Annotated in this window: 36 protein-coding genes, 1 pseudogene and 7 riboswitches (1 of these 44 running past the window's edge); of the genes and pseudogenes, 7 read left to right on the top strand and 30 right to left on the bottom strand. The window is 65.5% G+C overall.

The genetic code is table 11. From position 1 onward, the window contains the following. Positions 1 to 1,529, bottom strand: partial view of a methylmalonyl-CoA mutase family protein gene (locus tag Q362_RS0105555; protein ID WP_028317878.1) — the 5' portion only. 607 nt of this gene lie to the left of the window's left edge; the window shows 1,529 of its 2,136 coding nt (coding positions 1-1,529); the start codon lies at positions 1,527 to 1,529; its stop codon lies beyond the left edge, outside the window. 146 nt (positions 1,530 to 1,675) lie between these two features. Beyond that, positions 1,676 to 1,861: riboswitch (cobalamin riboswitch) on the bottom strand. A 134-nt stretch (positions 1,862 to 1,995) separates the two neighbouring features. Beyond that, a riboswitch (cobalamin riboswitch) is annotated at positions 1,996 to 2,176 on the bottom strand. 148 nt (positions 2,177 to 2,324) lie between these two features. Then, positions 2,325 to 2,525, top strand: a riboswitch (cobalamin riboswitch). Between the two features lie 51 nt (positions 2,526 to 2,576). Here Q362_RS0105555 and Q362_RS0105550 point away from each other — a divergent pair. Both Q362_RS0105550 and Q362_RS0105545 read left to right on the top strand, forming a co-directional pair. After that, positions 2,577 to 4,700 (top strand): ribonucleoside triphosphate reductase, encoded by a 2,124-nt coding sequence (locus Q362_RS0105550; protein ID WP_028317877.1) that lies wholly within the window; start codon positions 2,577 to 2,579, stop codon positions 4,698 to 4,700. Then, entirely contained in the window at positions 4,684 to 5,289 is a 606-nt protein-coding gene (locus Q362_RS0105545; RefSeq protein ID WP_028317876.1) for an anaerobic ribonucleoside-triphosphate reductase activating protein, read from the top strand. Before Q362_RS0105550 ends, Q362_RS0105545 begins: the two co-directional genes overlap by 17 nt. 188 nt (positions 5,290 to 5,477) lie before the next feature. On the opposite strand, the gene Q362_RS0105540 is transcribed toward Q362_RS0105545, so the two are convergent. The 22 genes from Q362_RS0105540 to exbB all read right to left on the bottom strand — a co-directional run bounded on the left by Q362_RS0105540 (position 5,478) and on the right by exbB (position 36,323). Continuing rightward, complete coding sequence (locus Q362_RS0105540) at positions 5,478 to 9,266, bottom strand: cobaltochelatase subunit CobN (RefSeq protein WP_028317875.1); 3,789 nt, start codon at positions 9,264 to 9,266, stop codon at positions 5,478 to 5,480. A 71-nt stretch (positions 9,267 to 9,337) separates the two neighbouring features. Next, a complete protein-coding gene (locus Q362_RS0105535; RefSeq protein ID WP_245590164.1) occupies positions 9,338 to 10,243 on the bottom strand; it encodes a sirohydrochlorin cobaltochelatase in 906 nt (301 codons plus the stop codon). A 63-nt stretch (positions 10,244 to 10,306) separates the two neighbouring features. Continuing rightward, a complete protein-coding gene (locus tag Q362_RS19290) occupies positions 10,307 to 11,863 on the bottom strand; it encodes a carbon-nitrogen hydrolase family protein (protein WP_051553726.1) in 1,557 nt (518 codons plus the stop codon). Then, complete coding sequence (locus Q362_RS22070) at positions 11,851 to 12,966, bottom strand: radical SAM protein (RefSeq protein WP_051553724.1); 1,116 nt, start codon at positions 12,964 to 12,966, stop codon at positions 11,851 to 11,853. Before Q362_RS22070 ends, Q362_RS19290 begins: the two co-directional genes overlap by 13 nt. Further along, a complete protein-coding gene (cobO, locus tag Q362_RS0105520; protein WP_035215753.1) occupies positions 12,966 to 13,487 on the bottom strand; it encodes a cob(I)yrinic acid a,c-diamide adenosyltransferase in 522 nt (173 codons plus the stop codon). Before cobO ends, Q362_RS22070 begins: the two co-directional genes overlap by 1 nt. Before the next feature lie 69 nt (positions 13,488 to 13,556). Further along, entirely contained in the window at positions 13,557 to 15,608 is a 2,052-nt protein-coding gene (locus tag Q362_RS24020) for a TonB-dependent receptor plug domain-containing protein (RefSeq protein ID WP_028317872.1), read from the bottom strand. A 141-nt stretch (positions 15,609 to 15,749) separates the two neighbouring features. Then, positions 15,750 to 15,961, bottom strand: a riboswitch (cobalamin riboswitch). Positions 15,962 to 15,963: 2 nt separating this feature from the next. Continuing rightward, positions 15,964 to 17,193: an adenosylcobinamide amidohydrolase gene (locus tag Q362_RS19280; protein ID WP_051553723.1), complete on the bottom strand. Its 1,230-nt coding sequence runs from the start codon at positions 17,191 to 17,193 to the stop codon at positions 15,964 to 15,966. A gap of 27 nt (positions 17,194 to 17,220) precedes the next feature. Next, positions 17,221 to 17,955 carry an ABC transporter permease gene (locus tag Q362_RS0105505; RefSeq protein ID WP_028317871.1) on the bottom strand — a complete coding sequence of 245 codons (735 nt, stop codon included), beginning with the start codon at positions 17,953 to 17,955 and terminating at the stop codon, positions 17,221 to 17,223. Then, the gene (locus Q362_RS0105500; RefSeq protein WP_028317870.1) at positions 17,955 to 18,791 is read right to left on the bottom strand and encodes an ABC transporter ATP-binding protein; all 837 of its coding nucleotides are present in this window, start codon (positions 18,789 to 18,791) and stop codon (positions 17,955 to 17,957) included. Before Q362_RS0105500 ends, Q362_RS0105505 begins: the two co-directional genes overlap by 1 nt. Positions 18,792 to 18,839: 48 nt before the next feature. Beyond that, positions 18,840 to 20,987, bottom strand: a complete 2,148-nt coding sequence (locus Q362_RS0105495; protein ID WP_084312331.1) for a TonB-dependent receptor — start codon at positions 20,985 to 20,987, stop codon at positions 18,840 to 18,842. Between the two features lie 53 nt (positions 20,988 to 21,040). Further along, positions 21,041 to 22,087 carry a magnesium chelatase ATPase subunit I gene (locus Q362_RS0105490; protein ID WP_028317868.1) on the bottom strand — a complete coding sequence of 349 codons (1,047 nt, stop codon included), beginning with the start codon at positions 22,085 to 22,087 and terminating at the stop codon, positions 21,041 to 21,043. Then, entirely contained in the window at positions 22,084 to 24,135 is a 2,052-nt protein-coding gene (locus Q362_RS0105485) for a putative cobaltochelatase (RefSeq protein ID WP_028317867.1), read from the bottom strand. Before Q362_RS0105485 ends, Q362_RS0105490 begins: the two co-directional genes overlap by 4 nt. Before the next feature lie 8 nt (positions 24,136 to 24,143). Next, positions 24,144 to 25,886 carry a TonB-dependent receptor plug domain-containing protein gene (locus Q362_RS0105480; protein WP_028317866.1) on the bottom strand — a complete coding sequence of 581 codons (1,743 nt, stop codon included), beginning with the start codon at positions 25,884 to 25,886 and terminating at the stop codon, positions 24,144 to 24,146. A 96-nt stretch (positions 25,887 to 25,982) separates the two neighbouring features. Further along, a complete protein-coding gene (cobN, locus tag Q362_RS0105475) occupies positions 25,983 to 29,747 on the bottom strand; it encodes a cobaltochelatase subunit CobN (RefSeq protein ID WP_028317865.1) in 3,765 nt (1,254 codons plus the stop codon). Further along, positions 29,735 to 30,997: an ABC transporter ATP-binding protein gene (locus Q362_RS0105470; RefSeq protein ID WP_028317864.1), complete on the bottom strand. Its 1,263-nt coding sequence runs from the start codon at positions 30,995 to 30,997 to the stop codon at positions 29,735 to 29,737. The genes cobN (Q362_RS0105475) and Q362_RS0105470 overlap by 13 nt, the downstream gene beginning before the upstream one ends. Beyond that, positions 30,994 to 32,043: a FecCD family ABC transporter permease gene (locus Q362_RS0105465; protein ID WP_028317863.1), complete on the bottom strand. Its 1,050-nt coding sequence runs from the start codon at positions 32,041 to 32,043 to the stop codon at positions 30,994 to 30,996. Before Q362_RS0105465 ends, Q362_RS0105470 begins: the two co-directional genes overlap by 4 nt. Continuing rightward, positions 32,040 to 33,185, bottom strand: coding sequence for an ABC transporter substrate-binding protein (locus Q362_RS0105460; protein WP_028317862.1), 1,146 nt, complete (start codon positions 33,183 to 33,185; stop codon positions 32,040 to 32,042). Before Q362_RS0105460 ends, Q362_RS0105465 begins: the two co-directional genes overlap by 4 nt. Beyond that, on the bottom strand, positions 33,182 to 34,006 hold the full coding sequence (locus Q362_RS0105455) for a hypothetical protein (protein WP_028317861.1): 825 nt from the start codon (positions 34,004 to 34,006) through the stop codon (positions 33,182 to 33,184). Before Q362_RS0105455 ends, Q362_RS0105460 begins: the two co-directional genes overlap by 4 nt. 2 nt (positions 34,007 to 34,008) lie before the next feature. Next, a complete protein-coding gene (gene ccsA, locus Q362_RS0105450) occupies positions 34,009 to 34,791 on the bottom strand; it encodes a cytochrome c biogenesis protein CcsA (protein WP_169737369.1) in 783 nt (260 codons plus the stop codon). 5 nt (positions 34,792 to 34,796) lie between these two features. Then, complete coding sequence (locus Q362_RS22065; protein ID WP_028317859.1) at positions 34,797 to 35,531, bottom strand: energy transducer TonB; 735 nt, start codon at positions 35,529 to 35,531, stop codon at positions 34,797 to 34,799. Beyond that, entirely contained in the window at positions 35,528 to 35,911 is a 384-nt protein-coding gene (locus Q362_RS0105440) for an ExbD/TolR family protein (protein ID WP_028317858.1), read from the bottom strand. Before Q362_RS0105440 ends, Q362_RS22065 begins: the two co-directional genes overlap by 4 nt. After that, complete coding sequence (gene exbB, locus Q362_RS0105435) at positions 35,892 to 36,323, bottom strand: TonB-system energizer ExbB (RefSeq protein WP_028317857.1); 432 nt, start codon at positions 36,321 to 36,323, stop codon at positions 35,892 to 35,894. The genes Q362_RS0105440 and exbB overlap by 20 nt, the downstream gene beginning before the upstream one ends. Before the next feature lie 371 nt (positions 36,324 to 36,694). Continuing rightward, positions 36,695 to 36,877, bottom strand: a riboswitch (cobalamin riboswitch). 226 nt (positions 36,878 to 37,103) lie between these two features. Beyond that, positions 37,104 to 37,285: riboswitch (cobalamin riboswitch) on the top strand. A gap of 131 nt (positions 37,286 to 37,416) precedes the next feature. Between exbB and Q362_RS19270 the strand changes: the two genes are divergently transcribed. Continuing rightward, complete coding sequence (locus tag Q362_RS19270; protein ID WP_051553721.1) at positions 37,417 to 39,372, top strand: TonB-dependent receptor plug domain-containing protein; 1,956 nt, start codon at positions 37,417 to 37,419, stop codon at positions 39,370 to 39,372. Continuing rightward, positions 39,372 to 43,172, top strand: coding sequence for a cobaltochelatase subunit CobN (gene cobN, locus Q362_RS0105425; protein WP_051553719.1), 3,801 nt, complete (start codon positions 39,372 to 39,374; stop codon positions 43,170 to 43,172). Before Q362_RS19270 ends, cobN (Q362_RS0105425) begins: the two co-directional genes overlap by 1 nt. A gap of 46 nt (positions 43,173 to 43,218) precedes the next feature. Here cobN (Q362_RS0105425) and Q362_RS0105420 read toward each other — a convergent pair whose 3' ends face one another. Next, positions 43,219 to 45,369: a TonB-dependent receptor gene (locus tag Q362_RS0105420; RefSeq protein WP_051553718.1), complete on the bottom strand. Its 2,151-nt coding sequence runs from the start codon at positions 45,367 to 45,369 to the stop codon at positions 43,219 to 43,221. A 367-nt stretch (positions 45,370 to 45,736) separates the two neighbouring features. Continuing rightward, positions 45,737 to 45,918: riboswitch (cobalamin riboswitch) on the bottom strand. Positions 45,919 to 46,384: 466 nt separating this feature from the next. On the opposite strand from Q362_RS0105420, the gene rfaD reads away from it, so the two are divergent. After that, entirely contained in the window at positions 46,385 to 47,344 is a 960-nt protein-coding gene (rfaD, locus tag Q362_RS0105415; RefSeq protein ID WP_028317854.1) for an ADP-glyceromanno-heptose 6-epimerase, read from the top strand. A 368-nt stretch (positions 47,345 to 47,712) separates the two neighbouring features. Beyond that, complete coding sequence (locus tag Q362_RS22060; protein ID WP_169737368.1) at positions 47,713 to 50,073, top strand: methyl-accepting chemotaxis protein; 2,361 nt, start codon at positions 47,713 to 47,715, stop codon at positions 50,071 to 50,073. A 38-nt stretch (positions 50,074 to 50,111) separates the two neighbouring features. Here the strand turns inward: Q362_RS22060 and Q362_RS19260 are convergent, their stop codons facing one another. The 4 genes from Q362_RS19260 to Q362_RS0105390 all read right to left on the bottom strand — a co-directional run bounded on the left by Q362_RS19260 (position 50,112) and on the right by Q362_RS0105390 (position 54,807). Then, positions 50,112 to 50,519, bottom strand: coding sequence for a hypothetical protein (locus Q362_RS19260; protein WP_035215763.1), 408 nt, complete (start codon positions 50,517 to 50,519; stop codon positions 50,112 to 50,114). Between the two features lie 118 nt (positions 50,520 to 50,637). Beyond that, entirely contained in the window at positions 50,638 to 51,642 is a 1,005-nt protein-coding gene (locus Q362_RS0105400) for an FAD binding domain-containing protein (RefSeq protein WP_028317853.1), read from the bottom strand. A 39-nt stretch (positions 51,643 to 51,681) separates the two neighbouring features. Beyond that, positions 51,682 to 54,177, bottom strand: a complete 2,496-nt coding sequence (locus Q362_RS0105395; RefSeq protein ID WP_028317852.1) for a xanthine dehydrogenase family protein molybdopterin-binding subunit — start codon at positions 54,175 to 54,177, stop codon at positions 51,682 to 51,684. Positions 54,178 to 54,180: 3 nt separating this feature from the next. Then, the gene (locus tag Q362_RS0105390) at positions 54,181 to 54,807 is read right to left on the bottom strand and encodes a (2Fe-2S)-binding protein (protein ID WP_211248450.1); all 627 of its coding nucleotides are present in this window, start codon (positions 54,805 to 54,807) and stop codon (positions 54,181 to 54,183) included. Positions 54,808 to 55,281: 474 nt separating this feature from the next. Between Q362_RS0105390 and Q362_RS0105385 the strand changes: the two genes are divergently transcribed. Beyond that, positions 55,282 to 56,178, top strand: coding sequence for an AraC family transcriptional regulator (locus tag Q362_RS0105385; protein WP_028317850.1), 897 nt, complete (start codon positions 55,282 to 55,284; stop codon positions 56,176 to 56,178). Between the two features lie 263 nt (positions 56,179 to 56,441). Here the strand turns inward: Q362_RS0105385 and Q362_RS0105380 are convergent, their stop codons facing one another. Beyond that, on the bottom strand, positions 56,442 to 56,738 hold the full coding sequence (locus tag Q362_RS0105380) for a hypothetical protein (RefSeq protein ID WP_028317849.1): 297 nt from the start codon (positions 56,736 to 56,738) through the stop codon (positions 56,442 to 56,444). Positions 56,739 to 57,401: 663 nt separating this feature from the next. Continuing rightward, positions 57,402 to 57,495: pseudogene (locus Q362_RS24490) on the bottom strand (helix-turn-helix domain-containing protein); the annotation flags it as partial. Positions 57,496 to 57,671 lie beyond the last annotated feature (176 nt).

Below are 57,671 nucleotides of genomic sequence, written 5' to 3'. Positions count from 1 at the left end.
AGGGCGGTATCGCAGGCGGCCCGGTCGACGGTGGCATTGTGCGCGGCCAGGGCCTCGGTCCGCTGCCGTTGCAGGGCGGCGTGATCGACGGGTTCGGCCAGCTGCCGTTTTTCCTGGAGGTTCGGGTACATGTTGGTGCCGACGAACCGGTCGGTGCGGGTGGCGATGTTCTTGGCGCGCCGCTCGGCCACCGCCGCCACCTCGGCCTGGGGCATGCCCTGCATGAGCGCCTTGGCCATGCCGCCGGCCGCCTCGACATCCTGGAAGAGCTTCCAGGATTTCTCCGCCAGTTGGGCGGTGATCTTCTCCACGTACCAGCAGCCGCCGGCCGGATCGACCACCTTGTCGAAGTGGCCCTCCTCCTTGAGCACGATGTGGACGTTGCGGGCGATGCGGCGGGAGAACTCGTTGGGGGTGCGGAAGATCTCGTCGAAAGGACCGACATGGAGGCTGTCGACGCCGCCGGCGATGCCGGAGAAGGCCTCGGTGGAGACGCGCAGCATGTTGACCCAGGGATCGACCTCGGTCTTGTTCCAGCGCGAGGTCCGGGCATGGATGCGCATCTTCTGCGCCTCCTCGTTGCCGCCGAAGGAGGCGACCACCTGTGCCCAGGCCAGGCGCGCCGCCCGGAACTTGGCGATCTCCATGAAGAAATCGCCGCCGATGGCGAATTCGAACGTCATCCGGGGGGCGATCTCATCGATATGCAGCCCGCGGTCCAGCAGGGCACGGATATAGGCCACGCCGGTGGCCAGGGCAAAGGCGATGTCCTGGACCGCGCTGCCGCCGCTGTTCTGGTAGCCGTCGACGCCGACCGCGATGGTGTGCAGTTCCGGCGCTTGGGCCACGGCCCAGCGGGTGAGTTGGGCCATGCGGTCGTAGGCCGTCTCCAGGGGACAGGGCAGGGTGCCTGCCACCGCGAGGGTGCCCAGGGGATCGACCACCAGCGAGCCCCGCAAGGCCGCCGTCGATGCGCCTTGTTCCTCCACCAATGCCGCGAGCAGGGCCGCCGGCCCGATGCCGGTGGCGCCGCAGGTCAGGCGGAACGGCAGCGAGGTCAGGTCGATGCCGGCAAAGGCGGCCTGGGCGTCGGCCAAAGTGGCGAGCGACAGACCGCCGGCGCCGACCGCTTCCTGCGGTGCCTGGTCGGGGTTGTCGCCGTGCAGACTCGCCCGGTCGAGGACGATGTTCAGGCTGTTCTGGCCCCGGCCCAGGTCGAACTGCGCCGCCCGGTTGAAGGCCTCCGGCTCGGCCAGGGTGATCTCCTGGGCGATGTGCCAGGCGTTGACCACGTGGCCCGATGCCGTCGTGCCCCGCAGATACGGCGCCTGGCCCGGCAGGGTGTCCACCTGCGGCAGGCCGTCGAGGTCGTGCATGAAGTACATGGGCTGGATGTCGATGCCCTCGTAGGTCTTCTTGACCAGGGTCTTGTCAAAGGGCTTGCCCTTGAGTTCCTTTTCCACCGCCGCCAGCCACTGGGCATGGGTATTGGTGGGAAAATCGCTGAGAATATCCAATGCTGTTCCCATTCCACACTCCTTGTTACTTGTTGAACAAAAAACCCCCGGCCCTGTTCGGACCGGGGGTTCCCCTGTTTCTGCACCATCGGTCCATGCCTGGCGGCATGGAGGTCGAGCACGGGTGCTGGGATCAACAACGGGAACCACGGCCGTCAACGCTGATCGGAAAATCGGCAGGTCTTCTGGCTTCCGGATCGATCTACTCTCCGCGCCTTCCCGATCAATCGATCAGTGGCGTCGTGCGGATTTCGTCCCCGGTTACAGCGGCCGGACCGCAACGGATTTGCACCGTTTTCCCTGTTGGGCCATACTGCTATGGCACCGATTTTCTGTATGAAAAAATAAAACCGTACTGCTGGTGGACCGGTTTCGCTCTTCTCCACAGGGCAAAAAAAATCCCCGGATCAATGCGACATTGATCCGGGGATGCCCTGGTTTATCCACGTATCGACGCCTTCCCTGGTCCAGGGGGAAAGCACTGGCATGTTTTCAGGCAGGTCTTCTGACTTCCGGATCGTCCTCTAGGCTGCGCCTTCCCAACCATGCGGTCAGTGACATCATTGCAGCCTTTGTCCCCGGATACAGCGGCGGGCCCGTCCCCGATTCACACGGGGTTCCCTTTTCATCCTTGCGGAACCTGAAATGCGTACATCTAAAAACAGAGACACTTAAGCGGCCTGCCAGAATATTGTCAAGCACAAAATTCTTCTTTGTCTTTCGCGCCGATTGCACCGAGGCGCGGCGACCTGTTCCGGGGCTTTTTCGAAGATTCGCTATTTTTAGTGTTGAACAGAATCTGATAACACAATATATAGCGTTAACGGTTGCGCTCCGCCTTGCCGGGCGGAGGCAGTAAAAGGGAATCCGGTGCGAATCCGGAACTGTCGCGCAGCGGTCATCAGGAACGAACGTTGTCGTATACACTGGTCGAGCACCGGGAAGTGACAACCAGTAGGCTTCCACACGCCTGAAAGTCCGAAAACCTGCCGTTCAACGGCAACTCTGCATCGGGGTTGTCATCCGATTCACTCGTCTTCTCGCGTCAAGGAGAGAGCCATGCCTCAAGTCTGTCCCCAGTCGTCCGTCAGAGTTTTCACCACCATAAAAAAACGCGATCAGCGCCTGGCACCGTTCGAGGCCGGCAAGATCACCAATGCCCTGCACAAGGCGGGGCAGGCCACGGGCGAGTTCGACCTGCCCGTGGCCCGGCGGCTGACCATGCACACCCTGGCCGTCGCCCAATCCGTCATCGACTCCGACATTCCCGGCGTCGAGGAGATCCAGGACGTGGTGGAGGAGGTCCTGCTCTCCTCCCCGTTCAAGAAGACGGCCAAGGCCTACATCCTCTACCGGGACCAGCATGCCCGGCTCCGGGAGATGGTGACCCAGACCGACCTCGCCCTGATCGACGGCTATCTGCAGCAACTCGACTGGCAGGTGCAGGAAAACTCCAACATGTCCTATTCCCTCCAGGGATTGAACAATTACATCTCCAGCGAGGTCAGCCGGACCTACTGGCTCAACAAGATCTATTCCACCGAGGTGCGCAACGCCCATCAAAACGGCGATCTGCACATTCACGATCTCAACCTGCTCTCGGTCTACTGTGTCGGTTGGGACCTGCGCGACCTGTTGCTGAGCGGGTTCACCGGTGCGCCCGGCAAGGCGGAAAGCGCACCGGCCAGGCATTTTCGCAGCGCGCTCGGCCAGATCGTCAACTTCTTCTACACCCTGCAGGGGGAGGCCGCCGGCGCCCAGGCCTTTTCCAGTTTCGATACCCTGCTCGCCCCCTTCATCCGCCACGATCGGCTCGCCTTCCGGGAGGTCAAGCAGGCCCTGCAGGAATTCGTTTTCAACCTCAACGTGCCCACCAGGGTCGGTTTCCAGACGCCGTTCACGAATTTGACCATGGATCTCGCGCCGGCATCGAATCTCAGGAAGGTCCCGGTCGTGATCGGTGGCCGGGAAAGGGATACCGTCTACGGCGAGTATCAGCACGAGATGGACATGCTCAACCAGGCCTTCCTGGAGGTCATGGCCGAGGGCGACGCCCGCGGCAGGGTCTTCACCTTCCCCATCCCGACCTACAACATCACCGCCGACTTCGATTGGGACCACCCCGGCCTGGAACCGCTCTGGCAGACCACGGCCCGTTACGGCCTGCCCTATTTCGCCAACTTCATCAATTCCGACCTGAGCCCGGACGACGCCCGATCCATGTGCTGCCGGCTCCGGCTCGACACCCGCGAACTGGCCAAACGGGGCGGTGGTCTGTTCGGGGCCAATCCGCTGACCGGATCGATCGGCGTGGTCACCATCAACATGGCCGCCCTCGGTTGTCAGGCTGTCGACGAAGGCGATTTTTTCAAGCGCCTGGACCGGATGATGCAACTCGCCAAAACGTCGCTCGAAACCAAGCGGAAGGTGCTGGAGAGCTTCACCGACAGAGGGCTCTACCCCTACATCCGCTTCTATCTCCGCGGCATCCGGCACCGGTTCGGCCGCTACTGGGACAATCATTTCTCGACCATCGGCCTCATCGGCGCCAACGACGCCTGCCTCAATCTGCTGGGCAAGGACATCGGCACCGAAGAGGGGCGCGCCTTCGCCCTGCGCATCCTCGATCATATGCGCTTGCGTTTGCAGCAGTTTCAGGGCGAAACCGGCAATCAGTACAATCTGGAGGCCACTCCGGCGGAGGGAACCGGGCACAGGTTGGCCAGGCTGGACATCCGCCGCTTTCCCGACATGCGCGCCTCGCTGTTCTGTCCGGGCGAGGAGAGGACGCCGATCTACTCCAATTCGACCCAGTTGCCGGTCAATTACACCGACGACATCTTCGCCCTCCTCGATCACCAGGACGAACTCCAGGCAAAATACACCGGCGGCACGGTGGTGCATTGCTTCGTCGGCGAATCCGATATCGACCCGCAGGCTGTCAAGTCCTTCATCAAGACGGTGTGCCGCACCTACCGGCTCCCCTATTTCACGGTGACGCCCACGTTTTCCATCTGCCCCAGCCACGGGTATCTGGCCGGCGAGCACGCCCTCTGTCCGCAGTGCCAGGCGCGGACCGAGGTCTATTCGCGGGTGGTGGGCTATCTCCGCCCCGTTCAGCACTGGCATGAGGGCAAGCAGGCGGAGTTCGCCGCCCGGACGACCTATGACCGCGCATTCTGATGCGTTGGCCGGCCTCGTCATCGGCGGCTGCTGTCCGGCCAGTTTCATCGATTTTCCCGGCAGGGTCGCTGCGGTGGTTTTTTTCCAGGGATGCGGTTTCCGCTGTCCCTACTGCCACAATCCGCAACTGATCCCCCGCAAGCCTGCGGGAGCGTATGCGCCGGCGGAGGTCCTTGACCGCCTGGCGGCTCGGCGCGGCAAGCTCGGCGGGGTGGTGGTCAGCGGCGGCGAACCCACGCTCCAGCCCGCGCTGCCGCAGTTCTGCGCTGCTGTGCGGGCCATGGGCTATCCGGTCAAACTGGACACCAACGGCAGCCGGCCCGATCTGCTGGCCGGCCTGCTGGCCCAAGGCCTGGTCAACTATGTGGCCATGGATCTGAAGGCGCCGCCGGCGCGATATGCCCTGCTGGCCGGAACCCGGGTCGACGTCGGCACCATTTTCCGCTCCGCGGCCCTGATTGCCGCCAGTGGCGTCGAGCATCACTTTCGGACCACCTATGACCGGTCCCTGCTGACCCCGGAGGATGTGCAACTCATCCGGGAGATGGTGCCGACAGGTTCCAGATACGTGGTGCAGCCCTGCCGTTAGCCGGGCCTTCTGTTCGCCGTGCTGCGGGATTGAGTCAGCGGGGCGGGCAGGGCCGTCATGGCCTGGGGCCGCTGAACCCGGCGGTTTTCATGGCCGACCTGCCAACAGGAAACGGAGCAGACCCGCGAGGCCCGTCGGGAAGGAAGCGGTCCGCCCCGGCCGGGCCGCGACAACAGCCCGTACCCCCGTTATCCGCCGGTTCGTTCCAGGCGCCATCGCGGCCGCCATTTTTCCACATCCCCGGCGGTGCGCACCTCCACGCCACCACCCTGGTATGTGCCGTCGACCTCGCCGATGCGCTCTTCCATGTCGCCCTCGACCATCAGGGCAGCGTCCTGAACGGCGGCCAGAAGATCGGCGTCGGCCTGCCAGAGTCCCCGGCTCTGCGCCTCGAGCAGACGGCGGCTGATCTCTTCCAGGGCATACGGGTTTTCCCGGCGCAGCCATGCCAGGGTATCCCGATCCCGGACATAGGTGGCAGCCACCCGATCGAACACCCATCCGGCCACGGCGCCGGTGGTGGCGCTCCAGTGGAACAGGGTGTTCACCCGGCTCGACACCTCGCCGGCGCCCCGGTAGCCCTGGCGTTTCCTGTCGTCGAGCCAATGCGGGTTGAGTAGTTTCGCCGTGACTGCGGCTTCAAGCTCTTCCTTGAAATCGCGGACCGAGTGGTCTCCTGCGGCGTTGTTGTCCGCCCAGTAGATTCTGGCCCGGCGGCCGCTCACCGCCTTGGCCGCCACCGACATGCCGCCCAGGGCCCCGGCGGCGCAGCCGCAGTCCATTGGGTCGTATTCCGGCGCATACTGCCGCATGAAGGTCACGTCCACGGTTGCGAGGGTGCCGGCGAACAGCCGGAACGCTTCCGCACCCGCCACCCGGGCGAACGATCCCGCCCGGTCCGAACCGTAGGCGTAGCCGCTCCAGTTGAGGTAGGTCTCGGCGAGGTCGTCGTCGTTTTTCCAGGCCGAGGCGTCCAGGGCCAGGCCGACGCCGGTCCCGTGGGCGCCGGGCGCCGAGGAGAAGACCCGGAAACTGGCCAGCCGGCGCAGTTCGCCATCCGGACGGGCCTCGCCCAGCTCCCGGCGCAACTCGGCCATCCGCGCCAGGGTGTGTTTGCGGATGCAGTTGCGTTCCATGGGTTCGTCCAGGTCCCCGGCCATGACCGCGGCCTCGTCGAGCAGATCGGCGAAATGCGGCACCATGTCGCGGAGGAGGGAACTGGTCTGGATGACGGCATCCACCCTGGGGCGGGCGATCGTCTGCCCGTCGTCCAGGGTGAGGGCCAGGTCGTCGAGGGGGATCGGTTCCACCCCGGCGACCCGGCCGTTGTCCCGCCAGATCGGCCGCATGCCCATCAGCCAGAGAATCTGACAGAGGACCTCGCCGTCGGATTTGAAGGCATCGATGCTCCAGAGGCTGATGCCGACGCTTTCCGGAAAGCGGCCCTCTTCGTCCAGATGCCTGCGCAGCAGGTTGTCGGCCAGTTGCCGGCCGACCTCCCAGGCCGCTAGGGTGGGCATGGCCCGGACGTCGCTGGTGAAGAAATTCCTGCCCGTGGGCAGGGCCTCGATTGCGCCCAGGGCCAGCGAGCCGCTCAAGCCCGGTTCGATGTAGCCGCCGGCCAGGGCCTTGAGCAACTGGGGAATTTCCCGGGTACATTCACCGATGCGGCCGCCCGTGTCTCGGCACCACTGCTCCAGCCGCCGGAAGCGCTGCCGGTCGATGCCGGCGGGCGGCGGCAGCGCTGTTTGCAGCAAAGCGGCCAGGAGGGCGGTGGCATTGTCGAAGACGGTGCCACCGGGCCTGCCGTTCCAGGCGGCGATTTCCGCGAGGGTAGGGAGATCGGCCACGGGTTTGGCGAGGATGGTGGCCAGCATGGCGGCAATCCCCTCCGTATCGGGGGCGGTGCCGAGCAGGTGCAGGCCCGTGGGCGACAGCATCCGTTGCATGCGGGCGATGCGGCGGGACAGTTGCGCGACCGCCTCGGCAAAGGCCGCTTCGCCGGCCGCTGCCGCCGGACCATCAAGAAATCCCAAGCGGCGCATCAGCGGCGTCATCCGTTCGCGCAGCACCTGCTGCCGTCCCGCTTCCCCATGCAGTCCGGCCTTCTGGTACTGCGCCAGCAAGGCCGCCAGTTCGACGGTCGATTCATCCGGCCTGACCGGCCGCTGCACCGGCACGAGATGGTCGACGATCACTGCCCGGCCCCGTCGCTTGGCCACCAGTCCCTCGCCGGGCACGTCCATGACGTAGAGGGAGATGTTGGGCAGGTCGCCCAGGCTGATTTCCGGAAAGCAGGCGTCGGACAGGCCGACCTGCTTGCCGGGCAGAAACTCCAGGGACCCGTGGGCGCCGAAGTGGAGCACCGCGTCCGAGGTGTCGCGGATGTAGCCGTAGGTGGCCAGCCAGTGCGGCGGCGGCGACAGATGTGGATCGTGGAGGATGCGGCAGACCTCGCCGGTGCATTTGGCGCCGTAGCAGCCCCGTTTGGGCTGGACCATGATCTGCAGCTTGCCGAAGCGCAGGCCGGTGACCAGCAGCGTGGCCTCGCCGTTGCGGCGGTACACCATTCCTTCGCCGGGAAAGGGGCCCCAGTCGGCTTCGACCCGCGCCCTGGCCGACGCCGGCATGCCGGCCAGCAGCCTGTGGTACTCCCCGGCATCCGTGTGGTGGAGCACGCCGCCCTTGGCCACGATCTCGTCGGCGGTGGTCCAGCGGAATTCGGAGATGGCCTTGCGTTCCAGCAGCAGGGCGAGCAGGGCCGCGCCGTCCTCGGGCGCCTCGCCGGTATCGTAGCCGGCCTCGCGCAGGGCGGCGATCAGGGCGGCCAGGCTGGCGAAGGTATCGAGGCCCACGGCCATGCCCAGGGTGGCTTCCACACCCTTGCAGGGATTGTTGTGGAGAACGACGGTCAACCGTTTGTCCCGGTTGTCGAGCCGTCGTAATCCGATCCAGCGGCGCACGCGGCGGCAGAGATGGTCGATGCGGTCCTCCAGGGGCAGGGACCGCCGGAACGACAGCCCGGTGCGGGGATCGGTCTCGGCTGCCGTGGCGGCCACGACCGTGGGTTCGATCACCCCGGCCATCTCCGGCTGGGTCAGACTGTAGACCATGGACTGGGCGCCCGCGCCGCAACCGGTTGTGTCCTGCCGCCACTGTTCCGGGGTCTGGTGGTACAAACGGATCAACTGGAAGACCGGAACGTCCAGGGCCGTGAGGAATATGACATCCTCGGGTCGGGCGAGCAGCCGGCCGGCCAGCAGGTTGAGTACGGCCTCCGGCGCCGCTTCCCGGAAAAAAGGCAGCCAGGGCGCGCGCTGCTCCGGCGGCAGGCCGCTGTCGGCCATGCCCTCGGTAACCACGCACAGCGGCGTCAGGTCGTGGCGTTCCAGGGCGCGGACCACCGCGTCGATCTCGGCATGGTTGCCCTCGGCGATGTGGCCGTAAAAGCACAGCAGCCCCACGAGCGGCCGATCCGGCGATGCGGTTCCGCGGCCGTCCCGCCAGCGGAGATAGTCGGCGGCGGTGGCGAAGAGGTGCGGATGGTCGGGATGGTAGACGCCGACGGTCCGCACCGGTTCGGGCGGGTCGCAGGCGAGGGCGCGGTCAATGGCGGCGGCGAGGAAGCGGATGCCGTTGCAGTAGTTGTCCGCCGAGATCCGCGCCAGATAGTGCTCGAATCGCGTGGCCTGCGCCGGCGAAAAGGTGGTGAAGCCGGGCGGGATCTCCTGGCCCAGACCGATGCGGTGGGCCGTCTTCCGGGCCGCGGCCAGGAGTTGGTCGTGCAGGGGCAGATCGTGGTACAGGTGCGCGATGCAGATGTCCACGGTGCCGCTTGCCAGGAAGTCGATGGCCTCTTGCCCCGCAGCGAACGGGGAGAAAAAGGTCAGCTCGATCCCGTCGCCGGCAAGCAGGCCGCATGCCCGGGACCAGGTCTGGGCCTGGAACATCTGGCCGTGGAGAAAAACGATCCGCATACCTTTTCCTGAAGCGGCCCGGTGGAGCGCACCGGGCCGCCCGTGGTCAGATGACGGCAAACCGCATCGCTTTATTGCAGATGGGCCATGGCCGTCTTCAGCTGCGCCACCCACATGTCGGCGATGGCGTCGAACTCGGCCAGGCCCTTCATCACCGGCACGCTCTCGATGCCCGCCTTGGTCAGCTGGCTTTTCCAGGAATCCGGCTCGTCGCCGGCCATGTCGTTCATGGCGTGGTCGCCGGCCACGGTCATGAAGGGGATGAGGTAGGCCTTCTTGATGTTCTTCTGCACCAGCATCTCCTTGATCTCGTCAAAGGAGGGCGAGCCCTCGACCGTGCCCACGTACACGTTGGGGTCCATCTTCTGGGCCTTGTACATCAGGGCGCTGTAGATGGCGTCGCTGGGATGGTGGGTGCCGTGGCCCATGAGCACCACCGCCTCGTTCGCCTGCCGCGCCTTGGGCACGACCCGGGCCATGACCTCCTTCAGGGCCTTGTCCATGGTCTCGTCGCTGACCAACAGCGGCGACGACACCACCACCTTGTCGATGCCGCCGCTCATCTGGCCGAACAGGCGGGCATTGTCGTAGAGTTCGTGGAATTCGGCGCCCGGAATCATGTGCAGCGACTGCACCGCCACTTTGGTGTAGCCGTCGTCCATCAGCCGGGCCAGGGCCACCTCCGGCGAATCGATATGGGTGCCTTCCTTCTCCAGTTTCTTGCGGATGATCTTGGAGGTGTAGGCCCAGCGCACTTCGGTCTTGGGAAAGGCCGCCTTGACCCGCTGCTCGACGGTGCGGAAGGCCGACTGGGCGCTGTCCACGCTGGTGCCGAAGGTGACCAGCAGGATGGCCGGTCCCTTGTCTTCCTTGGCCGGATGCCCCGCGGCCACGCACCACCGGGCCTGGAGGCCGGCAAGCAGAACGGCCGCGCAGGCCAGTATCATCCATTGTTTTTTCATCAGGTTACGCCACATACGAATTTCTCCTTTCAAGGGTTGGGGTTGGGAAAAGCCATGGCTGCACCGGCCATGGCGGGTTTACGAAATTGATTGGGGCGGCGACGGCACCCCGCCCTGGCCGCCCGTCGGGCGGGTTTGCAGCAGGGTCGCATAATCGATGCGATCCTGAAACCGCTTGGTGCGGGTAAGGGTGGTGTCCACCACAAGGCGGCAGTGTTCGCCGGGTGCGGCCAGCACCTCTTCCCAGCGCCGATGTCCCTGGGGCGGCAGCCAGATGCCCGCGCCCTCCGGGGAACACACGGCCACCGCCGCCTGCTCGATGGTGCGGGCGCCGCCCAGCAACCGCACAGTCTCGTCGAACAGCCGACTGAAGATGACGACCAGGTCGGCACCCTCCTTGGCGCAGGCCAGCACCATTTCGGGATGACGGAGCGCGTTGTGGGGCAGCAGGCGCACCCGCGCCGGGCCGCAGTCGCGGGCCGGAAAAGGCTCTTCTTTTTCGCCGGCCGGAGTATCCCAGGTCCAGGCAGCGGCTTCCTCGCCGCCGTCGAACCAATGGGCGACCGCGCCGGAGGCGGCAGTGCGGACGAGCGCCGCTTTCTGGCCGGTGGCGGCGCATTGGCGACGCAGATCGTCCAGCTCCGCCTCGCTGTAATCGCGGGCGGGCAGGATGTGGAGCCGGTCGGCATCGCCCCCGGTTTCCCTGAGTGTGGCCAAGATCGTCGCCAGGTCCGCCTGCGGGCCGGGACAATGGCAGCAGACCTGCAACCGGCCCGGCTGCGGCAGTTGCAGGAACGGGGTCAGGTCGCCGATCCCGGTCAGGTTGAGGTAACAGGACCGCGCTAGCGCCCCTGGCCGCGTTGCCAGCCGCTTGAGCCGCTGCCCCGATTTGAGCAGGCCGTCGTCGTTTAAGGGCAGGTTGATCCGCATCAGCTTCGAGGTCCGCGCCCGTTTCTCCAGGAGCAGGGTGCCGTGCGGGCTGACCAGCGCCGAGGGCGCCTGGCGGCAGTCCATGACCGCGTCCAGGCCGGTCCGGTTGCAGGCCGCCACGAACAGGCCGTTTTCCAAAGCCCTGGCTCGCCAGATCTCCAGGGGATCGAGTCCGGTGGGCGGCCAGTTGGCGACCACCAGCAGAAGGTTCGCGCCGCGCAGGGCCGTGACCCGCGGCATCAGGCTGTGGTAGGAGTCGGAGCAGATGAGCACTCCGATTCGGCCCCAGGGCGTGGCAAAGGTGTTGTCCTGGCCGGGATCGCCGGGGCAGGCCCAACGGAATTCGGCGTTGATCTTCCGGTAGCGGCAGACCACCTCGCCCTCCGGCCCCAGGACAAAAGCGCTGTTGAACAGCATGCCGGTGCGCGGCTCCCGCTCGGCCAGACCGACGCAGACGTAGTAGCCGAAGGTCCGGCACAATTCGGCCAGGCCGCTCAGGGTCGGGCCGTCGGCGGTTTCGGCGTACGGCTCCATGTCTCGGATGTCGGCGAAGGAATAGCCGGAGAGGGCGAGTTCCGGCGCGACCACCAGCTGCGCCTTCTTTTCCCCGGCCTCCCGGCACAGGGCCAGCAGGTGCTGCCGGTTGCGCTCCGGCTGTTTGTGCGCCACGGCCAGATGGACGAGGGCCAGTTTCAGGGACGGCATGCTTCCCTCCGGGCAAAGGCGTCGACGGGCAGGAGCACCGGTTGTTCGTTCATGCTGTCTTCCTCCAGACAGACGCGGGCCAGGGTTTGGTAGAGATCGCAGGCCAGGAAGCGCGCCGGCACGGGGTTGTAGAAGAGCCGGCTCGGGCATTCGTTGGGGCAGCGGTGCTCCAGGGGACAGGCGGCGCAGTCCCGCCGCTCGGTGGCGAGCGCCGGCGCGGGCAGGGCGGTGCGGGCGGGCGCGTCGATATCCAGGGCGAATCGTTCGTCGCCCAGCGTCTGGCCGCAGGGAAAGCAGCGGCCGTCCGGATGCACGGCCAGGCTCGTTTTCGCCGCGGCCTGGCAGAACGAACGGGCCGGCCGTTCGGGTCGGGCCAGCATGCGCCGCACCAGATCCCATTCCCGCAGAAGCAGCGGCACCTCCCGCTGCCGATTGATGGCGGTCAGAGCCTTGACCAGCGCCTCGATCCCGCGGATGAGCGAGCCGGATTCGGCGGGACAGGGACCGTCGGCCTGCGCCAGGGTGTTTCCCTTCATGACCAGCAGGTCGAGGCCCATGCCCCTGGCCTGGCGGAAGGCCGCCAGCAGCCAGGCCAGCCGGTCCAGTTGCCCGACGTTGCGGTCGCAGACCACCGTGGTCACCCGGAAGGGGATCTGTTCCGCTTCGAGCAGCATCAGGCCGCGCAGGGTTTCCGCAGCCCGGCCGCGCAGGCCTTCCTGCATCCGGGGCGAGCCGTCGAGGCTGACGCCCACCTGGAGACGGAACCGCCTGATCAGATCGACGATCTCTGGGCGCAGGCGGGTGGCGTTGGTCTGCACGGCCATGGTCCAGGGGCGCGCCAGTTGCTCGGCCCGTTCGCCGGCCGCCTCGATCAGGTGCGGCACCAGGCAGGGTTCGCCGCCGGTCAGTTGAATGTGCAAGGGACCGGTGCCGGACCCGGCGAGAGCAAAGGCCCTGTCCAGGGTGGCTCTGTCCATGTCCCGCCGCGCCGCCGGCATGCCGTGGTAGCAATAGCGGCATTGCAGGTTGCAGCGGGTGGTCAGCGCCAGGATCAGGTAATTGATCTGGCCGGGAATGGGTGGCTGTCGTGCGAGCGCCGCCATCAGAATTCGATTCCTTTTTGGGCCTTGACCCCGCTTTTCAGGGGATGCTTGACCATGCGTACCTCGGTGACCAGGTCGGCGGCGGCGAGCAGCGGTTCCGGGGCGTACCGGCCGGTGATCACCACGTGCTGGCCCGGATTGCGGCCGGCGAGAAAGGCCAGGCAGGGATCGAGGTCGAGCATGCCATAGTGGAGCAGGTAGGTGAACTCGTCGAGCACCACCGTATGGTAGTCCCCCGAATCGATGGCCTGGCGGGCGAAGGCCCAGGCTTCTTGCGCCAGGCGCGTGTCCTCCGCCAGGTCGGCCGATTTCCGGGTGAATCCCTTGCCCATGACGTGGAAGTCGATCAGGCCGGCGAACCGTTTGACCGCCTCCATCTCGCCGTAGCGCCAGCTTCCCTTGATGAACTGGATGAAACAGGTTTTCAGGCCGTGGCCCGCGGCCCGCATGGCCATGCCCAGGGCGGCGGTGGTCTTGCCCTTGCCCTCGCCGGTGTAGACGATCAAGAGTCCCTTGCTCATTACGATGTACCGTTCCGGTTCGTGCCGCCGTCTTCCGATAGCCAGTTGCCGGCGGCATCCGGTCGAAAGTCAGAAGTTATAGGTCAAACCGACCAGAAAGTTGCGTTCCGGCATCAGGTAGCCGCGAACCCATTCCACTTCCTGATCAAAGAGGTTGAGGACGCTGCCCTTCACCTCCCAATGCTCGTCGAACCGGTAGCGCAGGGTCAGATCCCAGTAGCTGAACGCGCCTTTTTCCTCGACTTGGTAGGTGTCCCAATTGTCGATCATCTGCGGCCCGATCAGGGCATGGCTCAGTTGCCCGCTCAGACCCTGATAGCCGATGTTCAGCCCGGTTTTTATCTCGTAGTCCGAGGTGTAGAGCAGATCGCTTTGGGTCAATTCGTCGCGATAGGTGGTGTTGAAGGTCATGTTGGACCAGAGCGAGGCGGTGAACGGCAGACGGAAGGTCTTGTCGAGAGCCCATTCCACACCGATATCGAAGCCGGTGAGCGTCGCGTCGCCGTGGTTTTCGTACGTGCTGACCGTCTGCCCCCCTTCCGAATACACCTTGGAGACGATCTTGTCCTCGTAATCGGTATGGAAGTAGCTGAACTTGAATGTCACCGGGCTGAAGAACAGGTCGAAGCCGATGTCGTAGCTCATGCTCGTTTCCGGGTCGAGATCCGGATTGCCGCGGTAGTGCACGTCCCTTGTGGTATGGTAGTAATCGGCGGACAACTGGTCGGCGGTGGGCGATTTGAAGCCTTCGCCGGCATTGGCCCGCAGCCGGAGTTTTTCGTCGAAGAGCTTCACGCCCACGCCCACCTTGGGCGACACATGGCTGTAATCCTCGCTCCGTTCGTTGAAACTGGCGTAGGAGCCTGTCTCCGCCCGCTTGGTGGTGACGTCGAAACGGTCGTAGCGGGCGGCGGCGATAATGTTGACCCGGTTGTCGAGGAGATCGAGCGAGTCCTGGATAAAGAGGGCCTGATTGTCGTAATCGAGCCCCGGCGTATAGGGCCGTGCCGGCAGGGAATCGGCGACCCCATAGGATTTCTTCTCCAGGTTTTCCATGGTAAAACCGGCGAGCAGGCTGTTCCAGGAGGTCATCTTCCAGGTGAACTGATGATCGGTTCCCACGGTTTCGTCGATGTATTTGGTCTGATAGGAATCCGGGTCGGAATTGCCATAGGAATTGCCGGAGAACCAGTGGTTCTTGTCCCAGAGGTAATAGGCCATCCCCCGCCAGTGCACGGCGCCCCCGAAGAAATCGCCATTGTATTCCAGATCGGCGTACCCGGTGCTTTTGTCGTTGTGATCGTCATATTCCTTCACGTAGGAGGAATAGGTCCCGGCGGCCCAACTGGGCGACTCGCTGGTCAGGTCGGAGTAGTTGCCGCCCAGGCGCAATTCGTGGCGTTCGCTGAACGCATAGACGAAGTTGCCGCCGATGTTCTTTTTCTCCACCCCGCTGTTGTACACCGTGCCGAAGGTCGGGTCCTTGTAATCGCCGATATCGTCGATATCGGCCGTGGCAAAGAAACGGAACTTCTCGTTGACTTCGCCGCCACCGGTCACCTGGGTTTTGTAGTAATCGAAACTGCCGTATTCGCCGCCCACGGAACCGCCCAGCTTGCCGTCGCCCTTCTTGGTGATCAGGTTGACCACGCCGCCCATGGCCGCCGAACCGTACAGGGCCGAGGCCGGCCCCTTGATGACCTCCACCCGTTCGATCCGGTCCAGGTTGATCTTGGCGGCATTGCCCGTGCCGATCCGGTGGCCGTCGACGAGGATCAGCACATAACCGGCCAGATCGGCGCCATGGGCATCGGTACGGAAACCGCGCAGGCCGATGGGGCTGAGCAGGCCATTGTATTTGTGGTAGTGGCCGGTAACGTATTTGCCGACCAGATCGCCGACATCGGCGACACCGGACATCTCGATGGTTTCCCTGGTGATCACCTGGGTGGTGACCGGCACGTCGATGGAGCGCTCTTCGGTACGGGTGGCGGTCACGATCATGTCGTCGCCCTTCACGGTCTGCTTTTTCCCCTCGGCCGCCGCCGGCACGGCCAGCAACGGCACCAGCGCCAGAGCATACACCAATCGATCGATCTTCACCTGCTTCGTCGGGTACATCTTTTCCTCCTTTGTGTGTTCATCCGGTTCGGTTGCGTGGAAGAAGCAGGACACGATTCATGCAGCGAAGGGCAAGCGGTTCGCCCGCTTGCCTTCTTCTCCGTACATTTCTGCGCGTCACTGCATCCTCGACAGTTTTCGGCACAGCATCGGCAACTGGCAGGTCTTCTGACTTTCCCCCCGTATCGAGGCCTTCCCATGGCCCTGGGCCACAGTGGCGTCGTCTCGATGCGGTTCCCCGGCCGACTCGGCCGGGGCGGGGATCACAGCGGCGGGACCGTTCCCGTTTCGCACGGGATTCCCTTGTCCGCCCCGGATGGATGTCCGGGGCGACCGGCTGCCTGAAAATGGGTGTTTATCGCTCGTTGTCGGCGGTTCCCTCCCTGGTTTCGCCATTGGTCGGGCACTGGCCGCCCGCGGCGCCGGCAGAGTCAACGGTCTGCCATTTGTCGGCAAAGCCCAGCGCCAGGGCGCGGCAGGCCAGGGCGACGAAGGCGGGGTTGCCGGTTTCCGTCCGGGTCGGCGCCACAAGCCGGCGGTAGTCGTCCAGCCGTCCGTAATCGCCGCTGACCGCGCAGGCCGCCTGGGCGGCATAGGCGGCCATGATCTCGCTCCAGCAGGTCTGCGGCAGCACGCCCCAGGCCATCTTGTCCCTGAGATGCACCAGGGCGGCGATGGCGGCGACGGTGGGCGGATCGCGCTCGATGGCATGGAAATTACTCCGCAGAAGGTCCGCCTGGGCGGCATCGAGATGGGCGCAGATGGCGTCCTGCAGGGCCGCCCGGTTCAGGCCGAAGCGCTCCAGATGGATCTTGGCCGAGCACTGCCCGGCCGGGGTCAGGTGGTTCTGCCGGGCGAGCGTGCTCTTGATCGCCTCGTACACCGCCAGACCGATCAGTTCGCCCAGCTTGGCGTGCTTGCCGGCACTGGTCAGCGGCGGCTCGTCGCTTGCCAGGGCCGCCACCCCGATCTGGTCGGTACCGGTGCCGGTGGCCAGGCCGTCGGAATAACGGGAATTGACCGCCAGTTCCTGGAGCACGGCGGTCTTGGCCTCGGTGGCGGTGACGATGCAGCGGGTCAGCGCGCCGGGAATCAGCGGCTTGCCGATGAACAGCATGGTGTTGATGGTGCCCGGTCCGGGCAGGGCGGTGGCCGGCGGCAGCCGCTCGAAGCCCTCGGCGGTCTCCACCACCGAGGCCGGATCGCCGACCCGGCCGGCATTGCCCTCGACCCCGCCGGTGCAGACCGCGGCCACGGTGAGGTCGCGGAAGCTGTGCACCGCGATGCAGGCGTTGTGCATGTTGGCGGCGGTGCCCAGGGTGGCGCAGCGGTCGGCGGGCAGGTCGTGGCGTTCGCAGACCGCGCGCCGGTAGGCGGCGGGATCGCGGGTGGCCATGGGCGGCAGGCGGTGGCAATGGCCACCCGGTTCGCAGCTCTGGTGGTTGTAGAGATAGTCGAGGTCGGTGCGCAGCCCGCCGGCCACCCGGCAGGTGGACAGCACGCTGTGCGGTTTGAGGAAGCGGGCGTAGATGATCTTCTCTTCCCGGTGGATTGCCACGCCGTTGTAGAAGGTGTCGAGGTGCATGTCCGGATCTCCTTGCAAAACGTTCCCTTAGTCCCTGGCCCGGTTGACCGAGTGCAGGGCCAGCCAGAAAAAGGCCAGGCCCACGAGCAGCAGCACCAGATAGTCGATCCCTGCCACCGGGCGGCCCAGGCTGCTGGCCCGGATGGCGTTGGAAGCGTGGGTCAGCGGCAGGCAGTGCAGGGCCGCCTGGACCCAGGCCGGCAGCTTGTCCACCGGGAAAAAGGTGCCGCCCAGGAAGGCCATGGGCGTGATGATGAAGCTGGTCAGCAGGCTCTGGTCGGCGTGCGACTTGACCAGCATGGCCATGGCCACCGCCAGCGAGGCGAAGACGAAGCAGTCGAGCAGCACGGCCAGCCAGAAGAGCGGGCCGTAGTGGAGCACCACCCCGAAGGGCAGGGCCAGCAGCAGGATCACCCCCACCCCCAGGAGCGCCCTGGTCATGCCGGCCAGGGTCTCGCCGGCGACATAGGCCAGGTTGCCGATGGGCGCGGCCTGGAACTCCTCGAAGATGTTCCAGTAGAAGCGGGCCACGTTGATGTCGGTGGCGATGGCGAAGGCCTGGGTCATGCTGGCCATGGCCACCAGGCCGGGAAGGAGGAAATGCAGGTAGGACTGCTCGCCGAAGCGGATCAGGTCGCCCATGGCGTAGCCGAAGGTGACCAGGTACAAAAGCGGCGACACCGCCATGCCCGCCAGCTGGCGCTTGAGCCGGCATTTGAGGATGAGCATCTCGCGGAGATAGATAGCGACGAATCCGTGCATCACGATACCTTCTTGCCGGTGAGGCTCAAAAATGCGTCCTCGAGGTTGACCCGCCGCAGGGTGAAGCCGCAGTCCTGGCTGGCGGAGTAGGAGGTGGCCTCCTCGCGGGTGGCGAAATAGCGGGTCTCCATGGCCTCGCCGTTGATCCGGTCGATGGCCCAGGCGCCGAGCCGGGCCATCAGGTCCTGCGGCCGGTCCAGGGCCACGATCCGGCCCTGGTCGAGAAAGGCGACCCGGCCGGCCAGGAATTCGGCCTCCTCGATGTAGTGGGTGGTGAGGAAAATGGTGGCGCCGTCCTGCTGCACCCGCTTGATCAGCGCCCAGATGCGGCGGCGGATGGCCGGGTCCAGGCCGACGGTCGGCTCGTCGAGAAAGAGGAGCATTGGCTCGTGCATCAGGGCCCGGGCGATCATCAGCCGCCGCTTGAGGCCGCCGGAGAGCTGCTTGACCGGCTGGTCGATGCGGTCGGCCATCTCGACATAATCGAGCAGCTCGGCGGTGCGCGTCCGCCGCCGGGCGGGTGCCATGCCGAACAGGCGGCCGTGGATGTCCAGGTTCTGCCGCACGGTCAGCTCGCTGTCCAGGTTGACGTGCTGGGGCACCAGGCCGCACTGGCGCTTGGCGGCCTGGGGTTCGAGGGTGATGTCGTGGCCGCCGATCGCCGCCCTGCCGCCGCCGATCCGGGTCAGGCCGGTGAGGATGCGGATGGTGGTGGTCTTGCCGGCGCCATTGGGCCCGAGGAAGGCGAACAGCTCGCCCCGGGCGACGCGGAGGTCGATGCCGTCCACCGCCCGCACGGCGCCGTAGGATTTTTGCAGTTGGTCGATTTCGATCATGGTTGCCCTTCCAGGGGTTGGTGTCGGCAAGCGGTCATCGGGGAGGGCCTAAAACCGGAACGTCATGCCTATTTCGAAATACTGCCCCAGCCGGGGATAGTATTCGTTGGCGAACAGGCCGTTGCGGGCGATGTCGCCCGCGCTGGCATAGAGTTCGCCGGTGGAGTTGTAGACCGATTCGATGTCCTCGTCGAAGATGTTGTTGGCCAAAAACCACAGCGACCAGTTGTCCCGCTCGTAGCGGATGCCCAGGTCCACGGTCTGGCGTTGGCCGTATTCGATGCGGTTGAGGTAGTCGACGTAATAGGAGCCGGTGACGTTCAGGTCCACGTTGCAGCGGAGGTGCTCCATGGGAAAGAGGTCGATGCCGACCGTGTACTTGTACTTGGGCACGTGGTTGAGCTGGTAGCCGTCCAGGTCCCGGAATGCCTGGCTGGTCGGCGTGTCCCAGGTGTAGACCCGTTCCCGGCCGCTGGTCCACTCGGCCTCCATGTAGGTGCCGGACAGCCGGTAGCCCAGGATCTCGGTGAGCAGGCCGTTCATCTCCAGCTCGATGCCCTTGTGCTCGGAATCGCCGGTGTTCTTGTAGCCGGCGTAGGACTTGCTGGAATCGTAGAACAGGGCGAACTTGTCCTTGTAGTCGATGTAGAACAGGGAGGCGTTGAGGTTGGCCCATTTGGCGAACCGCTGTTTGTGGCCGATTTCGTAGGTCAGGCTTTCCTCCGGTTTCAGGTCCTCGGGCAGGTTTTCCGGGTTCATGTATTGCATGGCCGACTCGTAATACATGGGCGCCGGATACCAGTAGGAGGTGCCCACCGCGACATAGGTGGTGGCGTCGTCGTGCCAGTGGTAGGCCGGGGCGATGGACCAGGGGTACTTGTCGTGGGTGAGGTCGACCCGGTCGCCGTTGCGGTTGGCCACCTTGTAGCGGACCTCGTCGCGGCGGATGCCCAGGTTGAGTTCGATGCGCTCGCCGAAAAAAAACTGGTTCTGGAAAAAGAGGCCGTATTTTTTCTGGTCGAAATCCATGTCCGCCTTGCGCTTGCCGCTGACATGGCTGGCGCTGGCGGGGTTGAGCGCGTAGGTGCGGGTGTTGTCGAAGGTGGTCAGTTCCATGTCGGCGCCCAGGGTGGGCGTGTAGCGGACTGCGCCGCCGCCCAGGTGCAGGCCGCCGGAAAGATTCAGCTTGTACCGGTCCTGGTCCCGGTCTTCCTCGTAGACGCTGTTGGGGCTCGAATAGATCTGGTAGCGGGAATCGTAGAATTCGTCGAAATGGGTGAAGGCCGCCAGGGCATTGACGAAGCTGTCCGCATCCTTGCGGCGGTAATTCAGGGCGGCGCTGGAGGACTGCTGTTCGGATTCGTTGTAGGAAACCAGGGCGCCGCCCGGCTCCTGCCGGAATTCGTCGGCCCGGCGGTCCGTGTCCAGGGCATAGCGGTTCTTGCCCCGGGTGGTGTCGTAGGTGTTGTCGGTATAGCCCAGGTTGAGACCCAGCCGGCTGTGGCTGTCGATGCTGTAGCCCCCCTTCAGGCTGAGGTTGCCGCGGGTCTGTTCGTCGTGGAGATAGCCGTCGGTGTTGTAGAAGGAACCGTTGGCGAAATAATCCCAGGCGCCCTGGCCGCCGCTGACGGTGGCCGTGGTGTTGGTGGTGTTCCAGGAACCGTAGGAGGTCCCGATTTCGGCGGTGGGCGGCTGGTCCTTCTTGCCGGATTTGGTGACGATGTTGATGACCCCGCGGGCCGAGTCCGATCCGAAGACCGTGGTGCCGGGGGAGCGGAGGACCTCGATCCGCTCGATGTTCGCCACCGGAATGGTCTCGTAGTTGTTGTAGCCGGATTTGCCCAGATCCTGGGGCACCCCGTCCAGGAGTACCAGCGGGCCGCCCGAACTGGAGGAGCGCGTGCCCCGGATGCTCAGGTAGTACTTGGAGGCGCCGTCGTCAAAGACCCCCGGCACCCGGACCAGGGCATCGCCGATGTTCTTCACGCCCATGGTTTCCAGGTCCCGGGCCGTGATCACCGAGATGGAGGCGGGCGTGTCCACCATTTTCACGTCGCGGGTGGCCGCGACCACCATGTCGTCCAGTTTGACCTCTTCGTTGACCGCGGCCTCTTCGGCCTGGCCGGCCCCAGGGCCGAACAGCGCCGGCACGCAGAAGACGATGCCGGCACACAGTGTTCGCGCCATTCGTTGCATGATTCCCTCCCTCCCGTATAAATTTGATATAATTCAGTAAAAACAGGCAAGTGTCAGTTGGCCTTGGCCGAGGCCCTGGCGCGCAGGGCCTGGACATTGTCGGCGATCTCCATCAGCGGCTGCCGCCGCACCCGGTGCGGCAGGACCAGTTCGGCCGCGGTGCGGATATCGTCGGTCGCCACCTCGGTGCGGCCGTCCAGGGCGGCCAGGGTCTTGGCGGTCTTGAGCATGATGATGTCGCCGCGATGGCCGTCCACGCCGACCTCCAGGCAGGTGCGGGCGATCTCGAACAGCAGCGGCCGTTCGACCTGCACCTCGGGATAGAGGGAGCGGGCGATGAGCAGCCGGTCGGCCAGGGCGGCGGACTCGGCCTGCCAGCGGGCGGCGAAGGCCTCCGCGTCCAGGTCGAAGGCGGCCCGCCGTTCCATGATCGCCACCCGGTCCTCGGTGGTGCGGATGCCCTCGATGGTGACGCAGAGACCGAAGCGGTCGAGCAGTTGCGGCCGCAGGTCGCCCTCCTCGGGATTCATGGTGCCCACCAGGGTGAAGCGCGCCGGGTGGGAAAAGGAGACCCCCTCGCGCTCGATGGTGTTGACACCCATGGCCGCCGAATCGAGCAGCACGTCGACCACGTGGTCGTCGAGCAGGTTGACCTCGTCGACATAGAGGATGTTGCGGTGCGCCTGGGCCAGGATGCCGGGCTCGACCCGTTTTTCCCCCTTTTTCAGGGCGTGTTCGAGATCGAGCGTGCCCACCACCCGGTCCTCGGTGGCGCCGACGGGCAGCTCCACCACCCGCACCTTGCGCATCACCACCTCCGGCCTGTCCGCCCCGGCCGCCTCGCCCCGCACCGTGTGGCGGATCTCCCGGTAGATCTCGAACTCCTCGTTGGGATCGAGCTGATAGGGATCGTCGCGGAACACCGGGATCTCGGGGAGGATGTCGGCCAGGGCGCGGACCGCCGTGGATTTGGCGGTGCCCTTCTCGCCGCGGATCAGCACCCCGGAAAGCCCAGGATTGACGACGTTGAGCATCAGGGCCAGTTTCATGGTGTCCTGGCCGACCAGGGCGGTGAAGGGATAGATGGGGCGGGTGTTCATGGGTGCTGTCCTCGCACGATGTCGACCAGGGCCTGGGCCTTCAGGTCGTCTATTTTGAAGTATTGGGCCGTCATGGCCCCGGCCAGCCGTCGGGCCAGGCCGAAGGTGACCAGGCCGGCCTCCTCGGTGTCGACCACGATGGTGCGGATGCGCCTGTCCTGCGCCAGGGCGCCGGCCAGGCGGAGCGATTCCTCCACCGGCTTGCCCTCGCCCAGGGCCACGTTGCATTTGCCGTCGGTGATGAAGATGACGATCGGCTGGGCCGTGGGGTTCTTGATCAGGTAGTTGCGCACCTGCTCGTGGGTCCTGACCAGGCCGGCCGAAAGCGGCGTGCGGCCGCCCACCGGCATCTCAGCCAAAAGCCGCCCGGCCAGGTCCACCGAGGTGGTGGGCGGCAGGTTGACCGTGGCCTCCTGCCTGCGGAAGGTGATCATCGCCACCCTGTCGCGTTTCTGGTAGGCGTCGAGCAGAAGCGACATGACCGCGCCCTTGGAGGCGGCCATGCGGCCGCGCGCCCCCATGGAACCGCTGGCGTCGACCACGAAGAGCAGCAGGTTGCCGATCCGCTTCTCGCGGATCTTGGTGCGCAGGTCCTGCTCGCGCAGGTGCACGGCCAGGCCGTCGGCGCTGCCGGCGCGCTGCCGCTGGAAGGGCGCGGCGGCCCGCAGGGTGGCGTCCAGGGCGAGATCGTCGCTCGGACGCAGGGCGCTTTTCACGTACCGGCCCTTTTTCTGGGCGATCCGGCTGCGGGACCGGCGGCCCGAGCCCCGCCGCACCACCCGGTCCTTGACCGCGCTCAGCGGCTTGACCTTGAAGGTGGCCCCGATCTCGAAGAACTCGTCCTCGCGGCCGGCGGGCGCGGGCTGCTGCCCGTTCTCCTCTTCGTCCTGCCGGCCCTCCGGTTCCTGCCGGTCGCCGGTCTCCGGCGGCTCGGCGGCGGGCGGCGGCTGGTTCCCGGCTTCCTGCGGCGCCGGCTCTTCCGGTTGCTGGCCGCTCTGCTGCTCCCGGTTCTCCTCGGGCGGGGTGTCGTCCGACTGCTCATCGGGCGGTTGCTCGTCCGGCGGCGGCGGTGGCGGCGGTGGCGGCGGTTGGGCGTCGCGCCGCCGGTGCAGCAGCACCATCGGCGCCACGATGCGGATATGGTCGACGCTGACCTCGGCCCTGCCCTCGAAGGCGGCCAGGGCGCGGGCGGCCTGCTCCATCACCAGGTCGGCGCGGTGGCCGGCGACGTTGCTTTCCCGGCAGAGCTCGCCGATGAAGCCGCGCAGATGGGCGGCGACGTGCACCCTGGGCAGGAAGGCGCGGGCTTGGGCGAGGCGGTGGGCGAGCCGGTCGCTCTCCTCTTGGTAGCCGGCGAGAAAAGCGGCCGGGTCGCGGTCGAAGGCCTCGCGCCGTTCCATCAGGGTGACCCGCTCCTCGGGATCGCTGCTGCCGGCGATCTCCAGGCAGAGGCCGAAGCGGTCGAGCAACTGGGGCCGCAGTTCGCCCTCCTCGGGGTTCATGGTCCCCACCAGGATGCAGCGGGCCGGATGCCGGTACGAAATCCCCTCGCGCTCGATCCGGTTCTCGCCGCTGGCGGCGGCATCGAGGATGAGATCGACGATGTGGTCGTCCAGGAGATTGACCTCGTCGACATAGAGCAGGCCGCGATGGGCGGCGGCCAGCAGTCCGGGGGCGAAGACCACCTGGCCGGTCCTGAGCGAGCGCGGAAAATCGATGCCGCCGGCCACCCGGTCCTCGGTGGCGTTCAGGGGCAGCTCGACCAGGCGCGCCCGCCGGCTATCGGTTTCGAGATCGGGAAAGCGGCGCCGGCATTCGGGGCAGCGGTCCTCGTCCGGTTCAGGCGAGCAGGCGTTGGCGCAGCCGCGCACCACGAGGATCTCCGGCAAGAGCGCCGCCAAGGCCCGGACCATGGTCGACTTGGCCGTGCCCTTCTCGCCCCGGAGCAGGATGCCGCCCACGGCCGGATTGATGGCGGCGAGCAGCAGCCCCTGTTGCAGTTGTTCCTGGCCGACCACCGCGGCCAGCGGATACACCGTGCGTTCCATGCGCGCTCCTACAGTTTCCAGCTCATGCCGGCCAACCAGGTCAGGGGCGGGGCGAGCAGGCCGTCGGCATAGGAGTATGCGGTGTCGGCCAGGTTGTCGATTTCGGCAAAGAGCGCCCAGCGGCGGTCCAGGCGGTATTCGGCCCGCATGTCGGCGAGAGCGTATCCGGGCGTGCTTTTGCTGTTGTCGCGGTACAGGTAGGCCTTCGAGACATATTTGCCGGAAAGGACGATCATCAGGTTCTCGGTGGCCTGCCAGGAACAGTCCAGGGTGGCGCGGTGCTTGCTCTTGGCCGTGACATAGAGGCCGGTTTCCTCGTCGACGGCTTTCAGGTAGGTGTAGCCGGCGCGGATGCCGAGGTTGTCCGCGGCCCGCCAGTTGACGGCCAGATCGCCCCCCCGGTAGGTCACTTCCCCCAGGTTCTCGTATTGCCCCACGCCGTCGGTGCCGGTGATGTAGCTGATGCGGTCGCTGAGCCGGTTGTAGAAAACCGAGGCCCGCAGCGACAGCCGCTCGATGGGCGTGTAGGTGGCGGCCAGGCTGTAGTTGTCGGCGGTTTCCATGTCCAGGTTCGGGTTGGGCCGGGTGGAGCTGGTGCGGTTGTAGCGCTGGTGGAAGCTGGGGGTATTGTTGCTGCCGCTGTAGGAGAGGGTGGCGCCCCAGTGTTCCCGCTGATAGGCGAGCTTGATTTCCGGGTTGAGGGCATCGTCGAAAGCGGTGTTGCAGTTGGCGCGCAATCCGGCGGTCAGGGTCCAGGGGCTGGTGCCCCGATTGAGGTTCTGGCTGGCGAAAAGCGAAAAGGTCTCTTCGCTTTTGCCGGCAAAGGTGTCGCTGCTGGCTTCGGCCAGCCGGTAGCCCAGGCCATACTCCATCGTGCCGAAACCGCCGGTGGCAAAGGAGGATGTGAGCGTTTCACCGAGTTCGTTCACCCGCAGGCGCTGGTCGAGATTCTTGCTGACATCGGTGTTGTGATTCTCGCCGCTGTTGAACGAGGTGGCGCTGGTGAAGCCCAGGGCTTTTGCCTGGGCGGCCAGGACCGTGGTCTCGCTGGTTTTGCGGGAATGGGGCGTCGGAAAATCCGGCAGGCCGCTGAGCCCCTGATCCTCGTGGATGAAATCGGCGCTGACCTGCACCGAGCGCTCGTCATCGACGGCATAGGCCAGTCTGACCCCGCCCTGATGCCGGACATCGTCGTTGTTGACGGTATACCCCTGGGTCGTTTCCGCCTCGCCGCCGGCCTCCGCCGTCCAGCGGCCGGAGCGCCCCTGTACCGAGGCCTGGCCGTAGCCGGTCTCCAGGTTGCCGCCGTAGGCCTTGGCGCTGGCGCTGATTTCGCGGACGGCGCGGCTGGTGATGAGAATCACGCCGCCGCTGGCGTCCTGGCCGTAGCGGACGCCGCCCTTGCCGCGCAGGATCTCGATGCGTTCGACCTGGTCGGGATCGACGACGCTGAGATTCACCGCCCCGTAGCTGGAGGTCGGGTCGTTCAGGGGCCGGCCGTCGAGCAACACCTTCACCTTGTACGAACCATGGATGCCCACCGAGGAATCGCCCGCCTCGACGCCGGGGATGTGGTTGAGCACATCGGCGATCTTGCGGGCCTTCATGCGGGCGATCTCCTCGGCGGTGACGACGACCACGCCGTTTTCCTCGGTCGCGCCGAAAGCGGCGGGAGCGATCGTGGCGGCAGCGGGCACGGAAAGCGCCAGACCCAGCAGGAGATGCAGGGGGATGGGGATTGTCCGTCTCACTTCAATTCCGGGTACACACTGCTTTTTCCCGCCCCTGCGGGGCACCCTTGCCCCGGGGCGGGAGAGGGGCCGGGGAGGTGGGCAGGCCCGCCGCCCTCATTCGCTCCACTCCTCGATTTCCCCTTCCATCTCCAGGTAGGCGTTCTGCAACTGCTCCTCCATTGCCGGCTCCGCCTGCCACATGCCCCGGCCGATGGCCTCCAGCAGCTTGTCGAGGATGTTCTGCAGGGCATAGGGGTTGACCGCCTTCATCCACTCCTGCATTTCCGGGTCAAGGGCGTAGGCGCGGGCGATCTTCTCGTACATCCAGTCGTCGATCACCTCGGCGGTGGCGTCCCAGCCCAGGACCACGTCCATCATGTGCGAGATGTCGCCGGCGCCCTTGTAGCCGTGGCGTTTCATGCCCTCCAGCCATTTCGGGTTGACCAGGCGGGAACGGAGCACGTGCTTGGCCTCCTCGAAGGTGGTGCGCATCTTGACCCGCTTGGGGTCGGAACTGTCGCCCATGACCGCGAACGGCAGGCGGCCGCGCACCGTCTTCACCGCCACGATCATGCCGCCGTAGTAGTTGTAGTAGTCGGTGCAGGACATCATGTCGTATTCGCGGGAATCCTCGTTTTTCACGGTCACGTCCATCCGTGCCAGCTGGCGGCGGTAGGCCATGGGCTTCTGCGCGCCGTAGCTGCCGCGGCCGTAGGCGTGCGAGGAGTAGCGGATGTAGTTGTTGCCCAGGTCTTCCTGGGTCTGCCAGTGCTTGGATTCGATCAGTTCCGAGACGCCGGCGCCGTAGGTGCCCGGCGGGCAGCCGAAGACCCGGAAGGTGGCCTCGCGCCAGGCCTCCTCCTCGCTTAAGCCCTCCTGGCGGTATGCCTCCAGGTCGCGGTAGACGTTGCGGCGGAGGAAATTGTCTTCCGGCGGCTCCTCCAGGGCCGCCACCATGCGGGCCGCCTCGTCGATCCGCTCGACCAGGTTGGGGAAGGAGTCGCGGAAAAATCCCGAGATACGCGGAACCACATCGAGCCGCGGCCGCCCCAGTTCGCTCAAGGGGATGACCTCCAGGCCGCAGACGTTGCCGCTGCCCGGCTGCCAGACGGGCTTGAGCCCCATCAGGTAGAAGATTTCGGCGATGTCGTCGCCCCTGGTGCGCATGGTCACGGTGCCGTAGACCAGGATGCCGATGGATTCCGGATAGGCACCGGTTTCCTTGAGATAGCGCTCGATCAGGGCGTCGCCCAGGCGGACGCCCACCTCCCAGGCGGCCGGCGTGGGGATTGTGTTGGGATCGACCGAATAGAAGTTGCGGCCCGTGGGCAGGATGTCGGCCTGGCCCCGGCTGGGCGCGCCCGAGGGGCCGGGACGGACGAACCGGCCGGCGAACCCGGCCAGGGAGGCGTCGATCTCCTCGCTGCACCGCCGGATATTGGGCACCAGCATGCGGGCGATGTAGTCGAGGCTCGCAGCGACATGAGGCCGAGCCGCCGGCGAAAGGTGCGCGGTCAGTTGCGGGATGGCCTCGGCCCGATAGTCTGCCTCGGCCAGTTCCGCCACCAGGGCCAGGGCCTGTTCATGGGCCGCGCGCAGTACCTCGCCGCCGGTGCGGTTGCCGAAGCGGGCCTCGCGCTTGCCCCGGTTGGCGACGACCTCGTCATAGTCGCAGCCCATGGCCGCGACCAGGGATTCGCGCAGCGACGGCACCTCGCCGTTGGCCAGTCGGGTGAGCTGGACCGCGAATTCGGCGAGCCGCCGGCCTTCCGGGGCGCGGCCCAGGACGTGCAGGCCGTCGTTTATCATGGTGTCGCCCAGTTCCTCGACATAGGCGTGCAGTCGTTCGAGGAAGCCGTCGAAATCGGCCAGGGCGGCCTGCTCGCCGATCTCCAGGTCCTGGTCCAGTTTCGCGGCAGCGACCGCCGCCCAGACCATGGGCCGGAGGATGTCCACCTTGGCCGGATCTTCGGCCCGGGCCGCCGCGTATTCCGTGACCAGGGCCTGCACCGTGGCCAGGTCGTCGTAGAGGTCGGCGTTGGTGAAGGCCGGGGGCAGGTGGTCGACGATGCAGCAGTAGGAGCGGCGCTTGGCCTGGGTGCCCTCGCCGGGATCGTTGATGATGTAGGGGTAGATGTTGGGCAGCTCCATGATGGCCAGGTCCGGGTAGCAGGAGCCGGACAGGCCCATGGCTTTTCCGGGCAGCCATTCCAGCGAGCCGTGCTTGCCGACGTGCATGACCGCATCGGCCTTGAACACGTCGCGGATCCAGCGATACTGCGCCAGATAGTGATGCGGCGGCGACAGGTGCAGGTCGTGCAGCACCTTGTCGATCTGCTCCAGGTAGCCGCGCGGCGGCTGGATGGTGAGAAAGACGTTGCCGTTGATCAGGCCGGCGAAATGCAATTTCTCGTCATGGACGAACAGATCGCCCGGCATCTCGCCCCAGTCGGCGGTCATCTTGGCGCGCACGGCTGGCGGCAGCTCCGCATGCCAGGGCTGATATTGTTCGGCGCCGGCGTGGGCCTCGGCACGGGCGGCCATCTGGTCCATGGGCAACCAGCGCCGGTCGCAGGTCATCTTGTCCAGGAGGGCGTGGGCCAATTCGTCCGGCTCCCCGTAGTCGTGGTCGATCAGGTAGCCTTGCTCTTGCATCCGGGCCAGGAGGGCGGCCACGCTGGCAAAGGAGTCGAGGCCGGCGGCGCAGCCGATGCGGTCGTTGCGCGGCGGATAATGGTGGAAGATGATGGCGATCTTCCGTTCTTCCGGTGGAATGCGGCGCAACCGGCCCCAGTTGAGCGCCAGCCGCACCAGCTTGTCGACCCGCTCGGGAATGGGCCGGTATTTGGCGAGCAGGGCGCCGGTGAGCGGATCGACGGTGTCCTGCTCGCGGGTGGCCACCGGCACGGCGATCAGGGCGCCGTCGAATTCCGGCTGGGCCACGGCATAGGAGACATCCATGGTCGGCAGGCCCTGGACGCTTTCCGACCACTGGGCAAAGGGCGCCGAGCAGGTCATGGCCTGGATCACGGGCACGCCCAGGCCGGGCAGCAGCTCCCTGAACTCCGGCGCCACCAGGGTGAGGGAGAACATCAGCGGGTTGATCAGCACGTCGATGCGCGGTGTGTCGCCATCCATGAAATAGTGGGCGACCACCCCGTCGGCGGCCCGGTTGCCGCGGCCGGCATCCCTGTAGCGCAGGTGGAACACCGGGATGACGTTGGCCCCGGCCGCCTCGATGGCGCGGATGAGGGTGTCGATGAAGGCGAGATTGTTGTTGACCCAGTAGGTCTGATAAAACCACAGGCCGACGGTGACCTTGGCGGGATCGACTTTTTTCGCCAGATAGTCCTCGATATCGGGCACGCCGTCATAGTCCGGATGGTAGATGCCGTCGTCGGGCAGGGGCTCGGGCGGCCGGCAGGCATGATCCGCGCCGTGCTGGTGATTGTGCAGCAAGACGAGCAGGTGGTAAAAATTGCGGGACCCGCCGAACTGGAGGTAGCGCTTGACCGTATCCCAGAAGGGCGTGCCGAACTCGGTGGACAGCTCCCTCGCCGCCTCGATGGAGTCCTCGTCGCCGCTGGAGGGCTGGATATGGATCAGGGGACCTTGGGATGTTCTTTCCGCCAGGGCCTCCTTGAGCAGGTCAAAGGCCGGGAACGAGGCGCGGCCGCCGTGCAGGGAGACGATCAGGATGTCGGCGGCAAGCGCCTCGCGGACGAAAACCTCCTGCCGCTTGCGGTCGAAGAGCTGGGTCTGGGTGCGGGCTTGGACCGCGAGCGGGCCGCAGTGCTCGCGGTAGAGCCGGACGCCTTCGGCCAGCGAGGGGATCTCGGCCGCCGTGGCCGAATAGTAGCACAGGGTCAGGGGGTGCATGGGCTCTCCTCGCCGTGAATGGGAACGGCATGCCGGGGCGTGAGGGTTTCCAGGGCCTCGAGCAGCCGGGCGGCGTCGGCACAGGCCAGGTAGCGCTGGCCGCCGGTCGGACGTAGGCCCGGCGGCAGGTCGCCGCGCAGGCTGAGCACGGTCTTGCCCAGCTCTAGGGCGGCTTGCAGCAGGGCCAGGTTGGCCTCGTTGACCGGGCCCACCGGGAAGCCGCAGTCGACGACCAGGTCGCAGCCGGCCAGCAGTTCTTTCGCCCGGTCGGCGGCCGCGCCGTTGATGTGCTCCATGGGGGCCACGGCGACGCATTCGGCGCCGAGCGAACGGGCGACGAAACAGTCGAGGTCGTTTTCGTGGACCACGCCGGTGGCCAGGGCGAAGCCTCTTTTGGTCAGCATGCGATAGACCAGGGCGCCGCTGCCCATGCCGCCGACCACGAAGGCCCGGCCCCGGTCGCCCGCGCCCCGCAGTTCGATGCCGCCCAGGTGGCGGTTGAACTCGGCCTTGTCGAAGTCGTACAGATCGGTGACCGCCTGCCGGCTGAGCACGGTTTCCGGCGGGCCCCAGGCCGCCAGGCCGCCGTCGCGGATCAGGGCCACCCGGTCGCTGACCTTGGCGGCGACATCGACGTCGTGCAGCGAGGCGATCACCGTGATGCCCTTGGTGCGGCAGAGGTCGCGGAGGATGGCCATCACCTCCACCCGGTGCTTGAGATCGAGGTGGATGGTGGGCTCGTCCAGCAAGAGCACCTGCGGTTCCTGGGCCAGGGCCCGGGCCATCAGCACCTTTTGTTGCTCGCCGTCGCTCAGGTCGGCAAAGGGCCGGTGGGCCAGGTCCAGGGCGTGCACCGCGGCCAGCGACGAGGTGACCGCCACCCGGTCTCCGGAGCCGAGGCGGCCGAGATAGTCGGTGTGGGGATAGCGGCCCAGGGCCACGAACTCGAAGACCGTGAACAGCGGCGGCGCGATCTTGTCGGTGAGGACCACGGCCATGATCCGGGCCAGTTCCAGGGCCGCCAGGCTCTCCAGGGGCCTGCCCTGCACCCTGATCCCGCCGGCCTGGGGGGCAAGATGACGGGAGAGGGTGCGGAGCAGGGTGGTCTTGCCGGCGCCGTTGGGGCCGAGCAGGCTGACGAACTGGCCGCCGTGGCAGGAAAAATCGAGATGGCGCAGGACCGGCCTGTTCCTGTAGCCCACGCCCAGGTCGTGGACCTCGACGACCGGTTGACCGGCAGTGGCGTTCATAGCTTGACCCTCCGTTGCAGCAGCAGGGTGATGACGATGGGGGCGCCGAAGAAGGCGGTGATGGCCGAGAGCGGCAGTTCCACCGGGGCCATGACCGAGCGGGCGATCAGGTCGCAGAGGCTGGCCACCAGGCCGCCCATCAGGCAGGCGCCGGGGATGAGGATGCGGTTGTCCGAGGTGCCGAAGCCGAGTCGGGCCATGTGCGGCACGGCCATGCCGATGAAGGCCACCGGCCCGGCCATGGAGGTGATCATCCCGGCCAGGGCGCAGGCGCAGAGCAGGATCAGCAGGCGGAAGCGGCGGATGTCGACGCCCATGGAGGCCGCGTATTCCTCGCCCAGAAGAAAGGCGTTGAGCGGTTTGCTCTGCAGGTACAGCAGCAGCAGGATGGCGCCGCCGACAATCAGCAGGATGGCGATCTCGTCCCACTTGAAGCCCGAGAAGCTGCCCAATTGCCAGAGAACGAAGCCCTTGATCCTGTCCTTTTCGGCAAAGGCGGTGAGGATGGCGCTGACCGCACCGCACAGATAGCCCATCATCAGGCCGACGATCAACAGCGTCACCCCGCCCTTGACCCGGTTGGCGATGGCCAGCACGATCAGCATCACGCCGTAGGCGCCGGCAAAGGCGGCCAGGGTGGAGACGAAGGGGGTGAACAGGGTCCAGCCCACGGTGATGCTGGTGAGCATCACGAAGGAGACCATCAGGGTGGCGCCCGAGGAGATGCCGAGGATGTAGGGGCCGACGATGGGGTTTTTGAAATAGATCTGCAGGAGCAGGCCCGAGGCGGCGAGATAGGCGCCGCCGAACACCGCGGCGATGGCCCGGGGAATGCGGATGTTCCAGATGATGAAGCCGGTGGTCGAGGCGTCACGCGGGCCGGTGAGGGCCTGCCAGATCTCGGCCGGGGTGAAGTCGACCGAGCCGACGGCCACGTTTATGAGCATCATCGCCAGGGTGAGCAGGCCCAGCAGGGCGAAGACCAGCGGCGGCCGGCGCAGGAGCAGGGGCCGCGTTTCGGCCAGGCAGAGTTCGGAGGTGGTCATGAGCGCTCCTTGGGGACCGGTTCGGTATCGGGCAGTTCCACGAAGTAGTGCAGCTGGTAGTCGGGATAGGCCTCGGGGTGGAGGATGGCGCTGATCTCGGTGAGGATCTCGTCGAGCCGGTCGGCCCCCTGGGTGTAGTGGGGCAGGGGCGCGTAGACCTTGCCCCGTTTGAGCGGGGCGATGTCCTTGATCAGCGGGTTGAGCTTGGCCAGGGCCTCCTTGGAGGTGGCGCCCATCTCCCTGGTGCGGTAGGTGAAGAAGATGTCCGCGTCCTGGCCGGAATAGAGGAACCGTTCCACCGTGATCTCGATGCAGGAGGTGCCGAACACGTCCTTGAACTGGTAGTCGCTCTGGGCCAGCCCCACCAGTTCGCCCACCCAGGCGTTGCCCGGTTCGACCATGACCCGCTTTTCGTAGATGTCGCCCCACATCACCCTGGGCTGGTGGGCCAGGCCGGCGGTGCGGGCGCGGATGTCGCGCAGGGCCGCGTCGATCCGGGCGAAATAGGCGTCCGCCTCTCGTTCCTTCTGGAAAAACGGGGCGAGAAACTGGACAAAGCGCATGCGGGCGTTGAGGCACATGGCCGTGGGGGTGGTGGTGACCACGGCGGGAATGTGCAGGTCGTCGAGCAGGGGGATGACCGAGGGGTCCCAGGTCAGCACCAGTTCCGGCTCGCTCTGCTTGAGCCGCTCATAGTCGATACTGGCGGCGTCGCCCAGGAAGGCGATCCGCCCGGCCTCCATGCCCCGCTTGATTTCCGGGATGTGCCAGCGTTTGGCCGGCACGGTCACGCCCACCAGGGTCTGTTCGAGCACGCCCAGGGCGCGGAGCACGGCGATGTCGAAGTAGCCGTAGGCGGCCACCCGTTGCACCGGCACCCGGATGACCTGGGAGGGCGCGCAGTCCGCCGGCATGGGCGCTTCGCGGGGGATGAGCACCAGGGTGCGGCCGGCGCCGTCGCGGACCTCGGTGCGGTCCGGCGAGATCCGGTTGATGGCGAATTCGCCGACCTGGAGAAAGGCCGGTTCGGAGTCGCCGGCGGTGCCCGCGGCCCGGTCACCGCGGTCGCAGGCGGCCAGGACGGCCAGCGCCAGCAGCAGGAACAGGGTGCCCAGCACAGGGTGCGATGTCGACCGATTCATTCCGTGGTTGCCTCCCGATACATGATCCATTCGTAGAGATAGAGTGCCAGCCCCAGGGTGAAGAGGACGATGCCCGCCAGATAGAGCGCCACTCCGGGGTCCTTGCGGACGTACAGGTCGATCCGCGTCTTCATTTTCATGCCGTCCAGGCTCTTGGGGGCGAAATCCCGCAGGTGGAGGCTGTAGCCCTGGAACCGGACCGGCCGGGTGCAGGAGAGCATCGCCTCCTGCTTGCTCGTGCCGTCGTCCAGGAGCAGCCGGGCCCGGGCGGTGATGACCTCGTTGCGCCAGAAGGCCAGCCGCGTCCCCCGGTAATGCTCGGGTTCGAAGGCGAGCAGGGTGACCTGACCGCTGGTGCCGGGTAAGGAGAGGTGGGAACCCGGCACCAGGGTGCGGCCGGTCAGGACCTGGGTGCAGAGGTAGCTCGCCAGATAGCCCGCGAGGATGACGATCAGGCCGTAGTGCATGATGTGCGGCGCCAGCTTGAGCGCCAGCCGCCTGCGGTGGCCCGTCCCCCGGCCGTCGCTCCGGGCGGCCAGGAGTTGAACCACCCGGTTGGTGGTGCAGACGAAGGTGTTGACCGCCAGCAGGGTCAGCAGGGCCAGGAGCAGGAAGAACCAGCCGGTGGCGGCCAGGTTGTGGCTGCCGTAGGTCTGCATCCAGGGGATCAGGCCCATGTCGTTCAGCGGCGTGAACAGCGGCATGCGCCGGTCGAGCGAGAAGTAGCCCCAGACCAGGTCCGCGGTCAGCAGCAGGCAGAGGCCGACGGTCAGGTTGATGCTGCCCAGGGAGCGCCAGAGGACGAGAAGCGAACGGTGCATGGTCAGAACGGGGTGCGGAAGGGGCCGAAGTCGGGCAGGCAGGTCAGGGCGAGCAGAACCAGGCCGCCCAGCGAGGCGTAGAGCGCCCTGGCCCTGAGGGACCAGGCGCGGGTCAGGTGGAGATGGAGCTGGCAGGCGTAGAAGAACCAGGCCGCCATGGTCAGGGTCAGGGCCGGGTCCTCCCAGACCACCGGCGTGCCCCAGCCCAGGTAGGACCACAGCTCCCCGGTGAACATGGAGACCGTCCACAGGGCAAAGCCCAGGGCCGCCCAGCGCTGGCAGCGGTGCATGGCCGCGGCCGGCGGCTGCCGGTCGGCGGCGTGCCGGAACAGGGGCAGCGAGGCCAGGGCCCAGGCCGCGCTGACCGCAAAGCAGGCCTTGCCGATCAGGCCGAACCAGAGAAAGCCGTGGGCCAGCAGGGTTTTCGATTTGAGAAACGGCAGGTAGAAATCCCTGGGAAAGCAGAGTGCCGTGCCGACGAGCAGCACGATCAGCACCAGCAGGATGCGGCGCACCGCCTGCTCCAACGAGGTGCCGCTGCCGCCGGCGGCCCAGGGCAGCAGCAGCCCCAGGCAGAGCGGCAGGGCCATCGCGCCCAGGTGCATGGGCAGCATGGGCCAGGCCTGGTGGTAGCGCAGCGCCACCACCGCCAGGTTGGCCGCCAGGGCCAGGGCGAGGAGGAAGCCGGTCAACGGCCCGCGCCTGCCCGGCATCAGGGCGGCCAGCAGCGCCAGGCCGTAGAGCGCGCCGGCCAGTTGGAACAGAGAGTGCGTGGTGATCGCCATGGTGTTCATCCTTCCAGCTTGAAGGTGATGGTCTGCTCGACCAGGGCCTTGACCGCCATGCCCTTGACCGTGCCCGGCTTGAACCGCCAGTTGCTGACGCAGCGCAGCACGCTCTGCTCGAAGACCCCCTCGGGTTCGGCCGCCAGCACCGAGACGTGGCCCACCTGTCCCTTTTCGTCGACCACGAACTTGACCCTGATCCAGCCCTCGATATTCCGCCGCTTGGCCGCGGGCGGGTAGGCCGGCGGCGATTTCGCCAGCACGGCCAGCGGCCCGTCCAACTGGCCGGTGGAATAGATGCCGCCGCTGTTGCCGCCCTGCGGCCGGCCGGTCCCCGATGCCTGCGCCGGACTCGCCGACACTGGGGCGGAGGCTGCGGCCGGAGCGCTGTCCTGGGCTGCCGGCGCCGGCGTATCGGCCGCCACCGGAACCGTGTCCGCCGCCGGCGTCTTTTCTGCGGGCGGCGGGGTTTTCTTTTTCACGACCGGCGGCGTTTTCTTGGCCACCGGCTTGGGCACGGGTTTTTTCTCGACCGGTGCGACCTGGCGCTCAACCGGCGGTGCCGCCGGCGCGGCGTCCTGGACGGGCCCGGCCACCGGTCCGCTCGACGGCAGGATGGAAAAATCGAGCCCCACCGGCGCTCGGACCGGCGCCGCCTGCTGGCTCAGGTTGAAGGCGGCCAGAAGAAACAGCGCGTGCACCAGCAGGGAGAAATGGGTGGCCTTGGTTTGTCGGTTCATGGCTGCTGTTCGGTTTGCAGGCTCAAGGTGGTGAAACCGAGTCGTTTGATCGCCTCGTACACATCGACGAACAGTTGCAGGCTGATGTCCCTGTCCGCCCGGACGATGAGCGGGGTGGCGCGGTCCGCCGCCACCAGGGCCGTTTCCAGTTCGGCCAGCGGCGTCTCCACGGAATCCACCCAGATCCGGCCCTCCTTGTTGATCACGATGGTGCGCGGATGCAGGGCCGCCGTGTCCTCGCTGGCCGCGGCCTTGGGCAGCTCCACCTTGATGCCGCCGGTGGCGATGAAGGTGGAGGTGGTGAGGACGATGGTCAGCAGCACCAGCATGACGTCGACCAGCGGGATGACGTTTAAGTAATCAAATTCCTTCTCGTCCATGACGGATATCCCATTGGATGAGGAGCACCTTGCATTTGCGCAGCAGGAGGTTGTAGGAGGTCACCGCCGGGATGGCCACCAGCAGGCCCAGGGCGGTGGCCTTGAGCGCGAGCGCCAGGCCGGTCATGATCTTGGTGGTGTCGAAGCCGGCGGCGCCGATGTCGTAGAAGGTGAGCATGATGCCGAGCACGGTGCCGAGCAGGCCGATATAGGGGGCGTTGGCGCCGATGGTGGCGATGAGGTGGAGCTTGCGGGTCAGGTGCAGTTCCAGCTCCTTGCGGTCGGCGAAGGTCTCGACGCGGGCGGCGCGGTAGACCAGAAAGCGTTCCATGGCCACGGCCACGGCGATCAGGCTCAGCAACAGCAGCAGGCCGAGCACGCCGTAATCGATCAAAGTATGCAGGTGTTCCATGCAATCGTCCTTGCGGTTTTGTGGCGTAATTCAGCGGGGATGCGGGCCGGGCAGATGGCGGCAGAGTGCCGCTCAGGGCGCGGTTGCCTGCCGAACGGGATGAACAACCGCCCGGTCGGGCGCCGTGGTGGTGCCGATACGGCCGGGGCAGCCGCGCCGTTGCCGGCGGGCGGTCCGGTGAGATGGGGGAAAAAGGGACAGGGCATCCTGGGCATGGCTCCTCGCACGATACGTGGCGGAGTCGACGTCAGAGGATGGCCGGTGGCTGCGGCAAGGGCAAAAAAAAATCCCGGATCGATGGGTGTCGATCCGGGATAGCCCTGTTTATCCGCAGAAATAGTGCAGCCGGGTACGATGCCGTCCTCGCAGTCGTCTCCAATACCGTCCAGGCAGGTCTTCTGACTCCCGGTTCATCCTACGTAGCTGCGTCTTCCCGACCAAGGGGTCAGTGACGTGGTGCAGCGTTCGTCCCCGGTTACAGCGGCGGGCCCGTCTCCGATTCGCACGGAGTTCCCGATTAAGTTCTTGCGAACACCTGAACTGTGCATGGATAAAGCGTGTGGCGGCGCAAATGTCAAGAAAAAATTCTTGGTCCTCCGCCTGGGGATATCGAGTCGCCGCATTCGTGCACCTCCGGAGCCGATGCGGTGAATGGCGGCGGAATATCATCTTTCCTCCCCGCTTCTTCCGGGGACGGCATGGCCACAATGTGCGATAAATCGCAAGGTTTGGGCACCTGCTCCGGGGAAATATTTTCTTGACTTTCTTCCGGAACCGTCTAAACAGAGCCTGTTTTCAGGTGCTCCAAGGAGCTTGATAGGGAACTCCGTGCGAATCGGAGACAGGCCCGCTGCTGTATTCGGGGACGAACGCCGCCCTATGTCACTGACCACTCGGTCGGGAAGACGCGGCCAGTAGGACGAACCGTAAGTCAGAAGACCTGCCTGAAGATGTGAGCCTGCGCTTCGTGGACGGAAGCGCGCTCGTGCCATATTGACGGGTAAAACAGGGACATCCCGGATCGTTTCGTCGGTCCGGGATTTTTTTGTGCCCGGACCCAACCGATGACCGTTTCGTGTGAGAGGTGGCAATCATGCGGCGTACCCATCCTTGCGTCCGGCCCGGCAGATGTCCGGCCCGTCTTCGTTCCCGTGTCCCGGCCTGGTGCCGGGCGACCTGGCTCGCCCTCTGCTGCGGCTGCCTGCTGCCGCTGCCCCGGATCGCCCTGGCCGATCATGACCATGCACCGCAGGCCAACGCCTCGGAGTCAACGGTGCTGGAAACCGTGGTGGTCACCGCCGACCATGTGCGCGACTATGCCGAGAACAATCCCGCCATGGTCGAGGTGCTCGGGCGGCGGGAGATCGACCGGCGCAACATGCGCAGCGTGGAGGAGGCGTTGGCCAGCATGGCCGGGGTCGAGGTCAAGCAGAGCGCGGGCGTCGGCTCGCGCATTGCCATCCGCGGCTCGGGCAAGTCCGGCGGGGTGCTGGTGCTGCTCAACGGCAGGCCGCTCAACAGCAGCCAGTACGGCAGCGTCGATCTGGCGTCCATTCCGGTGGAGACCATCGAATCGATCACCGTGTTCAAGCCGCCGGTGCCGGTCTGGCTGGGGGCCGGGGCCAGCGACGGCGCCATCAGCATCGTCACCAGGGGGCTTGCCGGCACGAAGGAGAAGGGACGGCAGGTCACCAAGGTGCGCACGGCCGCCGGTTCCTACGGCGCCCTCGAAGCGAACGCCAGCAGCCAGATGCCCCTGGCGGCGGGCACGGCCATGGCCACCGCCGCTGGCAAGCACCGCGACGGCAAGCGGACCAACAACGACCTCGACAGCGGCAGCCTGCTTTTGCACTGGGATGGCGACCTGGCGGACAACCGCAAGGTGGAGATCGACGGCCGCTATTTTTCCTCGGAGTCCGGTTCGCCGGGGCCGCTGGACAATCCCACCCCGGACGCCCGCCAGTCCTACGAGAAAGCCTCCTTCGACGGCCGGTTGAGCGGGCTGGCCGGGGCGAACGGCGACTATGGCCTCAACCTTTACGGCGACTCGGTCGAGGTGGAGGACACAAGCCAATCCGGCCTGGTTTCCACCTTGGACGACGCCAGGATCGGCCTGAAGGGCGAATACAACTGGAACGACGACGCCGACCGCTGGGCCCTGCGCGCCAGCAGCCTCGTCGAAAACGACGACCTCGACCACACCCTCTCCGGCAGCCACAGCCGGATGACCGCCGGCTTCGGCGTACAGGCCGACCGCAAATGGCAGGATTGGCTGGTGACCGCCGGCGCCCGCGGCGACCGGATCACCGGCTTCGGCTTCAACCCCGGCCTGTCCGGCGGTCTCCGCCATGTGCTGGGCGAGGGCTGGTCGCTGAAGGCCAACCTCGGCCACAGCGTCAACATCCCCACCTTCGGCCAGCTCTATCAGCCCAGCCACGGCAGCATCGACCAGACCAGGGGCAATCCCGACCTGGACAAGGAAAAAATCCTGGCCGCCGACGCCGGCCTGGAATACGCCTGGAGCACGGCCCGCTCGATTCAGTTGACCGCGTTCCGGAGCGAGACCGACGATCCCATCCTCTACCAACGCGGCGCCGACCTGATCTATCGGCCGGTCAACGGCGGCAGCGCTTGGCGCCACGGCCTGGAGGCCAACTGGAAATACGGCTTCACGGAGGACCTGAGCCTGGAGGCCAACCTGATCGTCCAGGATTCCGAAGTCGAGGAGACCGGCCGGGAACTGACCTACACCCCGCACCTCAAGGCCAAGCTCACCCTGCAACGCACGCTGCCGGGCACCGGCACCCGTCTGGAGACCACGCTGCGCTACAGCGGCGAGCAGTACACCGAAATGGAGAACCGCGCCGCCCAGCAGCTGGACGACTATCTGACCGTGGACTGCAAGGCCATCCAGCCCTTCAAGCTGGCCGGCCTGAACGCGGAATGGTTCCTCAATGTCGACAACCTGTTCGACACCGGCTACTCGATCCACTACGGTTATCCCGACGAGGGCCTCCGCTTCCTGACCGGCCTCAACCTGAGTTTCTGATGGACACGAACGACATCCTGCACCGCCAACCGGAATGGACGCTGGCCTATTTCAGCGTCACCTCCAACGAGATTCCCAACCTGAGCCGGGCGGTTTGCCGCTACCGTGCCGAGGTCGGGCCCCTGCGGGTGATCGCCCGCAGCCGCGGCCAGCTCGAACGCGGGGCCGAACTCCGGGACCGCTTTGCCGAAGAGGCCCTGGCCGCCGATGTGGTGCTGCTGACCCTGATGGCCGGCAGCCAGTCCTTTCCCGCCTGGGAACAACTGCTTGCGGCCCTGGCTGAGGCGCGCGCGCAGGGCCGCCCCGTGCCCTACGTCCATATCCAGCCCACCGGCAGCAATCCGGCGGTGCTCGAACTGGTGCAGGCCCATGCCGACAGCCACGCCGACGGCCACTGGGGCGAACTGAACCGCTACCATCGCTTCGGCGGGGTCGACAACCTCCTGCACCTGCTGATCGCCCTGCGCAACCGCCGCTTCGCCCCGGAACTGCCCGCGCTGCCGTGCCGGCCGCCCGCGCCCCTGCCCTTTGACGGCATCTACCATCCGGATCTCGCCGTTCTTCCGGAGCCGGCCGCCTACCGCGCCCGGCTCGACCGGAACAAACCGACGGTGGGCATCTGGTTCTACCAGAATTTCTGGGTCACCGGCAATTGCGCCCATATCGACGCCCTGATTCGCGCAATCGAAGGCCAGGGTGCGAACGTGCTCTGCGTGTTCCATATGCGCTTCAAGGATCGGCTATTGGGCAACGACGGGCCGGAGGAGATCGTCGACCGCTATTTCATGGCGGCGGGCGAGCCGGTGATCGACGTCCTGATCAGCCCGGTGATGTTCAGCCTGGGCATGATCGTAGCGGACAACGGCGGCCTGCTCGAACGTCTGGGCGTGCCGGTGCTCCAGGCCCTGACCACCGGCCAGGACATCGCCCGCTGGCGCGACAGCCCGCAGGGGCTGACCAACGTCGACATCACCATCGGCGTGGCCCAGCCCGAGCTGGATGGCGTGCTCATCGGCGTGCCGGTGGCCGGCAAGGAGACCACGGCCGTCGATCCGCTCACCGGCGCGGCCATCGCCACCTACCTGCCCATCGGGGAGCGCATCGCCACCATCACCCGGCTGGCCCTGAACTGGGCGCGGCTGCGCCGCCTGGCCAACCATGACAAAAAGGTGGCCATCGTCTTCCACCACTATCCGCCGCGCAACGACCGCATCGGCTGCGCCTCGGGCCTGGACAGTTTCGCCAGCGTCAAGGCGCTGATCGATACCCTGATCGAACGCGGATACACGGTCGACCACGCCTATGCCGACGGCAACCAACTGGCCGCCGAACTGCTCGGCCGGCTGACCGCGGACCGGCGCTGGCTGCAACCCGAACAGATGGCGGCCCGGGCCGAGGCCGCCATCGCCGCCGATACCGCCGTGGCCTGGAGCGACGAACTGCCGCCCGCGGCCCGCGACCGACAGCGCGAGGCATGGGGCCCCGCGCCGGGCCGGCTCTTCGTGCACGACGGCCGGCTCTTCTTCCCTGGCCTGATCAACGGCCATCTCTTCCTCACCGTGCAGCCGCCGCGCGGCTACCTGGAGGACATCGACAAACTGCACCACGACTTCCACCTGCCGCCGCCGCATCCGTACTTGGCGCATTACCGCTGGATCAAGGAGGTCTTCGGCGCCGACGCCGTGCTCCACATCGGCAAGCACGGGTCCCTGGAATGGCTGCCCGGCAAGGCGGTGGGCCTGAGCGAAGAATGCTGGCCGGATCTGGCCCTCATGGAGCTGCCCAACATCTATCCGTACATCATCAACGATCCCGGCGAGGGCACCCAGGCCAAGCGGCGGGCCAACGCCTGTATCGTCGATCATCTGCCGCCGGCCCTGACCAACGCCGAACTCGACGAGGAACTGGCTCGGTTGGACGGTTTGCTGGCCGAATATCGGGAGGCCCGGGTGCAGGACCAGGGCAAGCTGCCGATGCTCGGCGAGCTGATCTGGGAGGCGGCCAGCCGGGCCGAAATGGACCGGGACCTGGGGCTGAGCGCGCCCCAATCGCCCGAGGAGATCGAGACGATCGTCGAGCGGCTGCACGACGCGCTCGGTGCAATCGCCGACACCACCATTGCCGACGGTTTGCATGTGCTGGGGCAGCCGCCGCAGGGCGGGCTGCTGGTCGAGACCCTGGCCCAGTTGACCCGGCTGGACAACGGCGCCATGCCGTCGTTGCGCGACCAGGTGATCGAGGCCTTGGGCTTTGACCCGGTTGCGGTGCGGCAACGCCGGGGCCGGCCGGTCGCCGGCGAGTCCGGCCCGACCGGTAGCGAGGTGATTGACGCGGCCCATGCCCGCTGCCTGGCCCTGCTGGCGGACCTGGTGCAGGGGGACGGGCCGATTGCGGCCATGGTGCAGCGCCACCTGGGCCGGCCGCACCCGCAGATCCAGGAGACCTTGCGCACCGTGCGCGACAGCCTGCTGCCCCGACTGCACCAGACCACCGCCGAACTGGCGGCCTGCTGCAACGCCCTGGAAGGCCGGTTCGTGCCGCCGGGCCCGTCCGGGGCGCCCAGCCGGGGCCAGGCCGACATCCTGCCCACCGGGCGCAACTTCTATTCGGTGGACCCCGGCAAGATTCCCACGCCCGCGGCCTGGCTGGTCGGCCAGCAACTGGCCGATGCCCTGCTGGCCCGCTATCGTAAGGAGGAGGGGCGGTATCCGGCCAGCATCGGCATCGTGCTCTGGGCCAGCCCCACCATGCGCTCCAAGGGCGACGATGTCGCCCAGATCCTGGCCCTGATGGGGCTCAGGCCCGTCTGGCAGAAGGGTTCGGGCGCGGTCCGCGGCCTCGAGGTCATTCCCCTTGCCGAACTCGGTCGGCCGCGCATCGACGTGGTGCCGAGGATCTCGGGCATCTTCCGCGACGCCTTTCCCGTCCTGGTCGATCTCATCGACCAGGGCGTGCAGATGGTGGCCGCCCTCGAAGAAGCGCCGGACGACAACTTCCTCCGCCGCCACGTCCGCCGCGACGAGCGGCACTGGCGCGACCGGGGCCTGGACCCGGAGCAGGCGCGCCGCCATGCGACCTTCCGGATTTTCAGCGCGCCGCCGGGCAGCTACGGCACCGGGGTCGCCGAACTGATCGAGGCCAAGGCCTGGCGCGATGCCGGCGAGCTGGGGGAGATGTACATCCGCTGGTCCTCCCATGCCTACGGCCAGGGCGTGTTCGGCGAGGAAGCGGGCGAGAGCTTCCGCCGGGTGCTGGGCCGGATGGAGGCGACCGTGAAAAACGAGGATTCGCGGGAAAAGGACATGATGACCTGCACCGACTTCTACAGCCATCACGGCGGGCTGATCGCGGCGGTGCGCAGCGTCCGGGGCCGGATGCCGCTCGCCCTCGCCGGGGACAGCGCCGACCCGCGGCGGGTGGTGATGCGCACGGCCGTGGAGGAGGCCCGCCACATCTTCCGGGCCCGCCTGCTCAATCCCAAATGGCTCCGGGGCCTGCGGCGGCACGGCTACAAGGGGGCCGGCGACATCGCCAAGGCCATGGACATCATCCTCGGCTGGGATGCCACCGCCGGGGTGGTCGACGACTGGATGTACCGGCGCTTCGCGGAAAGGGTGCCGTTCGACCCGGACATGCGGGCCTGGATGCGCCGGGTCAACCCCTATGCCCTGCACAACATCGCCGACAAGCTGCTGGAGGCGGCGGCACGCGGGTTGTGGCAGGCCGACCAGGAGGTGCTCGACAGCCTGCGCCAGGTCTACCTGGACGTCGAAGGGGAAATCGAGGAGATCAACGAATAGGCGGCCGCCACCGCCACGGGGAGCGGCGGCCGCCCATCGGGGCGCGCTAGAATTTCACGCTGATCCCGGCCTCCACGTACAGGCCGTCCAGCACGTAATACGAGGTGTTGGGATCGCCATAGGCGCGGGTCAGCTCGCCGTCGCTGTTGAGGGCCCGCTCCACGTCCTCGTCGAAGATGTTCTTGGCCAGAATCCACACCTTGTACTTGTCCCACGAGTAGGAGATCGAGGCGTCGAAGGTGGTCTTGCTCGGATAGGTCAGGCGGTTGGTGTAGTCCAGGTAGTACTCGCCGCAGGTGATGGCGTCCAGGCTCACCTTCCATCCCTCGCGTGGATAGAAGTCCAGGCCGATGCGGCTGGTGAATTCGGGAACGCCGTTGACCTTGTAGCCGTCGAGGTTCGCGTCCACCCTGGTGTTGGCGGGATGCTCGTAGATCCGGGCGGTTCCCGAGGACCATTCGGCGTTGATCCAGGCGCCGGAGACCCGGTAGCCCAGCCAGCTCAGGGGGCGGCCGTCCAGTTCCAGTTCGACGCCGTAGGTCTCGGCGTCGCCGGTGTTCTTCTGGCCCATGTAGCTGCTGCCCTCGTAGTAGCCGCCGAACTTGTCCTTGGTGTCCATGAAGTAGGTGGTGAGGGCGATGTTGAGCGCCTTGCTCACATGATGCTTGTAGCCGATCTCGTAGGTCAGCGATTCCTCGGGTTTCAGGTCCTCGGGGCGGTTGTTCGGGCTGCCGTAGCTGGCGGCCCAGTAGTAATATTGCGGCGTGGGGAACCAGTAGTTGCGGCCCACGGAAAAATAGACGTTGGCGTTGGGGGAGAAGTGGTAGGAGGGCGCCACCAGCCAGCTCCACATGGTGTCCTCGATGTTCAGGCGGCTCGGTTCCTTGGTTTCGAAGGTCATGTCGACCCGGTCGACCCGGCCGCCGAGTTTCAGGCCCCAGCGTTCGTTGAGGAGCAGGTCGTTGTCCCAGAAAAACCCAGTGATGGTTTCGGCCAGGTCGACGTCGGCCTTGGCCTTGGCCGTCCTGTTGCTCGCCACGGATACCAGCGGGTCGAAGGGATAGGATTTCCGTTGGGTGAAATCCACGTCCTCCACGCTCAGGCCCACGGAAGGCGTGTACGCAAGGGCGCCAAAATCCAGGCGATAGCCGCCGGAGAGCGAGGCGGTGTAGGTGTCCTGGATGCGGTCGTCCACGTCGCCGCGCGCCTTGGAGGTGCTGGTGTAGATATCCTGGGTGTCGAAGTAGACCTCGTTGTAGTGGGTGTAGGCCAGGGTGCCGTCCACGAACAGTTGCGGGCCGTTGTGGGCGAAATCGATGGCATAGATGCCGGAATCCTGCTCCTTGGTGTTGTGCCAGACCAGCCTGGGGTCGTTCTCGGCCTTGGGGAAATGGATGCTGCGGCGATAGTTGTCCAGCTGCCACTGATACTTGGCCATGTCGTAGGCCGTGTCGTTGTCCAGGCTGACCCAGTTGCCGCGCAGGCCGATCCGGGTGCGGTCCGAGAAATTGTAGCCGAGCTTGAGCAGCCCGGCCGTGCGCGTGAGTTCCTCCTCCTCGTAGCCGTCGGTGCGGTAGTGGTTGACGTCGGCGAGATAATCCCACTGGTTGAGCCGGCCGTCCACCCCGGCCGAGACATTGGCCGTGTCCCAGGAGCCGTAACTGGTGGCAATGTGGCCGTTGACCGGTTTTTTGTCCTTGTTCTTCTTCGTGATGATGTTGATGACGCCGCGGGCGGCCCCGGGCCCGTAGGCGATGCCGGCCGAGCGCAGCACCTCGATCCGTTCGATCTGGGAGACGGAGATGATGTCGAGTTCCTCGCGCCGGTAGTTGCCGTAATTCTGGGCGACGCCGTCGATAAGGATGACCGGGCCGCCGGCCATGGAGCTGCGGGTGCCGCGGATGGACAGCGACGAGTTGCTGGCCGTGGTGTTGTAGACGCCGGGGATGCGCTCCAGGGCCTCGGTGACGTTTTTCGCCCCCATCTGTTCCAGATCGGTCGCGGTCACCACCGAGATGCTGGCCGGCGTGTCGACCAGCTTGCTCTTGCCGGTGGAGGTCACCACCATTTCTTCGAGCACATGGGTTTCTTCCTGAAGTTGCTCGGCCATGACCGCCTGGGGCGCCCAGGAGAGCGCCCCGATCATCATTCCGGCGACAAGGGTATCCCTTGTGCGCCAACCTTGTCCGTCCTGCATTGCCGTTTCCTCCTTTTCATTGCTGGTTTTCCGGATATGACCGCCAAATCGTCCATTCCGGCAGCGAGGGGAAAGCTGGCATGCATGACGGGGAACAGCCGTGGCCGGCGGGGCTGGATGCAGCCCGCGGCCTATGCCGTTCCACCAGGGAAATCACCTGCCCATCCACATCGATGACCGGAAACCGCGGTCAGATCCGAGACATGTGAACCGCGCCGAAGGGCGCGGCCGTGACTGTCTGCACAGTGGCTGGGCGGAAGAGTCGGCAGGACAAAAAAAAATCCCGGATCGATGTGTGTTCGATCCGGGATAGCCCTGTTTATCCGCAGAAATATTCCAACCGGGTACGCCGCCGTCCGCGCAGTCGTCTCCTCCTTCCATCCAGGCAGGTCTTCTGACTTACGGTTCGTCCTACTGGCTGCGTCTTCCCAACCATGCGGTCAGTGACTTCGTGCAGCGTTCGTCCCCGAATACAGCGGCGGGCCCGTCCCCGATTTACACGGGGTTCCCTCTTTGGTTCCAAGGAACACCTGAATGTGCGATGATAGACTCCACCGCAGGCGGAAAGTCAAGGGAAATGCGTGGGGAAAAGCGAATGGTATGCTCTTGAAACGCCAGGGGGAGAAGTCGGCAGCCGTCGGGCGACGGCAAGGCCGCCAACCACGGGTTGACGGAGTACGGAAAAATTGGTGTTATTTATAAATATTATTTATGGTTGAGGTATTATTTGTCAGTGTTATTTATGTTTGGATGGTGTTAGGTGCCATGCACCTGGGTCGGTTTTCTCTCCGGGAATGGTGGAATGCGAGGACCACCGTGAAGGACTGGTGTGGAGGTCCGGAAAAGGGCCGGGCCCCGAATCCGGTTTTTTCCCCCGCGCGATCCCGCGTCCCTGAGCAGGGAGGAAAGGGGCCGCCTGAATGGGAAAAGGGCATCCACGCACAGTACGCGATACCGACAACCCTCGCCTGCGGGCGGAATCGTTTTCATTTCCTGAACAACAAGGAGTTGCATCATGATCATTGTCACCGGCGGACTGGGGTTCATCGGCAGCAATATCGTCCATGCCCTGAATGCGCGGGGCGTGACGGACATTATCGTTGTCGATGATTTCACCGACGGCACCAAATTCGTCAACATCGCCGATGCCGACATCGCCGATTATCTGGACAAGGAGGAGTTCCTCGCCCGCGTGCGGCGGGACCAACGGTTTCACGGAACCGTGGAGGCCATCCTGCATCAGGGGGCCTGTTCCGCCACCACCGAGTGGAACGGCAAGCTGATGATGGAAAACAACTTCGATTATTCGAAGGAATTGTTCCACTATGCCAGCCGCCACAGCATTCCGTTCATCTACGCTTCCAGCGCCTCGGTGTATGGCAGCGGCACCGTCTTCGTCGAAGATCCGCGGTTCGAGCAGCCGCTGAATGTCTACGCCTATTCCAAGACCCTGTTCGACCGATATGTCCGGCGGCATGCCACCCCGGGCCACGGCGGCCAGGTCGTCGGCCTGCGGTATTTCAACGTGTACGGACCGCGCGAGCAGCACAAGGGCGGCATGGCCAGCGTGGCCCTGCATTTGCGCAACCAGCTCCTGGCGGGAGGGAATGTCCGCTTGTTCGCCGGATCGGACGGCTACGGTCCGGGGGAACAGCGTCGCGATTTCGTCTACGTGGAGGATGTGGTCGAGGTCATCCTCTGGTTGCTGGAGCACCCGGCGGTGTCCGGCATCTTTAATGTCGGCACCGGCCGGAGCCAGAGCTTCAACGAGGTCGCCCGGGCGGTCCTGCATGCGTTCGGACATGGCGAGGTGCAGTACATCCCGTTCCCCGAGCACCTGCAAGGACGCTACCAGAGTTTCACCGAAGCCGATCTCTCCCGTTTGCGGACCGCCGGATACGAGGGGATATTCCGTCCCGTCGAAGCCGGGGTTGCCGAATACATGCGCTGGCTGAACCAGCCGCGCTCCGCCTGATTGCCGGACCGGCAACCTTTCTGTTGATGCCGCTGCCATGGCGTCGGTCGGACGGTCTTTTTCACCGGCGCCGGGCGTGCCCTGCCCATCGTGTCATGACCGGGAGCTGTCCGCGTCGCCACTCCTGTTTCCGTCAGCGCGGGGCGAAGAGGGGGAACTGGATACGACACGGGAATTGAAAAAGAAGAAACGACTTCGGCCCTTCCTGGGCAATCCGATACCTTCAGGTGAACAGCCCGGCCCGGGCGGCGTTCTGACGACCACGGACTCGCCTGTCCTTTTCCGGCCGCGGCGGAACAATTGTTGAAAAGGTTTTTTTGGGAGGAAATGCAGGGATGAAGAGATGCCAGAAAATCAGCACGCGCCTGATGGCACCTATCGTTTTGGCCACGGTCATCTTTTCTCTGGTGTTGTACCTTGTGGCGGGAAGCACCATCGGCCAGTTGATGGATCGCAATCTTGAACGACTGGGTCGCTCCAAGATGGTCGACATCAACTCCAGTGAAAAACGTCTCTCCCAGGCCATGCTGGCCCAAGCCGCTCTCTTCAGCGAACAGGAGACGGTCCTGGCCGCATACCGCACCGCCCACCAGGGACGTCTCGACTCGGCCGAAGATGCGCACCTGGAAGAGGCGCGCAAACAACTGCGCGACTTTTTCGCCTCGGTGGAGAAGGGCTATACAGCCAACACCGAAGGACAGCCGGTGCGGCTCCATTTTCATGTGCCGCCGGCACGAAGCCTGTTGCGGGTGTGGAACAAGAAACAGAAGAAGAGCGACGACCTGACCGCTTTCCGCGAGACCGTCACCACCATCAGCACCAACCATAAACCGGTGCAGGGGGTGGAGGTCGGCCGAGGCGGGTTTGAAATCCGCGGCATCGCGCCGATATTTTCCGCCGAGGGGAACTACCTGGGATCGGTGGAAGCGCTTTCCTCCTACGATCCCCTCGTCCAATACGGCGTGAGCAACGATCAGGAGCAGATCGCCGTCTACATGAACAAATCGCTGTTGAACATCGCCTCCGAACTCCAGGATACAAACAAACACCCAGTGGTCGGCGACGATTTTGTCCTTGTTTCCTCGTCCAATCGGGCCATTACCGACGCCGTGGTCACAGCGGACATGCTCGCGAGCGGCAAAAGCGGTTTGGCGATGCAGCGGCAGGGCGACTCGTTCGTGACCTTGTTTCCCATCAACGATTTTTCCGGCAAGCAGGTCGGGATCATGATGTTCGTCTATGACGCCGCCGATTTTTTTGCGCAGAGCCGAAAAATCAAACAGGGCATTCTGGGGCTGAGCCTGGCCTTGCTGGCCGCCATCCTGGTTCCCCTTTTTTTCAGTGTCCGCGGCGTCGTCCTGCCCATCAACCGCACGGTGGCCATGCTGCGAGATATCGCCCAGGGGGAGGGCGATCTGACCAAGCGCATGGCCATCCTGAAGCACGACGAGATCGGGGAGTTGGCCCATTGGTTCAACCAGTTTCTGGACCGTCTCGAGCGGATTGTCCGGGATTTTGGTTCCAAGGCCCATACCTTGAGTCTTTCCTCGGACACCCTGAGCGGGATTGCCAGGCAAATGGCTGAAACGACGGATACTTCATCGAACAGGTCGCAGCGGGTCGCCAGCGGGGCGGAATCGATGAGCGCCAATATGGCTTCGGTCGCCGCCGCAAGCGAACAGGCCGCAACCAATGTCAATGCCGTGGCATCGGCGGTGGAGGAGATGGCGGCCACCGTCCGGGAGATCGCCGGCAACTCGGAACATGCCCGGGTGATTGCCGGCAGGGCAACCGACAGCGCCACGGTCACCTCGGACAAGGTCAATAGGCTTGGCCACGATGTCAATGAAATCGGCAAGGTAACGGAGGTGATCACCGAGATTTCCGAGCAGGTCAACCTGCTGGCCCTGAACGCCACCATCGAGGCGGCCCGGGCCGGCGACTCGGGCAAGGGCTTTGCGGTGGTTGCCAACGAGATCAAGGAACTGGCCCGGCAGACCGCAGCCGCCACCGGCGAGATCAAAGCCAAGATCGATGCGATTCAGTCCTCGACCGATGAGACGGTCAGGGAAATTCAGAATATTTCGGAAGTCATTCAGGACGTCAACGAGATCGTCGCCACCATCGCCACCGCGGTCGAGGAGCAGTCGGTCGCGACGGCGGAGATTGCCCGGAACCTGAGCCAGGCATCCATGGGAATCCAGGAGGTGAACCAGAATGTGGCGGGAGTCTCAACGGTGACAGGCGATATTTCCAAGGATATCGGTGAGGTCAGCCAGGCAACGGAAAACATGCATATCGTCAGTTCCGAGTTGAACAGCCATGCCCGCGACCTGCTGAAACTCTCGGAGCAGCTTGCTGAAATTGTACAGAAATTTCGCACCCAACAGGCCCGCTTCGATATCGGCAAGGTCAAGTCCGCGCACATGCAGTGGCGTTCCCGTCTGGAAGCCGTCTTGAACGGCAAGCAGGCACTGCGATCGGAAGAGATCACCTCCGATCATGAGTGCGAATTCGGCAAGTGGTATTTCGGCGAGGGACAGACGCTCAGCGATCGGGCCTATTTCAGGGAAGTGGGCGACCACCATGCCAAGGTCCACCGGTATGCAAAGCAGATCGCCGATTTGGTCAACCAGGGGGAGAGAGCCCGTGCCAATGCCATGATGCGGGAGTTTGAAAAAGTCCGGGAGGAATTCTTCAAGGCGCTCGACGAGTTGTATCTGCGGTGACACGGACGGGGGCGGCGAGGAGATGCCCCCGGGGCCGGTTACGGCGACTGTTGCAAATTCAAAATTTCGTCGAGGAGAAAGACGTCCGTGAGCAGGGTGCGCACATGCAGCGAGGCGTTGAGGTTGTCGACGAGTTGGGAGGAAATGCGCGGCTGGGCGAGCACCAGTTCCAGGGCGGCCAGGGCCCTGGCCGTGTCCGCGGCCAGGACGTCGAGAAAGTTGGCGTAATGCTGCGGCGCCTCCGGTTGCAGGGCGGCCACCATGGCGGCATAGGCTTCGGGCAAACCGGCGGCGGCATCCACGGCTCTGGCGAGCAGTTCCCGCAACTGGCCGCCATGGCGGCTTTCCCGGTCGTCGGTGATGCCCTGGGCCGCATACGCCAGCATGAATTCGTAGCACTCTTCGATGGCGTCGCAGCGTTTCTCGATATTTGCAGATTCGGTCATGGTTTTCGTCTCTCCGTGGGGCCGGCTTCGGCGTACTGGGCCGGCCCGCCCCATGGGGCAATGTGGTGGTTGCGGAAAAGATGATGAGCGCTGGTCTGATCCGGCGCGGCGGCTCGGTTCATGAGGTCGTTTTGCCGAGGATGGCGCGTTTGACCAGATTGCGGACCAGCGCCACCTTGTAGCCGTTCTGGGGCAAGGGCACGGCGCCGTCGGCGGCGAGGCGCGCGGCCGCATCCACAGCGGCGTTGCGGGCGCGGCCCGCTACCGCGGCTTCCACCTGGGGCAGGCGCCAGGGCCGGGCCGCCACCGCCCCCAGCACGAACCGGGCCCGGTCGATGCGGTCGCCGGAAAGCTGCATGGCCGCCGCGATGTTGACCAGCGGAAAATCCCACACCGGCCGGTCGCGGACTTTTTCAAAGTAAAACGTGACTCCGGCCCAGGTCGCAGGCAGGCGGATTTCGGTGAGTACCTCGCCGGTACCGAGGACGTTCATCCGGGTGATATCGGTATCCGGGCCGACGAAGTAATCCTCGACCGCCACTTCCCGCGCGCCTTTGGCGCTCTTGATCACCAGCCTGGCTTCCAGGGCGATGAGGGCCGGCGCAGTGTCGGACGGAGACACCGCTGCGCAGCCCTCGACCCCGAAAAGGGCGTGTTCGCGGTTCTGCCCCTGGGTGCTTTCGCCGGCATAACAGGTGCCGCCCCCGGCCCGGTAGCACTGCCAGCCGCCGCGATAGTACCAGCAGCGCGTGTCCTGGGAGATATTGCCGCCCAGGGTCCCCTGGTTGCGGATCTGGGGCGAGGCCACCTCCCCGGCCGCCTCGGCGAGCAGGCCGAACCGGGCTCGGATCTCCGGATCACGATTGACCTCGGTCAGGGTGGTCATGGAGCCGATCACCAGATCCTCGCCCTCTCTGCGCACGCCGCGGAGTTCCTCGACGCGGCCGAGATCGATGACCGCCTTGGGGCGTTTGAGGCGGTCCTTGAACCGCTCCAGGCTGTCGAGTCCGCCGGCCAGCATCCAGGCATCGGCGCCGAGGCGGTCGGCCAGGGTCAGGGCGTCCTCGACGCTCGTTGGCTGGTAGAGGTCGAAGGGTTGCATACCGTCGCGTATGATTGCCATGTGCGTTCTCCCGCCGCCGATCTCCCGGCGGCTTGCAGGTCAGACGTTGGCTGAAAGGGTGGCCGCCGGCCGCCAGGTTTCGGGTTCGACGGCGGCGAGGATGGCGTCGGCCATGACCGGGGCGCGCAGGAATTTGTCGTCGCCCAGGGCGTCGCTCAAGGCGCACAGCACCGCCGCGCAGGCTGCGCCGGTCGGCGGTTCGCCGATGCCGCGCGCGCCGATCGGCGTCTGGGGGTCGGGAATGCCGACCGAACCCCAGGTGAACCGTTCCGGCAGGCAGAGCACGGTCGTCGGGCGGGTCTGGTAGAAGCGCCTGGATACCGGCGTGCCGTGTTCGTGGTCGTAGAACCATTTCTGCCTGGAAGCGTGGCCGATGCCGAGCATGGAACGGCCGCCGAGCTGGCCGGCAAAGGCGCGGGGATGGACCACCGTGCCGGCGTCGGCCTCGGCGTGCAGGGCCACGATCCGGTACATGCCGGTTTCGATGTCCACCTCCACCTCGGCAAAGGTCGCCACGTAGGAGTAGGTCTGGCCGTCATGCGGGAAGGTGTCGCGGGCCACGGCCAGGAGCCCCTGACCGGCCAGGGCCGCCACCGAGGTCTTGGTCATCTTGTTGACATCGGCCGGGCATTCATGGCCGTCGTATACCCCGCCCAGTTCGATGGCCCGCCTGGCCGCTTCGGCAAAACTCATCCCCACCTGGCCGGCATCGCTGCGAAATATGCGTTGGCCGCCGACGGTATACTCCTCCGGCTTGCCGCCCAGGGTTCTGGCGGCGATCTCCCTGAGCTTGGCGCGGGCATCCAGGCTGGCCGCCAGGGCCGCCCGCGACATGGCGTGGATGGTCTGGCTGCCGCCGGAGACACAGCTCCAGGCCAGGTGCTTGGCCGTATTGCCCCACACGATTTCGCAGTTTTTCCAGGGCAGGTCCATGGCGTCGGCCACCACCCGCTGCACGTCGCTGAAGGACTCGGTGCCGAGGTTGCCGATGCCGCTATGGATGCGCACCCTGCCTTCGGGCGTGATCACGAACAGGCCGTCAAAACCGGTGGTCCCGGCCACGAAGCAGCCGGTGGCCACGCCGATACCGCGCCGGACGGGTCCCTCGGTCAAAGCCGGGCGGGCCCGGCGCGCCTGCCAGCCGAAGGCCTCCGCGCCGCGGTCGAGGGCCTGTTTGAGAAAGGCGCTGGTGGCGGCGTTGAGGGTGCCGTCTGCTTTGGGCGGGCCGACCGGGGCCCTGCCTTCGGGGGCGTTGATGCGGCAGACGGCCAGAGGATCGAGGTTGAGGCGGCGGGCCGCCTTGGCCAGGAGCGGCCCGATCAGGGCGCTGACCTGCAGGCCGCCGGGTGCGGTCTGGGCGCCGCGGGTCGGGGTGTTGGTGAGCACCGCCGTTCCCCGCCAGCGCATGGCCAGGGGCTGGTAGAGCAGGGAGCCCATGCGCCCTGAAATGGCGGCATCGAGCTGCTGCTCGTAGGGGCCGTTGTCCATGACCACGGACAGGTCCAGCCCCAGCAGACGGCCTTCCCTGGAAAAACCGGCCTGCATGCGGCCGATCAGGCTGGGCCGCGCCCGGCCGATGCCCTGCTCGTCTTCGCGGGAGACGCGCAGCATCACCGGGGCGTGCGCTTTCTTCGCCAGCAGCGCCGGAATGATCACCGGCACCGAAGCCGTGATCTTGCCGCCGAAACCGCCGCCGGTGTATTCGCTCACCAGGACGATGTCGTCGGCGTTCATGTTGAGCCACTTGGCGATGGCCGGCACGGTCTGGATGGTGCTCTGGGTGCCCACGGCGATGTGGAGCTTGCCGTTTTCCCACCAGGCCAGGGCGGAGCGGGTTTCCAGGGTCTGGTGGCTGACGTTGGGGGTGACGAAGGTTTCGTCGAGGACCAGCGCCGCCTCCGATAGGGCGGCGGTGACATCGCCGTAGGACCACTCGGCGGCGGCCTTACCCAGGGGCAGCCGGTTCGGGCCGGCGGTCTCGAAATCGGCCGCGGTCCACTTGAGTTTTCCCACGCGCGGCTGCTCGCCCGGCTTTTCCGGCGGCAGCCAGACATTGCCGTCAATGCGGGCGTTGGCGCCGTCCGGCCGCAGGCTGTCCAGGGGGGCGATGACAAAGGGTAGCGCCTCGAAGGCGATATCGATGGCCTCGATAGCCGCGGCCGCGGCTGCCTCGTCGGTTGCCGCCACCGCCAGGACGGGCTCGCCCTGGTAGTGCGGTTCCATGGTCAGGGCGCGTTCGGCCCAGGGGCTGGCCTTGATCACCGCGCCGCTGTCGGACACGGAATCGGCCGGCGGCGGCAGTTCATCGGCGGTGAGAATGGCCCGCACGCCGGGCATGGCCAGGGCGGCGCCGGTGTCGAGGCGGGTGACCCTGGCATGGGGCAGGGGGCTGGTGAGCAGCTTGCAGACGAGCATGCCCTCGGCCCGGAAGTCGTCGGCGAAACGGGCCGTGCCGGTCAGCTTGGCACGCAGGTCGGGCGTGGTGTAATCGCGCCCGGTCAGTTTCGGGGTGAACAGCGGGTCGTTTTCCGGCATGACTTACCCCCTTCGCATGTATTCGGCCCCGCGCATCAGGGCGGTGAGGATCTTGTCGTAATCCTGGCAGCGGCAGAGATTGCCCGAAACGCCGTGGGCCAGTTCCTGCCGGGTGGGATTGGGGTTGGCGGTGAGATAGCCGAGGGTGGCCATGAGAAAGCCCGGCGCGCAGTAGCCGCACTGAAAACCCTGCTCGTCGAGGACGCCCTGCTGCAGGGGATGCAGCCCGCCGTCGGCGCGGGCCAGCCCCTCGACGGTCAGAATGTTCTTGCCCCGCACGCTGTGGGTGAGAGTGGAGCAGGCATACAGGGGCTCGTTGTCGACAAGGACGGTGCAGGCGCCGCATTCGGCCCGGTCGCAGCCGACCTTGAGGCCGGTGAGTCCGAGCTTGCCGCGCAGGGTCTGGGCCAGGGTTTCCTGGGGCAGGACGTCAACCCGGCGCTGCTGCCCGTTGACGGTCAGGGTGATGAGCCGCTCCACGGCTCCGGGCGACGTCTTGTGACCGGCCCCGGCCGGTCCGGTGAACAGGAGCCCGGCAGAGGTGACGGCGCCGGCTGCGATGACGCTTTTGATGAACTGGCGGCGGGTCATGCCGCCGGGCCGGATGGGTTCAAGGGGTGAGGCGTTCATGGCCACTCCGTCTGTTTGTCCGGGCAGATGCCGGATCGTTGAAGGGGGCGCCGAACGAGACGGCGGGAAAACGCACACGCGGGCCGGCGGGCGGGGCAGGGCGTGTTCGTCTTCTGTGCGCAGGCGGCGGATACTTTTTCCGTACAGACAGGTTCTCAGCTTTATAACAGGTGTCGCGCCAGGTAAAAATGATTTTTTTGTCGGCGAACACAGCGAAAAATCGGGATGATCGCTCTACGCCCGCCTTGGGCCGCGTCGCGACGGACGGCGCGAGAGGGCCTGCCGCGGACGTTTCGTTTTTCGATGGGCAGAAGGTACCGGAAAAGGCGCCGCAACAGGTAGACCAATCCTCCTGAATTCTTGCCCGATCCTCCGGGTGTCGTCGATAAGTGTTGTCAGACCCAGACAGGTCTGGCAGGATGAACGGCACAGCAAGACCGGTTCTCAGCAAGTTGAAAACGGAGTGAAGCAAGCATGGAAACAGCGATCGGGTCGTTGGCCGACAGCATTGCCCGATGGACCGAGTCGGGCGACCAGTCCGCCACGGACATTCCGGGGCTCTCGCTCCATCAGCGCCATGAACAGAGCCCGCCGATGACCGCCATGTATGAGCCGCGCATCTGCGTGATTGCCCAGGGCGCCAAGCGGGTCATCCTCGGCGACGACACCTATGTTTACGATGCGCATCGTTATCTCATCACCTCCGTGCATCTGCCCACGGTGGTGCAGGTCATCGAGGCCAGCCGGGACAAGCCCTATCTGGGGCTGGCGCTCAAACTCGATCAGCGGGAGTTGTCGCAGTTGATGGTGGACAGCCACCTGCCGCCGCCGCGGCCGCAGCAGCCGAACCGCGGCATGGCCACCGGCGAGGCGACCGAGCCGCTGCTCGCCGCCTTTCAGCGGTTGATCGACCTGCTCGACGAACCGGAGGATATCCCGATTCTGGCTCCCCTCATCCAGCGTGAGATTTTCTATCGCCTGCTCGTCGGCGACCAGGGGGCGCGCCTGCGGCAGATCGCCTCGGTGGGCAGCCGGAGCCACCAAATCGCCAGGGCCATCGATTGGCTGAAAAACAATTACGCGCAGCCGCTGCGCATCGACGATCTGGCCAGGCAGGTCAACATGAGCGTATCCACCTTTCACCATCATTTCCGCGCCCTGACGGCGATGAGTCCGTTGCAGTATCAGAAATGGCTGCGTCTCAACGAAGCGCGCCGGTTGATGCTCGCCGAACCGTTGGACGCCACCACCGCTGCCTTTCAGGTCGGCTATGAGAGCACCTCGCAATTCAGCCGCGAATACAGCCGCCTGTTCGGAGCGCCGCCGCTGCGGGACATCAACAGCCTGCGCCAAAGCGCCGTGGCCGTGTAGAAGGAGCCGGCAACAATGCCAGGGAAGATGCGGTGCGGAAATGCATCGCATGCCGTGTTTGTCTGTATGGTTGGTAAAGCGAATGGACAACGGCCGTCCAGCCTCCTGCCATGGCTGAGCAGCCGTTGGAGTGCTGGTGCCGGAACGAGGTGCACCCCCCTACGGTTCAGGGCCTCGTGCGGTTTCCCTCGGCCTGGCACGGATCGCCGGTTTGTGTTTCGAATACGGGTTGAGCGTCGAAGGAGGGGCGAGATGCCGCTTCGTCAACTCTGTCCCACGGTGAACTTCGTCCAGTTCTTTTTAATCCATGCGATCGTGTCCCCTTGGGTGTCGATTTCCTCGGGAAGCCTATCGTGCAGCAATTTTTCTATTTTATTGCCAAAACTATCCACCCCGTAGGCCAAGTGGTCGGTCAGGCAATTTATGATGTAGAGCACTTCCTGCCCTTCCTTTCTGTTGAACGCGGTCGCGTCCGGAATTCCAGAAATTCTCGGGTCGTCTTTTTCGTACAAAGCCCAATTGTAGGTATAGACCAGATTGGATTTATTAAACGATTCCATGATAGCACCTCACGAAACGAGAAATACGGTAGAATATTAGCGACACCTAACAAAACAATTAAGCACCAAATGGACATTGTCCACCCGCACCCTTCATCCTTCCCGCTCCACATATTCGGTGACTTCCATGACTGTTGGAGAGCGCCCGGAATCCCGGATGTATCGCAGGATGTTCGAGAGGGTCGGGAAAACGAGGGAACCCAGGTTCAACGTCCGCTGTCAGAAACTCGGGCAGGCCGGTGAGAGCCTCCCTTGACGTGGGGATGCAGGGATGAACCGGCCGAAGAAGAGCGCAAGCGCCAGGAAGAAGAATGTTCCCCGCGAACGCGGAGATGACGCGATTATAAAAAACCCAGAAAATCGTCTTGATTCACTGGGTTAATGGATGCCAGCAAACTTTGCTGGATTATGATTTGGTCGGAACGGGAACCAAATGAAATTATTTTTATGATGTTTTATCAGTTAATTATTGAAAGAATATAAAGTTTGTTCTGTAAAAATACCTGGTTTTGTACCCGGTTTTTGTGCTTGCTGAGGAAAAGGATAGTTTGATCTTGTGTGTTGTGTCCCGTGCATAAACTGTAGCCGTCGACAGCTGAATTTTGGTTCAAGACATAGAATGCCGCCTAGCCGACTTGGCATACCTGGGCATGGCGCCGCCCTTGATGTACTTCTTGACCGTGTCTCGATGCACCCCCAGTTTCCTGGCGATGGCTCGCATGCTCATGCCTTGGCGATGTAGTGCGATAATGTCCATAAACTCTCCAGGGTGACCATGGTTGCCGCCTCCTTTCTCAAGAGGATCGGCAACTGGCGGAGGTGGTACACTTTTCAGGTTCATCCGGCAAATGCGTACCCGGAGTTGTGTAGGTTGTAGAGTCTGAGCTTGAAGTATTCCATGTCACGGAACCCATAGGCCTGCCGTTTCATGGT

It is taken from the genome of Desulfobulbus elongatus DSM 2908 (assembly GCF_000621145.1).
GTDB lineage: Bacteria > Desulfobacterota > Desulfobulbia > Desulfobulbales > Desulfobulbaceae > Desulfobulbus > Desulfobulbus elongatus.
The sequence above is the reverse complement of the archived record's forward strand: the minus strand, read 5'-3'. Positions and strand labels throughout refer to the sequence as shown.

Bases quoted from the DNA above. Each gene is read 5' to 3' on its own strand.
- Q362_RS0105550 (WP_028317877.1), top strand. From the start codon at position 2,577: ATGCCTCAAGTCTGTCCCCAGTCGTCCGTCAGAGTTTTCACCACCATA.
- Q362_RS0105545 (WP_028317876.1), top strand. From the start codon at position 4,684: ATGACCGCGCATTCTGATGCGTTGGCCGGCCTCGTCATCGGCGGCTGC.
- Q362_RS0105540 (WP_028317875.1), bottom strand. From the start codon at position 9,266: ATGCGGATCGTTTTTCTCCACGGCCAGATGTTCCAGGCCCAGACCTGG.
- Q362_RS0105535 (WP_245590164.1), bottom strand. From the start codon at position 10,243: ATGTGGCGTAACCTGATGAAAAAACAATGGATGATACTGGCCTGCGCG.
- Q362_RS19290 (WP_051553726.1), bottom strand. From the start codon at position 11,863: ATGCCGTCCCTGAAACTGGCCCTCGTCCATCTGGCCGTGGCGCACAAA.
- Q362_RS22070 (WP_051553724.1), bottom strand. From the start codon at position 12,966: ATGGCGGCGCTCGCACGACAGCCACCCATTCCCGGCCAGATCAATTAC.
- cobO (WP_035215753.1), bottom strand. From the start codon at position 13,487: ATGAGCAAGGGACTCTTGATCGTCTACACCGGCGAGGGCAAGGGCAAG.
- Q362_RS24020 (WP_028317872.1), bottom strand. From the start codon at position 15,608: ATGTACCCGACGAAGCAGGTGAAGATCGATCGATTGGTGTATGCTCTG.
- Q362_RS19280 (WP_051553723.1), bottom strand. From the start codon at position 17,193: ATGCACCTCGACACCTTCTACAACGGCGTGGCAATCCACCGGGAAGAG.
- Q362_RS0105505 (WP_028317871.1), bottom strand. From the start codon at position 17,955: ATGCACGGATTCGTCGCTATCTATCTCCGCGAGATGCTCATCCTCAAA.
- Q362_RS0105500 (WP_028317870.1), bottom strand. From the start codon at position 18,791: ATGATCGAAATCGACCAACTGCAAAAATCCTACGGCGCCGTGCGGGCG.
- Q362_RS0105495 (WP_084312331.1), bottom strand. From the start codon at position 20,987: ATGCAACGAATGGCGCGAACACTGTGTGCCGGCATCGTCTTCTGCGTG.
- Q362_RS0105490 (WP_028317868.1), bottom strand. From the start codon at position 22,087: ATGAACACCCGCCCCATCTATCCCTTCACCGCCCTGGTCGGCCAGGAC.
- Q362_RS0105485 (WP_028317867.1), bottom strand. From the start codon at position 24,135: ATGGAACGCACGGTGTATCCGCTGGCCGCGGTGGTCGGCCAGGAACAA.
- cobN (WP_028317865.1), bottom strand. From the start codon at position 29,747: ATGCACCCCCTGACCCTGTGCTACTATTCGGCCACGGCGGCCGAGATC.
- Q362_RS0105470 (WP_028317864.1), bottom strand. From the start codon at position 30,997: ATGAACGCCACTGCCGGTCAACCGGTCGTCGAGGTCCACGACCTGGGC.
- Q362_RS0105465 (WP_028317863.1), bottom strand. From the start codon at position 32,043: ATGACCACCTCCGAACTCTGCCTGGCCGAAACGCGGCCCCTGCTCCTG.
- Q362_RS0105460 (WP_028317862.1), bottom strand. From the start codon at position 33,185: ATGAATCGGTCGACATCGCACCCTGTGCTGGGCACCCTGTTCCTGCTG.
- Q362_RS0105455 (WP_028317861.1), bottom strand. From the start codon at position 34,006: ATGCACCGTTCGCTTCTCGTCCTCTGGCGCTCCCTGGGCAGCATCAAC.
- ccsA (WP_169737369.1), bottom strand. From the start codon at position 34,791: ATGGCGATCACCACGCACTCTCTGTTCCAACTGGCCGGCGCGCTCTAC.
- Q362_RS22065 (WP_028317859.1), bottom strand. From the start codon at position 35,531: ATGAACCGACAAACCAAGGCCACCCATTTCTCCCTGCTGGTGCACGCG.
- Q362_RS0105440 (WP_028317858.1), bottom strand. From the start codon at position 35,911: ATGGACGAGAAGGAATTTGATTACTTAAACGTCATCCCGCTGGTCGAC.
- exbB (WP_028317857.1), bottom strand. From the start codon at position 36,323: ATGGAACACCTGCATACTTTGATCGATTACGGCGTGCTCGGCCTGCTG.
- Q362_RS19270 (WP_051553721.1), top strand. From the start codon at position 37,417: ATGCGGCGTACCCATCCTTGCGTCCGGCCCGGCAGATGTCCGGCCCGT.
- cobN (WP_051553719.1), top strand. From the start codon at position 39,372: ATGGACACGAACGACATCCTGCACCGCCAACCGGAATGGACGCTGGCC.
- Q362_RS0105420 (WP_051553718.1), bottom strand. From the start codon at position 45,369: ATGCAGGACGGACAAGGTTGGCGCACAAGGGATACCCTTGTCGCCGGA.
- rfaD (WP_028317854.1), top strand. From the start codon at position 46,385: ATGATCATTGTCACCGGCGGACTGGGGTTCATCGGCAGCAATATCGTC.
- Q362_RS22060 (WP_169737368.1), top strand. From the start codon at position 47,713: ATGGCACCTATCGTTTTGGCCACGGTCATCTTTTCTCTGGTGTTGTAC.
- Q362_RS19260 (WP_035215763.1), bottom strand. From the start codon at position 50,519: ATGACCGAATCTGCAAATATCGAGAAACGCTGCGACGCCATCGAAGAG.
- Q362_RS0105400 (WP_028317853.1), bottom strand. From the start codon at position 51,642: ATGGCAATCATACGCGACGGTATGCAACCCTTCGACCTCTACCAGCCA.
- Q362_RS0105395 (WP_028317852.1), bottom strand. From the start codon at position 54,177: ATGCCGGAAAACGACCCGCTGTTCACCCCGAAACTGACCGGGCGCGAT.
- Q362_RS0105390 (WP_211248450.1), bottom strand. From the start codon at position 54,807: ATGAACGCCTCACCCCTTGAACCCATCCGGCCCGGCGGCATGACCCGC.
- Q362_RS0105385 (WP_028317850.1), top strand. From the start codon at position 55,282: ATGGAAACAGCGATCGGGTCGTTGGCCGACAGCATTGCCCGATGGACC.
- Q362_RS0105380 (WP_028317849.1), bottom strand. From the start codon at position 56,738: ATGGAATCGTTTAATAAATCCAATCTGGTCTATACCTACAATTGGGCT.